A 54,276-nucleotide genomic window follows, 5' to 3' on the forward strand; every position below is an offset into this window, starting at 1 on the left:
CCGCCCGCTGCTGTGGTCCCGTGGGTTGCTGGGTTTTCGTCGCGCGGTGGGTCAGGTTGCGGCGGTGCGACCGGGCTCCTGCCCGCTGCTGTGGTCCTGCGGGTTGCCGGGTTTTCGTCGCGCGGTGGGTCAGGTTGCGGCGGTGCGACCGGGCTCCTGCCCGCTGCTGTGGTCCTGCGGGTTGCTGGGTTTTCGTCGCGCGGTGGGTCAGGTTGCGGCGGTGCGACCGGGCTCCTGCCCGCTGCTGCGGTCCTGCGGGCTGCCGGGGTTTCGTCGCGCGGACGGCCGAGCCGCGCCACCGCGTTCCCGCCCGCTCCCGCAGCCCCACCCGCCCCACCACCCCGCACCCCTGCCGCCTCCCCGCCTGGGCATCCGCACAGACTCTCCGCCCCCGGACTGGGACGCCGCAGCGACCCGGCCCGGGTGCCCTGTACGGGCACCCGTGTCCGTGCTGTCGTGAGCTCCCCCCATTCACCCGTCACCGTGCCGATTCGGCCGGTCCCAAGGAGCCGCGATGCCCGCAGCACCACCGGACGGTGCGCCCGCGCTGCACGTCGAGAGCCTCGACGTGACGTACGGGCGCGCGCTGTCCGCCCTCCGCTCCGTGTCCCTGACCGTCCCGCACGGCGCCGTCGTCGCCCTCCTCGGTGCCAACGGCGCCGGCAAGACGACGCTGCTGCGGGCCGTCTCGGGCACACTGCGCCTGCACCGAGGGGCGATCACGGCCGGCCGTGTCCGCTACGGCGACACGGAACTCGACGGCCGGGACCCGGTCGCCGCCGTACGCGCCGGAGTCGTCCAGGTGCCCGAGGGCAGGCGGGTGTTCGCCGGACTCACCGTCGACGAGAACCTGCGAGCCGGCGGGCTCGGCCTCGGCCGACGCGCCCCGGCCCAGGTCCGCGAGGGAAGGGACCGCGTCTTCGCGCTCTTCCCCCGGCTCGCCGAACGCCCCCGCCAGGCCGCCGGCCTGCTGTCCGGCGGGGAGCAGCAGATGCTGGCCATCGGCCGCGCCCTGATGGCCGCGCCCCGCCTGCTCCTCCTGGACGAGCCCTCCCTCGGCCTCGCCCCGATGATGGTGGACCGCATCGCCGGAGTCGTCCGCGAGATCAACGCCCAGGGCACCGCCGTCCTGCTCGTCGAACAGAACGCCGGCATGGCCCTGTCCCTCGCCGAAGAGGCATACGTCCTGGAGGTCGGCGAGGTCCGGCTCTCCGGCCCCGCCGCGGAGCTCGCCCGGACCGACGCCGTACGCCGCCTCTACCTGGGCGAGACCACCGACGACCAGGGGGCCGCGTGACCGCCCCCGAAGCGCTCCACGTCCGGGGCGTGACCGTGCGCTTCGCCGGACTCGTCGCCCTCGACGACGTCTCCTTCACCGTCGCCCCCGGCACCCTGCATGCCGTCATCGGCCCCAACGGCGCCGGCAAGTCCACCTGCTTCAACGTCCTGTCGGGTCTGTACCGCCCCACCACCGGCACCGTACGGCTCGGCGACGCCGAGCTGACGCGCCTCGCCCCGCACCGCATCGCGGCGCTCGGCGTGGCCCGCACCTTCCAGAACATCGTCACCACCCAGGGCACCGTCGCCGACAACCTGATGCTCGGCCGCCACGCCCTGTCCCGCGCCGGTTTCGCCGCCAGCGCCCTGCGGCTGCCGCGCGCCGTGCGCGAGCAGCGCGAGCATCTCGCCAAGGCCCGGGAGATCGCCGAACTCGTCGGCCTCGCAGCCCACTTCACCTCGCCCGTCGCCCTGCTCTCCTACGGCGACCGCAAGCGCGTCGAACTCGCCCGCGCCCTCTGTCTGGAGCCCCGTGTCCTGCTGCTCGACGAACCCGTGGCCGGCATGAACGCCGCCGAACGCGCCCGCATGACCGAGGTCGTCCGGGAGATCCGTGCCGAACTCGGCCTCTCCGTCGTCCTGGTCGAACACGACATGGGACTGGTGATGCGGCTCGCCGACGAGGTCACCGTCCTCGACTTCGGCAAGGCCATCGCCCACGGCACCCCCGACGAGGTCCGGCGCGACCCCGAGGTGCTGCGCGCCTACCTCGGCACCGGCACCACCGGGGAGGACGCGGCATGAGCGGCTTCCTCGACAACCTCCTCAACGGCCTCGCCCTCGGCTCCGTCTACGCCCTGATCGCGCTGGGCTTCGTCACCATCTTCAAGGCCTCCGGCGTACTGAACTTCGCCCACGGCTCCCTGCTGCTGCTCGGCGGCTACCTCGTCGCCGTCCTCCACGACGACCTCGGCTTCGCCGGGGCGCTGGCCGTCGCGGTCCTCGTGACGGCGGCCGTGGCGGGGGCGCTGGACCGGCTGCTGCTCCAGCCGGTCGGCGGCGGCGACCCGCACGCCGCGCACGTCCAGACCATCGTCACCATCGGCATCGACATCGTCCTGGTCACCGACCTGGCCCGGCGCATCGGCGGCGACCTGCTGCCGCTCGGCGACCCCTGGGGCGACGCCGTGACCGACCTCGGCCCGGTGACCGTGGCCGACAGCCGCGTCGCCGCGATCCTGGTCTCCGCCCTCGCCATCGGCGGCGCCTTCGCCCTCTTCCGGTTCACCTCGTGGGGACTCTCGCTCCGCGCCGCCGCCGAGGACTCGGAGGCCGCCGCCCTGATGGGCGTACGGCTGACCCGGGTGCGCACCGCCGCCTGGTGCCTGGCCGGCGGACTCGCCGCGCTCGCCGCGGTCTTCCTGGTCGCCTTCCCCGCGCCCGGCCTGGAGCGCACCACCGGGCAAATCGCCCTGAAGGCCTTCCCGGCCGCCATCCTCGGCGGCATGGCCTCACCGGTCGGCGCCCTCGTCGGCAGCATGCTGATCGGCCTCACCGAGGCGTTCGTCGCCGGCTACCAGACCGACCTGCACGTCCTCGGCGAGGGCTTCGGCGACGTCGCGCCGTACGCCGTGATGGTGCTGGTCCTGCTGGTGCGGCCCGCCGGACTCTTCGCGGCGAAGGGAGCGGCCCGTGTCTGACCGACTCTCCGGCCTCCTCCGACGCGGCGGCCTCCTGCTGCCCGTCCTCCTCCTGTGCGCCCTGCCCTTCTACCTGGACGCCTTCTGGCTGCGCATCGGCCTGTTCTCCATGGCCGCGGCCATCGGGGCCGTCGGGCTCGGCCTGCTCAGCGGCACCGCCGGACAGCTCTCCCTCGGCCACGCCTTCTTCCTCGCGGTCGGCGCGTACGGCTACGTGTGGCTGGCCGGCGAGCCAGGCCCCGGGCTGCCGCCCTCCCTCGCCGCGCTGCTCGCCGTGCTCCTGGCCGGCGCCGCCGGAGGCCTGTTCAGTCCCGTCGCCGGCCGGGTCAAGGGCATCTACCTGGGCGTGGCCACCCTCGCCCTGGTCTTCCTCGGCCACCACGTCCTGCTCACCGCGGACTCCGTCACCGGCGGCTTCAACGGGCGCTCGGTGCCGCCGCTGGAGCTGGGCGGGTTCACCTTCGCGGAGACCGACCCCGAACTGACGGTCCTGGGCGTGCCGTTCGGTGCCGAGGAACGGCTCTGGTACCTGGGCCTGGTCCTGTTCGCAGTCACCTGGTTCACCGCCCGCGGACTGCTGCGCGGGCGTCCGGGCCGCGCCCTGGTCGCCCTGCGCGACAGCGAGACCGCGGCGTCGGTGATGGGCGTGCACGTGGCGCGGTACCGCTCGGCGGCGTTCGTCGTCTCCTCCATGTACGCGGGCCTGGCCGGCGTCCTGCTCGCGCTCTCCTTCCGCCGCGTCGTCCCCGACTACTTCTCCCTCGCCCTCTCCGTCGACTACCTCGCCATGATCGTCATCGGCGGCCTCGGCTCGGTCGCCGGAGCCACCGCGGGAGCCGTCTTCGTCACCGCGCTGCCCCTGCTGATGACCCGCTACGCCGACCAGTTGCCGCTGGTGGCGACCCCGGGTTCCGGCGGCGGATCGATCGGCCCGACCGAGGCGTCCCGCTACCTCTACGGCGCCGCGATCGTCGTGATCCTCCTCTACGCCCCCGACGGCCTGCACGGACTGGCCCGCCGCACCCGCGCCCGCCTGCGCCGCCGGCCGTCCGCCGCCGGCCCGCCCGACGGCGGGTCCCCGCTCACCTCCCCGACCACCACCGCCAACGCCGCACGAGCCAAGGAGCACACCCCGTGAACGTCACGCACCCCAGGCCCCGCACCGCCCGGACCGCCGCCCTGGCGGCGGCACTGGCCGCCGTGCTGCTCGCGGGCACCGCCTGCAGCTCCAAGGCGGACGGCGGAGGCACCGACGACGCCGCGGACGGCGTCAAGACCGGCCCCGGCGTCAGCGAGAAGACCATCAAGCTGGGCGCGCTCACCGACCTCACCGGCCCCTACGCCACCCTCGGCAAGAGCATCGTGCAGGCCCAGCAGATGTGGGCCGACGAGACCAACGCCGCGGGCGGCATCTGCGGAAGACAGGTCGAGATCGTCGTCAAGGACCACGGCTACGACGTGCAGAAGGCGGTCACCGCCTACGCCGACATCGCCCCGGACGTCGTCGCCCTGCCCCAGGTCATCGGCTCCCCGGTGGTCGCGGCCCTGCTGGACGACATCGAGCGGGACCACATGCTGACCTTCCCGCAGGCCTGGGCCGCCTCCCTGCTGGGTCGGGACTCCGTCCAGGTCCTGGGCACCACCTACGACCTGGACATGATCGCCGCCGTCGACTTCCTGACCCGCACCAAGAAGCTCGCCAAGGGCGACACCATCGGCCACGTGTACTTCGAGGGCGACTACGGGACCAACGCCCTGGAGGGCTCCGAGTGGGCCGCCGAGGAGGCGGGGATGAAGGTGGTCGGGCAGAAGATCAAGGCCACGGACACCGATCTGTCCGCACAGGTCTCCGCGTTGAGCAAGGCCGGCGTGAAGGCGGTGCTGATCAGCGCGGGCCCCGCGCAGACCGCCTCGCTGGCCGGCGTGGCCGCCGCCCGGGGGCTGAAGGTGCCGATCGTCAGCAGTGCCCCCGGCTACGCCCCGCAGCTGATGAAGACGCCCGCGGCGGCGGCCCTGGCGGCCATGGTCCACGTGGTCAGCGCGGCACCGGCGGTCAGCTCCGACCTGCCGGGCGTGAAGAAGATGGTCGCCGACTACGGAAAGAAGTACCCCGGGGAGCTGGTCGACTCCGGCGTGCTCTCCGGCTACAACGCCGCCAGACTCATGGGCGCCGACCTGAAGAAGGCATGTGAGGGAGGCAGCCTCGCCCGCGCGGACGTCGTCAAGGCGCACCGCTCGCAGAAGAACGCCGACACCGGTCTCGGCACCCCGCAGGACTTCACCCTCGTGACCGCGCCCGCCAGCCGGGAGACGTACGTCCTGAAGCCCGACGCGAAGGCCGTCGGCGCACTGGTCGGCGTGGAGGAGGCCCACAAGGCCCCCGGCGCGGACGCGTACCTGGCCGCCCGCGGCTGATGGATCGGGTGGCCGTCAACTCCGCTGTCCGGCAATGGGTTTGACGGCCACTTGATCAGCCCCCTGGTTTCGCTGACCACCCGGTCCCTAGGATGTACTCTCAGTCAGGCCAGTCCAGTTGGCGCCCGTACGGAGCTGGGGGAACGATGCAAGCCGACAAGCAGGTGTCCACGGAAATCGACGCCAACGTGCCCACAGCCGCACGGATGTACGACTACTACCTGGGCGGCAAGGACAACTACGCGGCCGACCGGGCCGCGGTCGGCGAGCTCGACAAGGTCGTGCCCAGCACGCGCCGCCTCGCGCTCAACAACCGGCGCTTCCTCCAGCGGGTGGTCAGGACCCTCGCGCAGGAGTACGGCGTCCGGCAGTTCCTCGACCACGGATCCGGCCTGCCCACACAGGACAACGTGCACCAGGTCGCCCAGCGGGTCGCCCCGGACTCCCGCGTCGTCTACGTCGACAACGATCCGATGGTGCTGGTCCACGGCCGGGCCCTGCTCGACCAGAACGAACAGACCGCCGTCATCCACGCCGACATGCGGTCGACCGAGGAGATCTTCTCCCACCCGGATACCCAGCGCCTGATCGACTTCTCGCAGCCGGTCGCCGTGCTGTTCAACTCGGTATTCCACTGCATCCCGGACAGCGACACCGACGGTCCCCAGGCGGTCGTCCGCCGTGTCACCGAGCGGCTCGCCCCCGGCAGCTACGCGGTGATGTGCCAGCTGGTCAGCGAGGACGCCGAGGTGCGGAAGTTCGTCACGGACTTCATGAACCAGGCGACTCAGGGGCACTGGGGGCGGGTCCGCGAGCCCAAGGACGTCGAGGCATACTTCGAGGGCATGGAGATCCTGGAGCCCGGCCTGGTCGAGGTCTCCACCTGGCGTCCGGACACCGAGGTCGCGCCCCGTCAGCTCACCGACGAGTGGATCGAGTTCGGCGGCCTGGGCCGCCTGCGCTGACCCGTCCGAACGGCACGGAGGAGGGGCCCCGCAGCTCGTGTGCGGGGCCCCTCCTCCGTGCCTGCCGTCCTGGCGGGTCGTGCTACTTCGCCGCGTAGCGCTCCGCCATCGTCCGGCGCAGCAGGTCCAGGGTCTCGCGCGGAGTCAGCGCCTCGTCGGCGAGCCGGTCCAGGGCGACCCGGTACTCCTCGGTCTCGTCCCGGTCCTCCAGGAAGTTGGCGCTCCTGATGTGCTCCAGGTAGACGACGTCGGGCAGGTCGGCGCCGCCGAAGCGCAGATAGGTGACGGGTATCGCGGGCGCCGACGCGTTGGTCACGTCCAGCGGCACGACCTGAAGCGTCACGTGGGGCCGCTGGGCCAGGTCGACGAGGTGCGTGAGCTGCTCGTGCATGACCTCGCGGCTGCCCAGTACGCGCAGCAGCACCGACTCGTCGATGATCGCCCACAGCTGTGGCGCGTCCCGGCGCTCCAGCAGTTCCGCGCGGCGCATGCGCAGTTCGACGCGGCGGCCGACCTCGCCGGCGGGCGCGTTCGGCAGGCCGCGCTCGACCACGGCCCGGGTGTAGGCCGCGGTCTGGAGCAGACCGGGGACGTACTGGATCTCGAACGTACGGATGGTGGCCGCGGCCTCCTGGAGGCCGACCAGGCGGTCGAACCACTCGGGCATCAGCCGCTTGTCGTACCGCTGCCACCAGCCCGGTTCGCCGGCGCGCTGCAACAGCTTGAGCAGGACCGAGGCCTCGTAGGGGTCGGTGCCGTACTTCTCCAGCAGCGCGCGGACGTCGGTCTCCGTCGGAGGCCTGCGGCCCTTGCCGGACTCGATGCGCGAGAGCTTCGCGGGGCTGAAGCCGAGAGCGCGGGCCGCCTGGTCCTGGGAGAGGCCGGCGTCCTCGCGGAAGCCCGCCAGCTGAACGCCGACGAGCATCTTCAGCAGAGTCGGAGCCGGCTCGGCCCGGTCCAGATAGGGTTCGAGACGGGAGATGCGATGCGACGCGGCGGACATCCTGACTCCCAGCAGACCGGCAGACTTGAGGCAAAGACTATCTCATCCCACTGGCTCCGGACGCATCCACCCGTAGAAAAAGGGTAGTTGGGTTCCGCTTCCCGTCGCTGCCCCGTCTCACAGCAGGTGGTCGAACTCGCCCTCCTTCGCCCCGGCGAGGAAGGAGGCCACCTCGGCGGAGGTGTAGACGAGTGCGGGGCCGTCCGGATCGCGGGAGTTGCGCATCGCGATGCCCCCGTCCACGAGGGCCACTTCGACGCAGTTGCCCTCGGCGTTGCTGTGCCGACTCTTCTTCCAGCAGGCGTCCAACAGGCTGGCCTGCACTCCGTTGCGCACTGGTGGCACCGCGGTCTCCTTGCCGTTCGGGGGAGCGGACCGAGTACTTCCGGTCCTGCGCGCTCCCATCCGATTTTTTTCGCGCAATTTCTCGTGCAATTGCACGCGAGCGCTCTCAGCGTGGATAATAGCCGTGGCGTCAACCCCTCGGTGGACGCCCGATTCTGATGTCGCATCAGGGAGATGCAGTGCCGTCACCTGCGCATCCAACGCTCCGGTCGCCCGGCGAACGCGCCGAGCGGCCGCCCGCCGCTCCGTACGCCAAGTACCCCGCACCGGGCGGTGATCGGCCGGCCTCCGCGATGCTGCGCGTCGCGTGCAGCGGGGAGGGCTTCGCCCGGGCCAGGGTGTTCACCCGGGACACGCTGCGCGCGTGGTCCCTCGACCACCGCGGTGACGACGCGGTCCTGGTGATCACCGAACTGGTCTCCAACGCCGTGGCGCACGCCGTGCCCTCGGCGGCGGCGGGCAGCGCGCCCGAGATCCGGCTGGGGCTCGCCCTGGACCCCGGTCACCTGACGCTGACCGTCTCCGACCCCGGGGACGGCGCACCCGTGTTCCAGCCGTTCGACGACTCCGCACTCCGGGAGCACGGACGCGGCCTGTACATCGTCGACGCGCTCGCCGAGGAGTGGGGCTGGACCCCGAGGCCTCCCGCGGGCAAGACGGTCTGGGCCAAGTTGCCGACCAGCCCCCTCACCTGACCCCGACTGCCGCGGAAGGGCCCCCCACCATGCGCAGCGCTCCGACACCCGAGCCGAGCATCCAGCGCACCGACCGACAGCCGCACGGCTCGCACCGCACCGCCGCCCTCCTCGCCGGACTCGACGGCGTGCCCTGGGGAGAGATCCAGGACTCCAGCGGCTCGGCCGCCGCCATTCCCCGGCTGCTGCGCAAGGTCGCCTGGGGCGATGCCGAGACCGCCCGAGCGGCTCTCAACGACCTGCGGAAACGCATCTGCCAGTACGGCTTCGTCGTGGAGCAGGCCACCGCCGCGACCGTCCCCTTCCTCTGGGAGCTCGCGCAGCGGCCCCAGGTGAGCTGCCGGGCGCAGATCATCCAGCTGCTCAAGAATATCGCGGACGCCCGCCAGTGGGAGACCACCGCCACCGCCTACCCCAAACTGCTCAACCACCGTGAGAACCCGGTGGCGTGGGAGCGCGCCGCGCGGCAGGCGGTCCGCGCAAGGCGGGACGGGCTGGAGCGGCTGCTGGCGGATGACGACAGCGAGATCACGCGCGCCACGACCGAACTCGCCCGCACGCTCGGAGACTGAGACCCGCGCCCTCCACGGGGGAGAAGGCGCGGGTCTCCCCTCCGGAACGCGGGATCCGGGGCACGGGAGCCGGGCGCGGGATCCAAGGCGCGGGACGGTGTGGCGTACTCCTTGCCGACGGGGTAGGAAGGCGCGCGGAGTAAGCGCTTGCCCCACTCGGTCACCTGGAGGACCACGCCGATGGCGTCGCCACCCGCAAAACCGCTCGATCACCGCTACCGGGGCGAACACCCGATACGCACGCTCGTCTACCTGCTCAGCCCCGACCGCCGCCAACTGGCCGGAGCAGTAGTCGTGTTCACCGTGAAGCACAGCCCTATCTGGCTGCTGCCCCTCATCACCGCGACCATCATCGACACCGTCGTCCAGCACGGTCCGATCGGCGACCTGTGGACCAGCACCGGGGTCATCATGTTCATCCTGCTGGTCAACTACCCGTTGCATCTGCTGTACGTGCGCCTCCTGTACGGCAGCGTCCGCCGCATGGGCACCGGTCTGCGCTCGGCGCTCTGCACGCGGATGCAGCAGCTCTCCATCGGCTACCACTCCCGGGTCAGCGCGGGCGTCCTGCAGGCCAAGGTCGTCCGGGACGTGGAGACGGTGGAGCAGATGGTGCAGCAGACCGCCGAGACCGGACTCGGCGCGCTCACCGTGCTCACCGGCGGCCTGGTCATCATCGCCGTGCGCACCCCGGAGTTCCTGCCCGTCTTCCTCGTCGTCGTACCCGCCGCCTCCCTCCTCGTCGCCCGGCTCCGGGCCCGGCTGCGCACCCACAACGAGCACTTCCGCCACGAGGTCGAGACCCTGTCCTCCCGGGTCACGGAGATGACCCGGCTCATTCCGGTCACCCGCGCCCACGGCCTGGAGGGCAAGGCGCTGCGCCGCATGGACGGCACCCTGGACCGCCTGCTGACCTCCGGCCTGCGCCTGGACCTGGTCAACGGCCGCTTCGGCTCGCTCTCCTGGGTCGTGCTCAACGTGATCGGCGTCCTGGTGCTCGCCGGCGCCGCGCTGATCTCCTACTACGGCGTCTGGGGAGTCACCGCCGGCGACGTCGTGATGCTCAGCGCCTTCCTGACCACGCTCACCACCTCCACGACCACGCTGGCCTCACTCGCCCCGGTCATCACGAAGGGCCTGGAGTCCGTCCGGTCGGTCGGCGAGGTGCTCCAGGCCCCCGAACTGGAGGACAACGAGGGCAAGGCCGAGCTGACCGGACTGCGCGGCGCCGTCACCTTCGAGGGCGTCGCGCACTTCTACGAGGGGGACGGCCGGCCCGCGGTGGAGGACTTCACGCTCGCGGTCGAACCGGGCGAGACGGTCGCCCTGGTGGGCGCGTCCGGCGCCGGCAAGTCCACGGTGCTCAACCTGGTCATCGGCTTCCTGCGGCCCACCTCGGGCCGGCTGCTCCTCGACGGCACCGACATGAGCACCCTGGACCTGCGCACGTACCGGCGGTTCGTCTCGGTGGTGCCGCAGGAGTCCATCCTGTTCGACGGCACGATCCGGGACAACGTCGCCTACGGCATGGACGACGCCGACGAGGAGTCGGTGCGAACGGCCCTGCGCGACGCCAACGCCCTGGAGTTCGTCGACCGGCTGCCCCGGGGCCTGGACACCCTGGTCGGCGAACACGGGGCACGGCTGTCCGGCGGGCAGCGCCAGCGCCTCGCCATCGCCCGCGCCCTGATCCGGGACCCCCGGGTGCTGATCCTCGACGAGGCCACCTCCGCGCTGGACACCCGCTCGGAGGCGCTCGTCCAGGAGGCGCTGGCGCGGCTGCTGCGCGGGCGCACCACGTTCGTCGTGGCGCACCGGCTGTCCACCGTGCGGGGCGCGGACCGGATCGTGGTGATGGGCGAGGGGCGCATCCAGGAGGCCGGCACCCACGAGGAACTGCTGGCCAGGGGAGGGGCGTACACGGCACTGCACGGCGGCCAGGTCGCCTGACCAGTGACTGTTTCCATCAACTCGTCGCCCCATCAGGGTGGCGGCCGGACAGCCGACGACAGAATCTCGTCAATTGCGAGCAGCGACACCCGTGATGTGATTGTTCCGACCGGGTTCGGGCATACGGAGCGAAAATCGAGAGAGGGGCGCTTCGTGCTCGAACCCGACCCGAAGGTCGTCAGGGAATTGCTGACGCGGTACGCGTCGCTGCGGATCGCTCATGCGGAGAGGGAGAGCCCGGCGACGGCGCGGGAGCTGACGGACGTCAGCTACACGCTGTGCGTGATGATGGCGACGACCGGAGTCCACGACGCGGTGGCGAAGGCGGACGTACTGCTGCTCGCAAAGGGGCGGACGGCAGCGGAGGTCCCCACGGCGGACCCCGACGAGGAGCGCGGCCTGTCGCTGGCAGTCTGACCCGCCGCGCCCGGGGCCCGCGCCGCGGACCGGACCGGAGGCACGGTCCCGGTCCGCGGCGCGGTCCCTACGGGCACCCGGCCCCGGCGGGCGGCCGCCCGTGGAACGCCGCGCGGTAGGCGTACGGGGTGGTGCCGACCACCCGGCGGAACCGCTCCCGGAAGGCGGTCGGCGATCCGAAACCGGCCTGCCGGGCGATCCGTTCGACCGAGTGGTCGCCGTTCTCCAGCAGGTACTGGGCCCGCCGCACCCGCGCCCGCAGCAGCCACTGCAACGGAGTGGTCCCCGTCTGCTCGCGGAACCGGCGGCTGAAGGTGCGCTCGCTCATGCCCGAGCGCGCCGCCATCGCGGCGAGGGTGACCTCCCCGGCCAGGTTGTCCTCGATCCACTCCAGCAGCGGCTCCAGGTCCGAGCCGCGCGGCACGGGCGGACGCTCGTGAACGATGAACTGGGCCTGGCCGCCCTCCCGTTCCAGCGGTACGACACACATCCGGGCGGCGTGCGCGGCGACCGCCGACCCCAGATCCCGGCGGATCATGTGCAGGCACATGTCCAGCCCGGCCGCGGCCCCGGCCGACGTGAGGATCTGTCCGTTGTCGACATAGAGGACGTCCGGCCGCACGTCGACGCGGGGGTGGCGGCGGGCCAGTTCCGCCGCGGCGATCCAGTGGGTGGTGGCGCGCAGCCCGTCCAGCAGCCCTGCCTCCGCGAGGACGAAGGCGCCCACGCACACGGACGCGATCCGCGTACCGGCGGCCGCGGCCTGCCGCAGCGCCGCCAGGACCCGCTCGGAGGGAGGGCCGGACTCCTCGGAGCGACCCGGCACGATGATCGTGTCCGCGCTCTCCAGTGCCTCCAGGCCGCGTTCGATCCGCAGCGTGAGCCCCTCGGTGCGCACCTCCGGCGACTCCGCGCACAGGCTCACCCGGTACGGACTGCGCCCGTCGGGCAGCCGTGTCCAGTCGAACGTCTGCATGGGTGCCGCCATGTCGAACGGCACCACGTCGTCGAGGACCAGGATCGCCACGTTGTGCATGGTCGCCACCCTAGGCGGATTCCCGCCGCACACAGAACCCCTCGTCGGGCCCCGTCCGTCCGCGCGCGGCACCGGAAACGGCCTGCTGGGGGCGTTGGCGAGAATCCGTTGGAAGCTGTCGTTTCAGCCTCTGTGCGATCAACCGCCCACTTCCTAGCGTGGCCTTCCCGTACCGCATCGACCGATCCTGCCTCCGGAGCCCCGACCGATGACCAAGATCCTGCTGTCCCTCCACGTCCTGGCCGCCATCATCGCCGTCGGACCCGTCACCGTCGCGGCCAGCATGTACCCGGCGGCCGTCCGGAAGGTGCCGGTGGCCCAGCCCGCGGGGGCGGGAGCGGGGGAGGCGGACGGCCCCGGTGACGTGAGCACCGTCCGGCTGCTGCACCGCATCTGCCGGGTCTACGCCGGACTCGGCATCGCGGTGCCGGTCCTCGGCTTCGCCACCGCGGCCGCCATGGGGGTCCTCGGCGACGCGTGGCTCATCGCGTCCATCACCCTCACCGCGGCCGCCGCCGGCCTCCTGATCGCCTTCGTGCTGCCCCGCCAGGAGGAACTGCTCGAGGACCTGGCCGGCCGGCGGCCCGTGGAACACGCGCGCACGGCGCGGCTCGCCATGTTCACCGGCCTGTTCAACCTGCTGTGGGCCACGGTGACGGTCCTCATGATCGTCCGGCCCGGTTCGACGACCGGCGCCTGAGCCGCTGTCACCTCCTGGGTGGAATGCGCACCCCCGGGGGGAGGGGCGCCTAGAATGCTCAGTCGCGCCCCCGTACGGGGGCGGACGACACGAAAGGCGCGTTGACGGGTGTTCCAGGATTCCCCCATCTACGACCGACTTGTCGCCGAACGCGGTGACGTTCCCGAGCAGGTGCGACGGGACGCCGAGCGCGTGAGCAGGGAGTTGGAGGTGGTCATGCGCCCGCTGCACGCGCCCGGTCACCTGCACGCGCCCGGTCACCTGCACGCGCCCGGTCACCTGCCCGGCACCGGGCGGCAGCCGTCCCCGGGCGCCGGCTGGCAGCGCACCGCCCTGCTGCCCGGCCCGCGCCCGCACTGACGGGCTCAGCCGCGGCACCGCCCGGACCTCACTCCAGGGCCGTCGTACCCGGGTCGTCGGAGTCCGTCGCGTCCTCCGCGCCCGGCCGCGCCAGCCACTCGGCGATGGTGCGGGCGATCGGCTGGCCGGTGTCCACCTCCACGAAGCCGAACTGCCCCGACTGGTTGCACTCCAGGAACCACCAGGTGCCGTCGCCGTCCTCGGCGAAGTCGAGGGCTCCGTAGGCGAGTCCCGCCGCGCGGAGATAGGCGCGGACCGTCTCGGCCACCCGCGGTGGCACCTCCACCGGCCGCCACGGCTCGCCGGACTCCGCGAAGCGGACGTCCACCTCGGCGGTGTCCGGTTCCGCCAGGGCACTCTTCCGGGCCGCCAGCAACTCGTCGCCGACGGCGGTCAGCCGGATGTCCGCACGCTTGGCGACCCGGCGCTGCAGCAGCGTCGGACCGTGCGCCACGGCGGCGAAGTCGGCCTCGGGGGAAACCCGGCTGGTCGGCACCGCCAGAGGCGGATCCTGGGGGTGCGCGCCCGAGACGGGCTTGACCACCAGATCCGGATACCGCTCGGCGAACTCGCGTGCCGCCCGCGGAAAGGTCGTGATCAGCGTGGCCGGGACGGGCAGCCCGCAGCGCTGGGCCAGGCGCAGCTGCCAGGGCTTGTAGCGCGCCCGGTGCGCCGCGTCCGGCTGGTTCATCCAGCGCGCCCCACTGCCGCGGAGCATGCCGTACAGCGCCTGACCGGCCTCCTCGGTCAGCCACGCGGATGGCTGGGCGGCCCGGGTGGCCGCACCGCCCGGCCTGCGCACCCAGACGGACCGCAGCCCGCCGATGCTCACCAGACGGCCGCCCGAGGACAGATGGCCCCGGAAGGAACCGTGCACGAACTCGCCGGAGAGCGCGACGGAATCGGGCAGATCCGCGGGGTCCAGGCGGACCACCGGTACTCCCGACGCGTTCAGGTGCACCACCACCATGTCCGCGGTGACGTCCTCTTCACTGGTCAGGATCAACACCGTCATTCTCAGCGGTCCGTGTTCAGTCGTCGAAGTGGGTCTTCGACCCCGCGGTGGAGGTCGTGGTCCCCAGCTCCCTCAGCAGCGCGTGGTCGCAGGCGGCGACCCGCCCGTCCAACAGCACGTTCAACTGCAGCCCGGAGTCGTAGACGTACGGAGTGGTGGCTTCCAACTCCACTGCCGGCCGTGCGTAGTTGAGCGCGAACGGTTGCATCGTCTCTCCCTAGTCGGTGCTGTGCCGATCAGTTGACGACCCCATCGCGCCGTCTTCTGGTCCGCCGACTTCCTTCGGCTTCCAGAGACTTATACGAATCGAACGGGTGATTGGTTTCCTTACGCTGCGTAATCACCGGGCGAGCCGGTGCCCTGCCGCCGGTCCGTGCCGTCCCGCCGGCCGCCGAGAGAGCCGCGTGCGGAACGCAGTGCGAGGAGCAGTACGCCGATGTCGTCCAGGTAGACCGGGTCGGGCACCAGGTCCGCGGGGAGCACCAGATAGAGGACGGCGCCCCAGAAGACCCAGCGCGGGCCCGTGGGGAGCCCGGCTCGTCTGAGGTCCCGTCGGGTGCGGACCAGCCGCACCAGGACGGCCACCGCCGCCGCGAGGACCAGCGTCGCGAGCAGCGCCGCCACCAAGATCACCACTGTCGTCGTGTCCACCGGTCCCCTCCTTCGGGCTGCGCGGCGCGCACCCACTCTCCCGGATGCCCGTTCGGGGCGGCGGCAAGACCGGAGTGTGACGTCTCTCATCCCTGTGGCCCACCCGGAGTGGCAGCGCGCGCCGGACGTGCCTAGTAATGGGCAGCACAGCGCGAGTCGCATGTCGGGGACGCAGGGCGGCCGCACCCCCACCACCCGGAGGGACCATGACCACCGGCTCTTCATCACCCCGTTCGCCCGAATACGCCATATCCGCCCTGGACCTGCCCACCGGGGAGACGACGACGGGCACGGGCACGACGCGTTCACCCGGCGGGGCTCCCGGCACCCGGAACCCTTCCGTCCGGGAAGCGGACGCCCGGTACGCGGACGTCTGGGAGTCCGACCTCGACGACCCGCGCGCCGACGGCACCGACCGCCCCGAGCCCGACTTCCCCGACTCCGACCTGATCGACGACGACCTGCTCGACGACGACCTCCTCGATCCCGACCACCCCGGGCCCGGCCGCCACGAGTCCGACCCTCGCGAGGCCGGCCGCCACGAACGCGCCGCCGACGGCACGCAGGAGCGCGCCTACGGCGACCCCGTCGGCGACCTCGTGCGCGCCGCCGTGGCCGACCGTCCGCTGGACGAGGTCGTCGACCTGATCACCACGCTGGAGCGGTCCCCGCAGTACGCGCAGGCCACGGTCGACGCGCTCCGCGCGGTCGGCGTCAACCGGTCGGTGGAGGACGTGACCCGGCTGGTCGGCCTGCTGACCCGGCCGCCCCGCCACCCGGACAGCGCCGACGAGGCGATCCGGGCCGCCGCCGAAAGCCGCTCGGTGGAGGACGTGACCCGGCTGATGGCACTGCTGCACCGCACGCCCCTGGAGCCGCACTGCGGCCGGGAGGCCGTACGGGCCGCCGCCACCGGCCGGCCCGTCGAGGAACTCGTCGACCTGATCGGCCGGCTCGCCGAGGACGGACACGAACGCCCGGAGCGGCCCGATGCACGGCAGTTGCGGGCGGCCCAGGACGCGAACGACGAGGACGACGGCCGCGAGAGCCGCGGGCGGGCGCCCGCCGACCGTCCGGCACGACGGTCCCGCGTCTTCGGCGTGGCGGACCGCCGCGGCCGGGAGCGCCGCAGGACACCGCGCCCGGCCCGCCGGGACCGCGACCGCGCGTCCGAAGGCCGCGCCCAACGCGACCGCGCCGCCCGCCGGTCCGCCCGCGGCCCGGCCTGGCCCGCCTGGCTCACCGTCGCCGTCCTGGCCGGCTGCGGCGTGGCCTTCTTCCCCCTGCACCGCGCCGATGCCCCGGCCCCCGTCTACGGCGTCGCCCTCGGCCTCTCGGCGCTCTGCCTGGTGCTGGCCCTGCTGCTGACCCTGCGGCCCGCCGTGGCGCTGCTCGCCGCGGCGGTCGTGGGGCCGGCGGCGCTGGCCGCGGCCAAGCTCTACGGCAGCGCGACCCCGTCGTCCCCGGTCTCCCGGACCGCGGACCTGACGCTGGCCCCCACCTGGGTCGCGGTGGCGGTCGCCGTGACGGCCGCACTCGTCGCGCTCACCGCCCTGTGCGTGCGGGTGGCCTCACAGGACACCACCCGACGGCACCGGCCGCCCCGCCGGATGACCGCGGCCCGCGCCGCGGACTGACCCCGTTCCACCTCGTGGTCCGTGCCGGGAGCTGCCGGCACGGGCCGTGTGCCGTCCTCACACCCCCAGCATGCCCGCCGGGTGTTCGTGTTCGAGGAGGGCGGTGAGTACCCGGTCCGGTGTGAGGGGGAGTTCGCGGATGCGGATGCCGGTGGCGTGGTGGACGGCGTTGCCGACGGCCGCGGCCGTGCCGACGATGCCGATCTCGCCGATCCCCTTGCTGCCCATGGGGTTGAGGTGGTCGTCGGCCTCGTCGACCCAGTAGGCCTCCGGGGCCACGACGTCCGCGTGCGCGGGTACGTGGTACGAGGCCAGGTCGGACTGGGTGAAGTCGCCGAACGCCGGGTCCATCGTGCTGTCCTCGGTCAGCGCCATGCCCAGGCCCATCGTCATGCCCCCGATGAACTGGGAGCGGGCCGTGCGGGCGTTGAGGATGCGACCGGCGGCGAAGACGCCCAGCAGCCGCGTCACCCGTACCTCGCCGGAGACCGTGTCGACGGCCACCTCGGCGAAGTGCGCGCCGAACGCGTGCCGGGCGTACGCACTCTCGGCGTCGACCGTGCCCGAGGTGTCGGCCTCGGCCACCAGCCCCTCCTCGGGCAGCGGCTCCGAGCGCCCGGCCAGCAGACCGGTCAGCCGGACGCACGCCGCGTGCACCGCCGACCCCCAGGACGCGGTGCCCGAGGAACCGCCGGCCACCGAGCCGAAGCCGATGTCGCTGTCGGCGATCTCCACCCGGACCGCGTCCAGCGGAGCGCCGAGGGCGTCGGCCGCGATCTGCGCGAGCACCGTCCGGGCGCCCGTGCCGATGTCGGTGGCGTTGACCCGGACCAGGAAGCCGCCTCCGGGTAGCGCCCGCGCCGACGCCACGCCGGGCCCCACCAGGACGGGATAGGTGGCCGAGGCCACCCCGCTGCCGATCAGCAGGGGGCCGGCCGCGCGGGAGCGCGGGCGCGGATCGCGCCGCTCCCAGCCGAAGCGGCGGGCGCCGTCGCGCAGACACTCCACCAGATGCCTGCTGCTGAAGGGCTTTCCGCTCTCGGGCTCGGTCTCCGGCTCGTTGCGGATCCTCAGCTCCACCGGGTCGACGCCGAGTTCGACGGCCAGTTCGTCCATGGCCGACTCGAGGGCGTACATGCCTGGACACTCACCGGGCGCGCGCATCCACGACGGCGTGGGCACGTCCAGCGGTGCCACCCGGTGGAGCGTGCGCATCGCCGGAGCGGCGTACATCACGCGCGCGGGTACCGCCGCCTGCTCGACGAACTCCTTCACCCGCGAGGTGTACGTGGTCACCTCGTGCGTCAGGGAGGTGAGCCGGCCGTCGGCGTCGGCACCGATCCGCAGCCGGTGCAGGGTCGGCGCCCGGTGTCCGACGACCGCGGGCAGGTAGCGGCGCGGCAGCGCGACGGTCACCGCACGGCCGGTCTCCCGCGACGCCATCGCGGCGAGCACCACGTCGGGGCGCGGCGTGCCCTTCGACCCGAAGCCGCCGCCCACGTGCTCCGAGCGCACCGTGATCCGGTCCTCCGGCATGTCGAACATCCGGGCGAGTTCGGCGCGGACGGCCGAGGTGCCCTGGCTGGAGGAGTGCACCGTCAGCCGGCCGTCGTCCCACCGCGCCGTACTGGCGTGCGGTTCCATCGGGTGGTTGTGCAGCGGCGGCACCCGGTACCCGACGTCGAGCCGGGCCGCCGAGGACGTGAAGGCACCGTCCGGGTCGCCCAGTTCGGTGACGGCCGGGTATCCGCCGTTGGCCGTCTCGGGGACGTACGCCTCCGGGTGCGAGGCGGTGAGCGTGACGTCGTGGCCCTCCGTCTCGTACGTGACGCGGACGGCGGCGGCACCCGCACGGGCCGCCTCCAGCCTCTCCGCAACCACCAGCCCCACGAACCAGCCCCGGTGCGGCACCCGCGGGCTCTGGAGCACGGCCAGTACGGGGTCGTCGGGGTCCCCGAGGCGGGGCGCGTTCTCGTGGGTGAGCACCGCGAGCACGCCGGGGAGCGCGAGCGCGGGGGCGGTGTCGACGGCGGTCACCCGGCCCCGGGCGACCGCCGCCGGCACGGGCCAGGCCTGGGCGTGGTCGGGGGCGTCGTACTCGGCGGCGTAGCGGGCGGTGCCGGTGACCTTCTCCCGCCCCTCCCGGCGCTCGGCGGGAGCGCCCAGGACGGTCTCGGTGGCGGTCATGGGGTTCTCCTCGGGGACGCCGGGTTCAGGTCGTGGCCGGCGGGGCGAGCCGGCCCAGTACGTCGAGGGCGAGCCGACGGGCCAGGGGCACCTTGTAGGCGTTGTCCCGCAGCGGTTCGGCGGCGGCCAGCTCCAGGTCGACGGCGTGCTCGAAGGCCGCCGTCGTGGGCGCGGCGCCGGTCAGCGCGTCCTCGGCCCGCCGCGCGCGCCAGGGCCGGTGGGCCAGCGCCCCGAAGGCGATGCCCGCCCGCACCACCACCCCGTCGTCGATGTCCAGCACGGCGGCGACGGAGGCCAGCGCGAAGGCGTACGACGCCCGGTCGCGGGCCTTGCGGTACGCCGAGGGCAGACCGGCCGTGGCGGCGGGCAGGAGCACGCCGGTGATCAGCTCGCCGGGGCGGATCTCCGTGTCCCGCTCCGGGTGCATGCCCGGCAGCCGGTGGAAGTCGGCGGCGGGCACGCTCCGGGTGCCCTCGGCGCCGGTCAGCTCCACGCGCGCGTCGAGGGCGGCCAGCGCCACCGCCATGTCCGACGGGTTGGTGGCGATGCACTGGTCGGAGTGGCCCAGCACCGCGTGGTCGCGGTGCACCCCCTCCAGGGCGCCGCACCCGGTGCCGGGCTCCCGCTTGTTGCAGGGCTTGGAGGGGTCCTGGAAGTACGGGCAGCGGGTGCGCTGGAGCAGGTTGCCGGCCGTGGTGGCGGCGTTGCGCAACTGCCCCGAGGCGCCCGCCAGCAGCGCCTGGGACAGCGCGGGGTAGCGGTCACGGACGACGGGGTGGGCGGCGAGGTCGCTGTTGCGGACCGTCGCGCCGACCCGCAGCGCGCCGTCGGGCAGCTCCTCCACCGTGTCCAGCGGCAGCCGGGTGACGTCGACGAGGGCGGTCGGCGTCTCGACCCCGAGCTTCATCAGGTCCACGAGGTTGGTGCCGCCGCCGAGGTAGCGGGCGCCGGGGTGGGCCGCGAACGCCTCGGTGGCCTCGTCGACGCTGTCGGCGCGTACGTACGCGAAGGGCTTCACGGGATCACGTCCTCGACCGCGTCGGCGATCCGCGGATAGGCGCCGCAGCGGCACAGGTTGCCGCTCATCCGTTCCCTGATCTCCTCGCGGCCCAGTGCGACGGGCTCCCCGGAGGGCGTCGCCGGGTCGGTGACGTGGGACGGGTGGCCGGCCGCGGCCTCGGCGAGCACGCCCACCGCCGAGCAGATCTGGCCCGGGGTGCAGTACCCGCACTGGTAGGCGTCGCGGTCCAGGAAGGCCCGCTGCATCGGGTGCAGCTCCTCGCCGTCCCCCGCGAGGCCCTCGATGGTGGTGATCTCGCAGCCGTCGAGGGCGACCGCGAGGAGCAGGCAGCCGTTCATGCGCCGGCCGTCCACCAGGACCGTGCAGGCGCCGCACTGCCCGTGGTCGCAGCCCTTCTTGGCACCCGCGAGACCCAGATCCTCCCGCAGGAGGTCCAGCAGGACGCGGCGGTGGTCGACGACGAGGGTGTGCGGTTTCCCGTTGACCCGGAGCGTGGTCTGCGAGCGGGCGGACTCCGGGGGGCGGGAGGCGGGGGCGCTCTCGTGCTGGCTGTCCATGGCGTCGATGACCTTCCGGGACGGGCCCTGCTGCTGTGGCCGTCCGCGTATCCATCTGACGCCGGATGACACGTGAGGGTGCCCTCAGTCGGTGGTCCCGTCCGGTGGGCGGGACGTCTCCCCGCTCTCCGTCCCGGGCGGTGTGTCCGGCGGCGTCTCCGGTCGCGATGGCTGCCGTGGAGGACGGGCGGCGCCTCTGAACCGCTCCAGCGTGCGGGTGAGTCCCCGCAGCGGGGACGCCGGGGAGGTCTCGGCGGGCGGCGGCGCGGCCGGAGGCGCCCCGGCCGACTCCCGGTACCCGGCCAGCGCCTCGGCCGCGCGTTCGGCCGCCTCCCGGTACAGGTCGCGGGACTGCGTCATGGCCTCCAGCGCCTCGGCGTACATGGCCACCAGCCTGCGCTCGCGCTCCAGCTCCTCCTGGAGGGTCAGCAGCCGCCACTCCTCCCGCAGCGAGGCGAGGTCCGCCACCGCGTCGTCGGGCAGCTGCCTGTCCAGGGCGTCGAAGGACGTCACCGCCTCGATCAGCGCGGTAGGCTCGGAGCCGTCCAGGAAGACCGTGCGGACGGAGAACGCGTCGGCGTCGTAGCCGGCCGGGGCCGGGGTGCCGGGGAGGACCACGGCGCCGCCGCGCGGCACCTGGACGCCGAAGTCCTCCAGCGCCCAGTTCACGACCCGCAGCTGCTGCGGCGCGGCGCGGTGCTCGACCACCCGGTGCCGCAGACCGGGGGGCAGCCGCCGGGCCAGCGGCACGCGGCCGCGGTGGTCGGTGGTCATCGCCTCGTGGACCACGACGTGGATGTTCCAGGGGCTGCGACCGGACTCCTTGATCAGCCGGCGTACGGCCTTGTCGTCGTCCGGCAGCGTGTTGATGCCCCGCAGCCGCAGTCCCGTGGCGGCGTCCCGGTCCCAGGTGACGTCCGGGTCGTCGGGCCAGAACATCGTGGCGGGGGAGGGCCACTCGGGATCCCATGCCTCCTCCGCCTCGGCCAGCAGCGTCCACTCCTGACCGCCCGCCGAGCCGGGCTCCAGGATCAGTCTGGCCCGTACGGTCACGGCCTCGGGAACCTTCCAGCGGGCCTCGAAGACGCGGCGGCCGGGGAGCCCGTCGGCCGGCGTCTCGTCGGGAGGCTCCAGGAAGTCGTCGAGGACGAGTTCCTTCTTCAGCCGCTCCAGCGTGTGCCGGACGGTGTCCTCGGCCGCGGAGCCGACGTGGCGGCCGCGGGCGGCCCACAGCGTGGGCGGAGTCGTGGGGCGGGCGCTGGGAGAGGGTGGCATGGGTCCATCGGGCAGCAGGGACACGGACGTAGGCAAGTATCGACGCCGCAGGTCGGCGGAGAGTATCCGGGGGGTCCGCCGGCCGGGCGGGCCGCGGCGTGGTGCGGGATGCGGCGGGGGTGGGTGGTGGGCGAGGGTGGGCAGGAGTACCGCGACCGACCGTACGGCACGACAAGGAGCGACCCGATGAATCTCGACCTCGGCGGACGAACCGCACTGGTGACCGGATCCTCGCAGGGCATCGGTGCGGCGATCGCCGCCGGCCTGGCCCGGGCCGGGGCCACCGTCGGCGTCAACGGGCGCGACGCGGGCCGTCTGGAGGAGGGCGTCGCGAAACTGCGGGCCGAGGTGCCGGACGGCGTGTTCGTGCCGGTCGTGGCCGACCTCGGCACCGAGGAGGGCGCCGCGCTGGCCATGGAGGCGATGCCCGACGTCGACATCCTGGTGAACAACCTCGGTGTCTTCGGCGCCGTGCCCGCGCTGGAGATCAGCGACGACGAGTGGCGGCGCTACTTCGAGATCAACGTCCTCGCCGGCGTCAGGCTGACGCGCGCCCACCTCCCCCGGATGAGGGAACGGGGGTGGGGCCGGGTGCTGTACATCGCGAGTGACTCGGCCGTCGTCGTCCCCGCGGAGATGATCCACTACGGCGTCTCCAAGACCGCCCTGCTCGGGGTCGGCCGCGGCTTCGCCAAGGAGGCCGCGGGCAGTGGCGTCACGGTGAACTGCGTCATCGCGGGTCCCACCCACACGGAGGGCGTCGAGGACTTCGTCTACCAGCTGGTCGACCGGGAGCTGCCCTGGGACGAGGCGCAGCGCGTCTTCATGCGCGAGCACCGCCCGCAGTCCCTGCTCCAGCGGCTGATCGAGCCGGAGGAGATCGCCAACCTCGTGGTGTACCTCAGCTCGCCCCTCGCCTCCGCCACGACGGGAGCCGCCGTCCGCGTGGACGGCGGCTACGTCGACTCGATCCTGCCCTAGCAATTCACTCCGGCTCACTTGCCCGGGGCCGCCTCCCGGTGGTCCGCGTCGTCCCAGGCCCTGGTGTCGCGCGGCTCCACGTAGGGCTCCTCCTCGGGCGGGTGGCCGCCGTCGATGACGCGCTGCCGGGCCAGTTCGGCGTCGAACTCCAGGCCCAGCAGGATGGCCAGGTTCGTCACCCAGAGCCAGACCAGGAAGACGATGACACCGGCCAGGGTGCCGTACGTCTTGTTGTACGAACCGAAGTTGGCCACGTAGAAGGCGAACCCGGCGGAGGCGGCCAGCCAGATCAGCAGCGCGACCACGCTGCCGAGGGAGACCCACTTGAAGCCCTTGACCCGGGCGTTCGGCGTGGCCCAGTACAGGATCGCGATCATGAAGGTGACGAGCACGACCAGCACCGGCCACTTGGCGAGGGACCAGACCGTCAGCGCGGTGTCGCCGATGCCGAGCGCGGTGCCCGCCTGCTGGGCCAGACCGCCGGTGAACACGACGATGAGCGCGCTGACCACGGCCAGCACCAGCAGCACCACGGTCAGGGCCACCCGCAGCGGCAGCACCTTCCACAGCGGGCGCCCCTCGGGCACGTCGTAGACCGCGTTGGCCGCGCGGATGAACGCGGCCACGTAGCCGGACGCCGACCAGACGGCGCCCGCCAGACCGGCCACCGCCAGCACGGAGCCGAGCCCCGCCCTGGCCTGCAACTGCTCCACCGCGTCGGTGACGATGTCCCGTACCGAACCGGGCGTGAGCTGCTGGATGTTCTCCAGCACCTCCTGGGTGGCGGAGGGCCCGGCTACGCCGAGCAGGGAGACCAGTACCAGCAGGGCCGGGAACATGGACAGCACGCCGTAGTAGGTCAGGGCCGCGGCGCGGTCGGTGAGTTCGTCCTCCTGGAACTCGGCGACCACGCGCTTCACCAGCGCGGTCCAGGAGCGGCCCGGCAGTTGGGTCGGGGAGTCGGGGGCGGCGCGCTCGGTGGAGGCGTCCGGACCGTAGTCCTCGGGGGGCGTCTCGTCCGGCGTCTCGTCCGCTCGGTCGTCCTTGGGGTGCTTACGGATGTGGGGAAGGTGCAGTCGGGCCATGGGGGTTCGGGTTGCCCGTCCCGGCCGGGGCACGCCCCTCGGGTGCGGACCGACGCGCGCCGGGTGTGCGGCGGGCACCCGCGACGGCGGCGGTTCACCCGTGGGCGGCACGGCTCCGGCGTCCCCACAATGGGCCCCGCGGGCAGGTCCGCCCACCATCCGCATCGGGGCGGGCCTGCCCGCGCCGAAGCCCTCGTCGGCGCGCCCTGAGGGGCCCCTGTCGGAGCCGAAATACCGCAGTATGCCGGAACGCGTGCACGTTCCTCTGGAAAATGCCAAAGCGCTCACCAGACGCGTGCACTTTCCGTAGTCTCGGCGTCACGTTCGCGGTACAGCCGTGCAGGGGGAGGGGATCCGGCGTGCCCGGAATCGACGAGAGTCTGCTGGAAGCCATGCGACTGCCCGGGGCGCGTGGCGCTTCGCTGGTCGACTGGATCAGCGGGCTCGCCCTGGGCGCCGTCGGCGAGGCACCGGGCGGGGACTGGGAGGCCACGGCGGCCGAGACCGCCGAACTGGCCCGGCACGTCGCCGAGAGCGGCTCCCTGGCCGCCGGCGAGACCGGAACCGACGCCGACCCGGGCAAGGCGCCCCCGGTGGAGGACCTGATCGCCACCACCGGCGACGCCTACCACCTGCTCCGGTTCGTCAGCACCCCCTTCGACAGCACGGTCTTCCTCCACCTCTGGCTGGGCCGCGACGACGGAAACCTCGCCCTGGCCCGCATCCGGCTGGCGGAGATGGCGGACCGCCTGGTGCTCGGATGACCAGAGTGACCACCACCTGGGCCACGCAGGAGACGACCTCGGCCGCCCTCGGTGCGCTCGCCGCCGAGGGGGCGACCGGCGCGCTCTCGGGCGAGCGGGGCATCGTCTACCTCTCGGCCGGCCGGGTCGTGCACGTCGAGTCGGCCTTCACCCCCGACCTCGGCTCGCTGCTCACCCGCAGCGGCGCCGTCCCCTCCGACGGCTGGTGGGACGCCGTCGACCGGGGCGGAACCCAGCACCGGGTGGGGCACCGGCTCGTGGACAGCGGACGGCTCTCGGCCGGCGCGCTGGAGGTCTGCCACCTGGGCGCCCTGTTCGACGCCGCGTACTTCGTCCTCGCCCACGACACGCGCGCGCACCGCTTCCGGCCCGGCGCGGTGCACTGGCTCGGCGCGGTCCGCTCCGTGCCGGTCGACGCGGTCGTCCGCGAGTCCGGACGCCGGCGCGCCCTGCTGGACCGCATCTGGCCGGACCCCGCCATCGACACCGTCCCGCTGACCAGGGTTCCGGGCACCGGGCGTGCCGACCTGCCGGTGCGGCGCGGCCGGACCCTGACGCAGGTCGACGGCGTGCGCACCGCCGCGCAGATCGCCTCCTCGCTCGCCTGCCGCACGTACCACACCCTCGTCGAACTGCGCCGCCTGGCCGCCGACGGCCTCGTCGTCGCCGCCCCGCCGCCCGTCGCCCCGCCCCTCGCACCGGGACCCGACCCGGGCGGCACCGTGTGGGACGACCCGGACACCGCCCTGCTGCGACGGCTCCGACACGCCCTGGAGGCCCTGTGATCCGCGCGCGCCGTCAGCGTGCCGAAAGGAGACTGCTCATGGCCGTCGAGAGCGACGTCCTGGACGAACTGCACCGACTGCGCAACCGCGTGCCCCAGCTGACCGGGTCACTCGCGGCCACCGTGGACGGACTGGTCCTCGCCCACGACGCGCCCGGCACCGAACCCGAGGGTCTCGCCGCGCTCACCGCCGCCGCCCTCGGCGTCGCACACCGCATGGCCGAGGCCACCTCGCGCGGCGGCTTCCGCGAGCTGCTGCTGCGCGGGGCGGACGGCTACGTCGCCACCTACGCGGCCGGTCCCGCCGCCGTGCTCACCCTGCTCGCCGACGGGCGGGTCAACGTGGGCCGGCTGCACCTGGAGGGCCGGCGCAGCGGCGCCCGCATCGGGGAGCTGGTCGCCGCCCACATCGGCCACGACCGGGGCCGCGCCCCGGCCGCCGTGGAACCCGCCCCGACCACCGCCGCGGACACCGCCCGGCCCATCGGCACCCTGCCGGTGCGCACCCCGCAGCGCCCCGCACACCGACCGACCCCCCAGGCCGGCGGCCACCGCCGGCCGACCTGACCACCGATCGCGTACCGATCACGTCCGGAAAGGAACCACCATGGCCAACCTGGAGACCTCGCTCAAGGAATGCCTCAGCTCCATCGACGGAGCGTCCGCCGCCGCGCTGGTCGACTACACCAGCGGCATGGCGCTCGGCACGCTGGGCGGGACCAAGGAGTTCAACCTGGAGGTCGCCGCCGCGGGCAACACCGACGTCGTGCGGGCCAAACTGCGCACCATGGAGCACCTCGGCCTGAAGGAGGAGATCGAGGACATCCTGATCACCCTGAACACCCAGTACCACATGATCCGCCTGCTCAGGGGGCGCGGCGGCAACGGGCTGTTCCTCTACCTGGTGCTGGACGCGAGCCGCGCCAACCTCGCGATGGCCCGCCACCAACTGCGCCGGATCGAGACCGAGCTGGAGGTCTGACGGCCGCGGGCCCGGCGGGAGATTCCCCGCCGGGCCCGGCCGCACCGGGCCGAAGCGGCCCGGTTACGACGGATCAGGCGCCGCTCTCGCGGAGCATGTCCTCGCGCTCGACGAGCTTGATGCGCTCCCGCCCGAACGGCACGCCCTGCGCCTTCTCCGCGGCGTCGAGGCGGTACCAGCCGTCCCAGGTGGTGAAGCGGACGTTCCGCTCGGCCAGGAAGGCGTCCACGGCCTCCGGAGCGGGCGAGGCGGGCGTCTGGAGACGGCCGTTCGCGTAGTCGTCCAGCAGGTTGGACACCGTCTCGTTGGCGTCGCCCTTGGTGTGGCCGATGAGGCCGACCGGGCCGCGCCGGATCCAGCCGGTGACGTACGTCGACTGCAGGTGCTCGCCGGACTCCTGGACGACCCGGCCGCCCTGGTCCGGGACCGTGCCCGAGTCGATGTCCCAGGGCAGCTTGGGCAGCTGGTCCGACAGGTAGCCGACCGCCCGGTAGACGGCCTGGACGTCCCAGTCCTTGAACTCGCCGGTGCCCTTGACGTTGCCGGTGCCGTCCAGCGCGGTGCGCTCGGTGCGCAGGCCGACCACCTTGCCGTCCTCGCCGAGGATCTCGGAGGGCGACTCGAAGAAGTGCAGGAACAGCTTGTGCGGCCGGTCGCCGACGTCGCGGATCGCCCAGTTCTCCAGGGTCTTGGCGACCATGTCGGCCTGCTTGTTGCCGCGCCGGGTCGCGATCGAGCCGTCGTCGTAGTCGATGTCCTCGGGGTCGACGATGACCTCGATGTTGGGGGAGTGGTCCAGCTCCCGCAGCTCCATCGGGCTGAACTTCGCCTGCGCCGGGCCGCGGCGGCCGAAGACGTGGACCTCCAGCGCCTTGTTGGTCTTGAGACCCTCGTAGACGTTCGGCGGGATCTCGGTCGGCAGCAGCTCGTCCGCGGTCTTCGCCAGGACGCGCGCGATGTCCAGGGCCACGTTGCCGACGCCGAGGACGGCGACCTTCTCGGCCTCCAGCGGCCAGGTGCGCGGGTAGTCGGGGTGGCCGTCGTACCAGGCGACGAAGTCGGCGGCGCCGTAGGAGCCGTCGAGTTCGAAGCCGGGGACCTTGAGGTCGCGGTCGGCCGTGGCGCCCGTGGCGAAGATCACACCGTCGTAGAAGGCGCGCAGATCGTCCAGGCTGATGTCGGTCGGGTAGTTCACGTTGCCGAAGAGACGGATCTGCGGCTTGTCGAGCACCTGGTGCAGGGCGGTGATGATGCCCTTGATCCGCGGGTGGTCGGGCGCGACGCCGTAGCGGATGAGTCCGAACGGGGCGGGCATGCGCTCGAAGATGTCGATGGAAACGCCGGGGTCGGCGGCCACCTCGGACTTGAGCAGGGCGTCGGCCGCGTAGATGCCGGCGGGGCCGGATCCGACGATGGCTACCCGCAGAGGGCGGGGCATGTTCAGGTTCCCTTCGAGCGGTAACAGATCGACTCTCGGGAAAGCCTAAGCTAAGGCAAGCCTAAGTCGGTACGCGGGTCCGGTCTATGAGGCCATAAGGGCAGCTTATGGGATCTCATGGTTGGGCTTTGCCGTCGGGTTTGAACCCCTCGTCACGGGTGACGCATGCGTGGGGCGCGGAGTGATCGCGCTCCGTGCCGCCTCACGAGGGGAGCCCGCGTGCAGCGTCCGGACGACAGCTCGGATCCGAACCGGTGGCGAGCCCTCTGGGTCACGCTGGTCGCCGGTTTCATGACGCTCCTGGACGTCACCATCGTCGCCGTCGCCCTGCCGTCGATGCAGGAGGGGCTGCATGCCTCCGCGGCGTCCGTGCAGTGGGTCGTCTCCGGCTACGCGCTCGCCTTCGCGCTGACCCTGGTGACGGCCGGCCGGATCGGCGACGCGTTCGGCCGGCGCCGCGTCTTCCTGGCCGCCCTCGCCGCCTTCGTGCTTTTTAGCGCCGCAGCCGGAGCGGCGCCCGGCATCGGACTGCTGGTGCTCGCCCGGATCTTCCAGGGAGTCGCCGCGGGCAGCCTCGCACCGCAGAACTCGGCGCTGATCCAGCAGCTCTTCCACGGGGCGGAACGGGGACGGGCCTTCGGCCTCTTCGGCGCCACCGTGGGCGTGTCCAGTGCCGTCGGCCCGGTCGTCGGCGGTCTGATCCTCGCGCTGGCCGGCCCCGAGGGCTGGCGGTGGATCTTCTACGTCAACGTGCCGGTCGGCGTGGTCGCGCTGGTGCTCGGCTTCCGTCTGCTGCCGCGGGTGGCGCCCGGCGGCCCGGGGCGGCTCGACCCGGTGGGGGTGGCGTTGCTCGGCACCGGCATCCTCACCCTGATGCTCCCGCTGGTCCTCGCCGAGAGCGGGGGCCTGACCAAGGTGTGGTGGCTGTTCCCCGCCGGAGCCGTCGTGCTGGCCGCCTTCGCCCGGTGGGAGCGGCGGGTCGCCCGGCGCGGCGGGCAGCCGCTGCTGGAACCCGGCCTGCTCACCGAGACCCGCGGGTACGCCACCGGTGCGGGTCTGGCCACCCTGTACTTCGTCGGCTTCAGCGGGGTGTGGCTGGTGTTCGCGCTCTTCTTCCAGAAGGGCCTCGGCTACTCGCCGCTGGCGTCCGGCCTCGCGGTCACGCCGTTCGCCGTGGGATCGGCCGCCGCCGCGGCCGTGGCGGGCCGGCTGGTGGAGCGGCTGGGCCGGCTGCTGACGGTCTGGGGCCTCGTCGCCGTCATGGTGGGTCTCGGCACCACCGCCCTGCTCCTCTGGCTGGCGCCCGCCGACCGGGCCGCCTGGTACGCGGTGCCCGCCCTGCTGCTCGGCGGGCTCGGCAGCGGCTGCGTGATCTCGCCGAACATCACCATGACGCTGCGCGACGTCCCCGTCCGGATGGCCGGCGCCGCGGGTGGCGCACTCCAGACGGGGCAGCGGCTGGGCGGCGCCGTGGGCACCGCCGCGCTTCCCGGCCTGTTCTACCTGACCCTGAACGCCACCCACGAGGACTACCAGGAGGCGGTGGCCCTGTCCGTGGGGTGCGGCGTCGCCGCGATGCTGTGCGCGCTGACCGTCGCGGTCCGCGACTGGCGCCGGGACCGCCCGGGCGACGAGCGGGGCTGCCCGCCGGAGACGTCCCACAGCCACACCCACGCCGGTCAGGGCTGACCGGCGTGGGTGTGGCTGTCCGGCGGGAGGGGGTCAGCGCCGCTTGCTGCCGAACCTGCGCAGCATCTGCTGGGCCTGCGCGCGCCGGCGCGGGTCCGCGGCGGCACGGCGCACCTGCTCGGCCGCCCTGCGCCCCTGCGGGCTGCGCGCGAACCGCTTGATCCGGTCCAGTACTCCGGCCATGACGTCCCTCCGAGTCGACGACGGTCCAGCTCTGTCCTGTCCGTCCTCTACCCCGGGGGCCCGCGAACACCCCTCGGCATCTCGCAGGTTTGACGCCGCTCCAGCGGGCACCCGAAGTCGCAGACCATTGCAAACGAACGCCGAGAGGTGAGTCACTGTGGCCGGCAACCAGAAGTCGAAGGCCAAGATGGAGCAGGCCAAGGGCAAGGCCAAGGAAACGGTCGGCCGGGCCGTCGGCAACGAGAGGATGACGGCCGAAGGCCGCGCCGAGCAGTCCAAGGGTGACGCCCGGCAGGCCAAGGAGAAGGGCAAGGACGCCTTCCGGCACTGACACCGGGGCGCATCCCCCGCGGCGCGGGCCGCGGAGTCCGGCATACGGCCGGCTCCGCGGCCCGCGTCGTGCCCGTCGCCCGGGGGCCCGTCGCCCTCAGCCGATGTGGTAACTGTCCCCGTACACCTGCCAGTCCAGCGGCGGGTCGAGGTCCAGGTTGCCCTCGTCGAGGAAGACGCGCTGCGCCGTGTCGACCCGGCTGGTGTCGCTGTGCGCCTCCTCCTGCTTCATCGCCCACACCCGCTCGTCGAGGAAGGCGTGCAGGTAGGTGACCTCGTCGCCGCCCTGGGCCGGCGGCCGGGCCCGGCCCAGGGCGCGCTCGCGGATGCTGCCGAAGCTCAGCCGGTCACCGCCGCCGCCGTGCATGACGATCGCGTCGTAGTACGCGAACTGACCCAGCGCGCGCAGCCCGTCCGCCTTCCCCTGGCGCACGGCCGGGCCGAAGTACACGCGGTCGCGCTCATCGTCCTGCGCGCGGCGGAACTCGGGATCGCCCGCCGCCCGGCGCCAGTCGTCGGGATATCCGGGGTCCAGCCCCTCGTGCGAGTCGGAGCCGTCGACCCGGCGCAGCGCCGGCAGATAGCGCGAGAGCACATTGCCGGGGCTGCGGTCGCTGTACAGCTCCACCAGGTCGAGCATGTCGCCGGTGCCGGAGCAGAAGCCGATGATGCCCGCGGTGTAGCCGCGCCCGTCGCCGATGTCCTCGATGTACTGGTATTGCGCCTTCCAGTCGAGCGAGGAGTTCTCCGCGCTCGACACGAGCTGCATGGCGATCTCCTTCTTCGCCGGGTCGTCGAGCCCCGCCGCGCGCACGGACGCCGCCGTGGCCCTGGAGGGGGTGAGCAGGGGGACGGTCGCCAGGGACGCGCATGTCATGGCGAGCACGCTACGGCGCGAGAGGCCCGCGCGGGGCGCGGGGTCGCTGAAGGGGTGCCTCACGGAATCTCCAGTCGGTGGTGGGGGGTTGGGAGTGCCGGGCACTGATAGGAAAGTTTCCTACCAGATGGAGGCGGCGCTGGGCACCCGTCGAGCGTGAAATTGGTACGGACCGAGGGCGGCGCCCGCCACGGTCACGGCATCGGCTGCTCCGCCCAGATGACCTTGCCGGCCGGCGTGTAGCGGGTGCCCCAGCGCTCGGCGAGCTGCGCGACCAGGAAGAGTCCGCGCCCGCCCTCGTCCGTCATGGCCGCGTAGCGCAGATGCGGCGAGGTGCTGCTGCTGTCGAACACCTCGCAGACCAGGCTGCGGTCGCGCAGCATCCGTACGTGGACGGTCTCACCGCCGTACCGGATCGCGTTGGTGACCAGCTCGCTCAGGATCAGCTCCGTGGAGAACGCCAGGTCGTCGAGGCCCCACTCGGCGAGCCGCCGGGTGACCTGGGAGCGCACCTCGCCGACGGCCGCCGGGTCGGACGGAACCTGCCACTCGGCGACGTGGTCGGGCCCGAGGGTGCGGGTACGGGCCACGAGCAGGGCGATGTCGTCGCCCGGCCGGTCCGGGAGCCGGGCGTCCAGGACGGTCCGGCAGGTCTCCTCGGGCGTCGGCCCGGCCGTCTCCAGCGCCTCGCGCAGGTGCGCCAGACCGACGTCGATGTCGTGCCCCCGGTCCTCCACCAGACCGTCCGTGTACAGCACCAGCCGGCTGCCCTCCGCCAGCCGCAGCTCGGCCGTCTCGAACGGCAGGCCGCCCAGCCCCAGCGGGGGACCGGCGGGCACCTCGGGGAACTCCACGCCGCCGTCGGGCCGGATCAGCGCGGGTGGCGGGTGGCCCGCCCGGGCCATCACACAGGTGCCGGCGACCGGGTCGTAGATCGCGTAGAGGCAGGTCGCGCCGGTGACCGGGGCGGTGCCGTCGTCGGTCTGCTCGTCCTGGTCGATGCGGCCGACCAGCTCGTCCAGCAGGCCGAGCAGTTCGTCGGGCGGCAGGTCGAGCGCGCTGAAGTTGTGCACCGCCGTGCGCAGCCGGCCCATGGTGGCCGCCGCGTGCAGCCCGTGCCCGACGACGTCGCCGACCACCAGCGCGACCCGGGCGCCCGACAGGGGCAGGACGTCGAACCAGTCGCCGCCCACCCCGGCCTGCGCGGGCAGGTACCGGTAGGCGACGTCCAGGGCGTTCTGGTCCGGCATGCGGCGGGGCAGCAGACTGCGCTGGAGGGTCACCGCCATGCTGTGCTCGCGCGTGTAGCGCCGGGCGTTGTCGATGGAGACCGCGGCCCGCGCGACCAGTTCCTCGGCGAGAGCCAGTTCGTCCTCGTCGAAGGGCTCGGGCGTCTCGGAACGCCAGAAGCTCACCACCCCGAGCACCAGCGTGCCGGCGCGCAGCGGCACCGTGATCAGCGAGTGGATGCCGTACTCCAGGACCTGCGCGGTGCGTTCGAGGTCCTGCGCCTGCCAGCCGGGCGCCACATCGAGGCGGGGCTCCAGCACCGGCGTGCCGGTGCGCAGGGTCCGGCCCTGCGGGGCGGACTCCACGTAGCGCAGCTGCCGGCCCACCGGGTACAGCGGGACATCCTCGGACGCGCCGCTGAGCGCGGTGCGGCGCAGCGTCGTGCCGCCCTCCGGCTGGCCGCCCGCCAGGACCGCGTCGAACAGGTCCACGCTGACGTGGTCCGCGAACCGGGGTACGGCCAGCTCGGCGAGTTCCTCGGCGGTGCGCGTGACGTCCAGGCTGGTGCCGATGCCCACGCCCGCGTCGTACAGCATGTCCAGGCGCTCCCGAGCGGTCTCGGCGCGGCCGGACAGGGCCCGCAGCTCCGTGGAGTCGCGGAGGGTGGCGACGCTGCCCGCGGGGCCGCCCCGGACGTCCGTGGGCCGCTGGTTCACCGCCAGCAGCCGGTCCTTGACCCGGTGCACCTCGTCGGTCGCGACCCGGCCGGAGGCCAGCAGCTCCGCTGTGTCGGCGGGCAGCCCGAGGTCGAGGACGTGCCGTCCCTCGGCGTCGGGGGGCAGGTTGAGCAGGCGCTCGGCCTCGTCGTTGGCGAGCAGCAGCCGGCCCTTGGGGCCGACGATGAGCACGCCCTCGCGGACGCTGTGCAGGACCGCGTCGTGATGTTCGTACATCCGGGTCATCTCGCGCGGTCCCAGACCGTGCGTCTGGCGCAGCAGCCGCCGGCTGACGAGCGCGGTGCCCGCCGTCGCCACGACCAGGCCGACCGCCGCCACGATCAGCACCAGCGGCAGCTGCCGTTCGGCGGCGCCGCCCACGTTCTCCGTGGTGATGCCGGCCGAGACCAGGCCCACGACCGTGCCGTCGGGTTCCTCCACCGGCACGATGGCCTGGACCAGAGGTCCGAGGGTCCCGTCGACCTCCTCGGTCACCGTCTTCCCGGCCAGAGCGGGGGCGATGTTCCCCACGAACTCCCGGCCGATGCGGTCGGGCTTGGGATGGGTGTAGCGGATGCCGTCGGTGTCGGTGACGACCACGAAGTCCACACCGGTCGCCTTGCGCGCCGCCTCGGCCCGGGGCTGGAGCACCGCCGTGGGATCGGGGGCGCGCAGCGCCGCGAGGATGCCGGGGGAGTTGGCGAACGTCTCGGCCACCGCCAGGGACCGGTTGCGGGCCTCGACGGTGCTGTCGTGCCGGACCTGGAGCACCAGCGCCACCGCCGCGGCCACCACCAGCAGCAGCACGATGACCACGTTCATGACGAAGACCTGGGCGGCCACGCTGCGTCCGGACAGCGCCCGGCGCAGTGCCGAGTCACGCCGCCCCGCGTCCGTCCCCCGCCGTGTCGGGTCCGCGTCCCTCCGGTGTCGGGCGAGCGGGCCGCTGGGACGACGGGGTGACCGTTCTCCCGATCGACCCCTCAGTCGGACCATGTGCCCATGTCTACACTGCCGGGCCCCGTGAGGCGAGGGGCACCCCCTGTGCCGACGGGGTCCGCCGGGCGGGGGGCCGCGGGTGGGGTCATCGGGGGCTCCCGGGGCGGGGACGGCGGGTGGCGAGCAGCAGGGCGATGTCGTCGGCGCGGTCCGTCGCGTGGCGGGAGGCCACGACGAGCCGGTCCGCGACGCCGGCCAGCGCCCGCCTGCCGGGTCGCGCGGCGGGCGCTCCCACCCTGGCCAGGGCGAGCCGCAGGGCGGTGATGCCGTCGTCGATGTCGCTGCCGGGCCGCTCCACCAGGCCGTCCGTGTAGAGGGCGAGGACGGCACCCGGCTCGACGCGGAACTCGGTCAGCGGATAGGGCGCCCCGGGGTCCACGCCGAGCACCACCCCACCGGGCAGGTCCAGGGCCTCGGTGCGTCCGTCCGGGTGGCGCAGCAGCGGCGGCGGGTGACCCGCGCGGGAGGCGAGGGCCCGTCCGGTGGCGGGGTCGAGCCGGATGTAGCAGCAGCTCGCGAACAGGCCCGGGTCCAGGTCGGCCAGCAGGTGGTTGACGCCGCTCATCACCTCGTCGGGCGGCCGGTCGCCGAGGGCGAAGGCGCGCACGGCGCTGCGCAGTTGCCCCATCGTGGCCGCGGCCTGCACGCCGTGCCCCTGTACGTCGCCGATGACCAGGGCCATGCAGTCCCCGGAGGCGACGACGTCGTACCAGTCGCCGCCCACCTCCATGCCCTGGGTGCCCGGCAGATAGCGTCCGGCGGTCTCCAGCAGGGGATGGGCGGGCAGCCGGCGGGGCAGCAGCACGCCCTGGAGGCCCCGGGCCAGGGCGGTCTCGGACTCGTAGCGCCGGGCCTTCTCCATGGCGTGGGCGATCAGCCCGGCCAGCGCGGTGAGCACCGAGCGTTCCTCGGTGCTGAAGCCGCGCGCGCGGTCGAAGCCGAGGATGCAGGAGCCGACCGGGCGTCCGGAGGCGATCAGCGGCAGGAAGGCGCGGGCGCCCTCCGTGGCGTCCAGCGGGATGCCCGGATACGCGGCGGCCAGGTCGTGCATGGAGTCGAAGAAGAGCGGCCGGCCGCTGGTCAGCGTCTCGACGCCGGGCAGCCGGGCGTCCAGCCCGACGCCCTCGAAGGGCGCGAGGAAGCCCGGCGGGAAACCCGTCTCCCAGGCCAGATGGAGGTGGCGGTCCTGGAGCAGGTAGATGGCGAGCCGACGGCCACCGAAGGCGGACAGCAGCTCCCGCACGACCACGGCCGACACCTGGCGTGCGGTGACCGCCTCGGTCAGGGCGACGGCCAGCACGATCGGGCGGTACTCGGCCGCCGTCGAGGCGATCGGCGGGGCGGGGTCGCCGGCCTCGGGCTCCGTCTCCGGCACCCGGTGCTCCGGGGTGAGGCCGGCCGACGCGTCGGCCACCCGGTTGGCGGGCCTGAGCGTGCCCGTCAGGAGGTCGGGGCCGGGATAGACGGCGACGGCCAGCCAGTCGCCCTCGAAGGGCTGCGGGGCGGTGCGGCGGCTGTCGTCGGGCGGGCGCCGGACATGGAAGCGGACCGGGTCGGGGGAGAGCAGCGCACCGCGCAGATGGTCCTCGTAGGCGGCCTGGTCCAGCCAGGGAACCGCCTCCCACAGCGAGCGGCCGAGCAGCCCGGCACGGGGCCGGCCCAGCAGCTGGGCGGCGCGCGGGTTGGCGTAGACGACCGTGCCCAGCCGGTCCACGCAGAACACGCCGTCCGGCAGCAGGTCGGCGGCGGCGTCGGCCACCGTGCCGGCGAAGGGATCGCGGACCGCTCCCCGTACGGTCACGCCGTCGGCCCGCGCCGCCTGCGGCCGCCACAGCTCGACCAGGCGCAGCGCCCCGTCCGCCGCGCGCACGTACAGGGGCAGCCGCGGCGGCCGGCCGGCGGCGGTCTCCCGCAGGGCCGCGGCGAGCCGGTGCCCGTCTTCGGGGGCCAGGACGGCGGTGAGCGACCCGAGCGCGGTGGTGTGTCCGGCGGTGCCCGCGGGCATGCCGAGCAGGACGCACAGCGGTTCGTCGAGGGTGACGGCGCCGGTGACCGGATCCCAGGCGAAGGTTCCCGCCTGCTGCGGGTGCCGTCCGGCGGGGGGTGGCCGGACGCACAGCGGTTCGCCCTCCCAGCGGACGGGCGGCGCCGCGCTGTCCTCGTCCAGCCGCTCCAGGGCCGCGCCCAGGTCCTGCGCGAGCCCCGCCATCCGGTCGGCGCCCTCCAGCACCTCGGCGGCGTCCGAGGCGGCGGGGCGCAGGACGGTCAGGACCCCGTACGTCCGCCTCGACCCGGCGACGGGCACGTACAGCGACCCGAACGGGAACGGCAGGCCGGCCGCGAACTGCGGGTAGCGGCGCATGGTCTCCGCGGCGTTGGGCAGCACGACGCGGACCCCCAGCCGGTAGGCGTCGGCGACCGGGAACGGGCTGTCGGCGTGCAGGCGCCACCAGGGCCGGAACAACCGCCCGGGCAGTCCGGCGAGCACGGCGAGCCGCAGCAGGCCGGGCGTGCCGGAGGGCAGGTAGACCCCTCCCACCCGGCCGTCGGCGGCTTCGATCGCCCGGACACAGGCGTCGATCAGCAGCGCCGTCAGCCGTCCGGCCGTCCGGTCCGCTTCCTCGGCGCCTGCACTCATCGGCCCCACCTCGTCCGTGCGCCGCCGCGCGGGGCGACACAGCAAGAATGCGCCACCGCACCCGGGTCGTGCACGTGGTCGGTCCGCACGGGTGACCGTGCCGGGCGTTGACCGCGCGGACGGGAATCCGTAACCTCCTCCGCGACATTCGGAAATCATTCCGAAAGTTTCGACGATCCATGATCCATGATCTCCGCCCTTCCGAACGGCCCCCGCACACCGATTCAAGGAACGGGATGACATGACCATGACTTTGAGATGCCTGGCGAGAACGGCCGCCGCCGGACTCGTGGCCGTGGCCGCGCTGGCGACCGCGGGCCACACCGCCGAAGCCGAGGCTGCCGACACCCTCGGGTCCGCCGCGGCCGGCCAGGGCCGCTACTTCGGCGCCGCCGTCGCCGCGAACCACCTCGGCGAGGCCGACTACGCCGCCACGCTGGACCGCGAGTTCACCTCGGCGACGCCCGAGAACGAGATGAAGTGGGACGCCACCGAACCCAGCCGCGGCACCTTCACCCTCGCCGCCGCCGACCGGGTCGTGGACCACGCCCGAAGCCGCGGCATGGACGTGCGCGGCCACACTCTCGTCTGGCACTCCCAGCTGCCCTCCTGGGTGGGCGCGCTGGGCGCCGCCGACCTGCGCACCGCGATGAACGACCACATCAACGGCCTGATGGGCCACTACAAGGGGCAGATCCACAGCTGGGACGTCGTCAACGAGGCGTTCCAGGACGGCGGCAGCGGCGCCCGCCGCAGCTCGCCCTTCCAGGACAGGCTCGGCGACGGCTTCATCGAGGAGGCGTTCCGCACCGCCCGCGCCGCCGACCCGGCCGCCAGGCTCTGCTACAACGACTACAACACCGACGGCGTCAACGCGAAGAGCAATGCCGTCTACGCCATGGTGAAGGACTTCAAGTCCCGCGGCGTGCCCATCGACTGCGTCGGCTTCCAGTCCCACTTCAACAGCGCCTCCCCGGTCCCCGCCGACTACCGGCAGAACCTGCAGCGCTTCGCCGACCTCGGCGTCGACGTGCAGATCACGGAACTCGACATCGAGGGCTCCGGATCGGCCCAGGCAGCCAACTACACCAAGGTGACCGACGCCTGCCTCGCCGTCGACCGCTGCACCGGCATCACCGTCTGGGGCGTCACCGACAAGTACTCGTGGCGCAGCGGCGGCACCCCGCTGCTCTTCGACGGCGACTACCGGAAGAAGCCCGCCTACGACGCCGTCCTCACCGCCCTCGGCGGCTCGGGCGACCCGGGTGACCCCGGCGACCCCGGCGCGAGCTGTACCGCCGCCTACACCAGGACCGCGGACTGGGGCAGTGGCTACAACGGCCAGGTCACCATCACGGCCGGCGACGCGCCGATCAGCTCCTGGACCGCGACGGTCGTCCTGCCCTCGCCGCAGTCCGTCTCGTCCCTCTGGAACGGCACTCCCACCTGGGCGGGCAACGTCATGACGGTCAGCCCGAGCTGGAACGGCACCCTGGCGGCCGGGGCGTCGACCAGCTTCGGATTCACCGTGGCGAAGAACGGCAGCGGCGCCGCACCCACGGTCGGCGGCTGCACCGCCTCCTGACCGGTCCCGCGCGCCGGACCGCCCACCGCCCGAGCGGGCTCCGGCGGTCCGGCGCACCGGGCCGGGCCTGTCCGAAAAACGGAGTGTCCGGCGGAAGTTGGGGCACAGGGATCGTGAAAGCCTCGCCGGTGCGTATCGTGAGGGGCCGGGACCTCGCTCCCCCACACGGCCCCGACCGGACGGTGAGGCTCTGTATGACTCCGGCGCACGGACCCGATGCCGCGGACACCTCCGACGTGTCCACGGTGGTGGAGTTCAGGGGCGGTTCGGCGATGATCCCGGCCGCCCGGGACGTCGTGCACCGCTTCGTCGGCCGGCTCGCCGAGCTGGGCGTCGACCTGGCCGACACCTTCCTGGACGCCGCCCGCCTGGTCGCCAGCGAACTGGTGACCAACGCGCTGCGGCACGCGCCAGGACCCTGCCGGCTCACGCTGACCCTGGTGGACGACCGGGTGGAGATCGCGGTCTCCGACACCGGGGACGCCTTTCCCACGTTCCTGCCCCGCGATCCCCTGCGGGTCGGCCGGCACGGTCTGGAGATCGTGACCCGCCTGTGCGGCGAGGTGATCACCAAGCCGCACGCCAAGGGGAAGACGGTGTACGCGCGCCTGCCGCTGACCTGACCTCCCTCAGCCGGTCAGCGCCTGTTCGACGCTCGGGAAGCAGGCGATCAGCCCGTCGACGCCGACCAGCCGCAGCACCCGCTCGACGGCGTCCCGCGGTGCCGCGAGCCGGAGCCACACCCCGCGGGACTCGGCCTCCTGGTGGGCGGAGATCAGCACGTTGATGCCGCTGGAGTCCAGGAAGCCCACCTCGCCGAAGTCGACGACCGTGCCCGGTGCCGACTGCACCGAGGACAGCAGGACGTCGCGCAACTGGCCGCTGCCGTCGAGATCGACCTCTCCGGCGAGGATGACGATGCTGACGCCGTCGCCGGTGGTGGTACGGGTGATCAGCAGCCGCTCGGGTACTGCCGGTCCCTCGATGTCCGCCACGCTGCCCTCACTTCTCGCATATGCCCGGCCGTCCATGGTGGCTTGATGGTAAGGGTCTTCGCGGTCCGTGGGGCCCACTTGTGCGGACCCGGGCCGACGGGACCGCCGGTGCCGGTTTCGACGCGCGCGACGGCGTTCCTCTGACTACCGTCGAGGTGTGGTGGCTCATACATTCGAGGAGCTCGTGCACAAGCGTCGCGCGGCGGACCTGGCACAGCACCGGGTCGAGGAACTGCGCGACTCGTACGGGCCTCCCACGCAGCATCGGTGGACCCCGCGGCAGTCCCACACGTACGAGACCGCCGTGCGGGCCTGGCGCGACCTGGACCGGGACGCGCGGACCGCGATGTCGGAGTACGTCAAGGAGGGAGGCCGGTCCCTGCACAAGATCGAGGCGAGCGTCCGCAAGGCCGTCCAGGACGGCGGCCAGGGCTCCTGACCGGGGTCGACGCGGGTGCGGCCGCCGTCAGTCCTGCCGTGCCATGGTCTCGCCGACCAGGTCCCGTACGGCGTCCAGGGCCGCAGCGCGGTCCTCGGGCACCAGGCCGATGCGGGTGCGCCGGTCGAGGAGGTCCGCCTCGTCGAGGGCGCCCTCGTGACGCAGCGCCCACAGCAGTTCGGCGCCGGTGACGGGGTGACCCGGCAGTATCCGCTCGGCGAGCCGGGGGTCCCGGTCGGCGAGGGCCCGCACGTCGGGCGCCTCGGTGCCGTAGCGCCGCACCAGGCGGTCCGGCGCCCGCACCGTGGCCAGGGCGTGCGGAGCGGCGGCGCCCACCAGGGGCAGGGCGGCGGTGGGGGAGGGGCCCGCGGTCAGGCCGCGGGCGGCGACGGCGGCGTTCACCGCGTCCTCGGCCATGCGCCGGTACGTGGTGAGCTTGCCGCCGACCACGGTGATCACGCCCTCCGACGAGGTGAGCACGGCGTGCCGGCGCGAGACGTCCGCCGTGCGGGGCCCGCCGCCCGCCCGGTCCGGCGAGGTGGTGTCCAGCAGGGGCCGCAGACCGGCGAAGGCGCCCACCACGTCCTCGCGGTGCACCGGGACGTCCAGTACCGAACCGAGCACGTCGAGCAGGAAGCCGACGTCGGTCTCGGGCACCTCCGGCACGTCCGGGACGTCGCCCTCCACGGGTTCGTCGGTCAGGCCGACGTACACCCGGCCGTCCCCCTGGGGCAGGACCAGGACGAAGCGGTTGGTCTCCCCGGGGACCGGTACGTGCAGGCCCGCGGGGAGCGGGCCGAGGTGTTCGGAGCGCAGGACGAGGTGGGTGCCGCGGGAGGGGCGGACCCGGATGCCGTCCACCAGGCCGCCGGCCCACACCCCGGAGGCGTTGATCACCGCGCGGGCCCGCACCACGCCCTCCTCGCCGGTCAGCTCGTCGCGTATCCGGGCACCGGACGAGGTCAGTTCCAGCGCCCTGGTGCGGGTCAGGATCCGGGCGCCGCGGGCGGCGGCGGTGCGGGCGAGCGCGGTCACCAGCCGGGCGTCGTCGGTGAGCCGGCCGTCCCAGGAGAGCAGGCCGCCGCGCAGCCGGTCGGAGCGCAGGGCCGGCGCGAGGTGCCGGGTCTCCACGGCGGACAGCCGGCGCGGTGCGGGCAGCGTGGCCCGGGCCGTGCGCGCCGCGAGCCGCAGGGTGTCCCCGGCCCGGAAGCCGGCCCAGGCCAGCGCGGCCTGGCCCCGGGAGACCAGCGGCGTCAGCGGCAGCACGAAGGGCTGGGCGCGCACCAGATGGGGAGCGGTGCGCTCCATCAGCACCCCGCGCTCCACCGCGCTCTCGTGGGCGACGTCGAGCTGGGCGGAGGCGAGGTAGCGCAGGCCGCCGTGGATCAGCTTGGAGCTCCAGCGGGAGGTGCCGAAGGCCAGGTCGTGGGCGTCCACGGCGACGACGCTCAGCCCGCGGGCCGCCGCGTCCAGGGCGGCCCCCGAGCCGGTCGCGCCGAGGCCGACGACCAGGACGTCCACGACGGGCCCGCCCACGGTGTCGGCCAGCTCGCGGGCGCGCCGCGCTGCGGACAGGGAGGCCGCCCCGGCGGCAGGGCTGCTGGTGGGGCTCATGGCGTGAGGGTCCTTTCCAGGATGGTCCGCAGCTCCGCGAGGAAGGCCGTGGAGGTCAGCTCGTCGTCGTCCTCGTCGGTCATGGTCCGCAGCGACAGGGCGAAGGACTGGACGACCAGCAGCACGGACCGCGCCTGCCGCTCGGGGTGGGTCCGGCGCACCGAACCGTCGGCGTGCCCCTGTCCCAGCGCGTCACCGAGCAACTCCAGCAGGGCTTCCTGGCTCGCTCCGCGCCGGTCCAGGACGTAGGGCAGGAGCAGCTCGGGGTCGACGTCGACGATCTTGCGGAAGAGCGGGTGGGCGCGGAACCGCTCCACCCCGGCCACCAGCCCCTCGACGACGCGTGAGCGGGTGCCGGTGCCCGGCCGGGGCTCCGGGATGGCCCCGGTCGCCACCGAGATCCACTCGCGGGTCATCAGGTCGCCGACCAGGGACCGCACGTCCGGCCAGCGCCGGTACAGGGTCATCCGGGAGACACCGGCGCGGCGGGCGACGTCGGTCATCGTCGTCCGGCGGACCCCGACGGCCATCACGCAGTCGCGCACGGCGTCGAGCACCGTGTCGTTGTCCGAGGGGTTCGGCCGGGTCGAGTGGTTGTGACGGTTGGGCGTCATGTGTAACAGTGTAACGCCCCGCCGGGTGGTGCGGCAGGCATCCCCCGAAGCGACCGTGAGGACGACAGGCCATGGACATGCTGTGGAACGGCTGGGGCGACCCGGCCAGGGCGACACCGCTGCCGGACACGGTGACCGGGCTGCTGCGCGAACTGCTCGGCGTCAAGCCCCGCGACGCCGCCCCGCTCCCGCTGGCGGAGATCGACGTCCCCGCCTCGCCCCTGGACGAGGCCGCCCGCCGGGCCCTCACGGCCGCGGTCGGCGGCCGTGCGGACGACGTGCGCACCGACGCGGAGACCCGCGTGCGGCACACCCGCGGCAAGTCCACCCCCGACCTGCTGCTGATGCGGACCGGCGACGTCACCGACACCCCGGCCGCCGTGATCCTGCCCGACGGCCACGACGAGGTGCTGGCCGTGCTGGAGACCTGCGCCGAACACCGGCTGCCCGTCGTCCCCTTCGGCGGCGGCACCTCGGTGGTGGGCGGCCTCGCCCCCGGGCACCGCGGCGCCTTCGTCGCCCTCGACCTGCGCCGCATGAACCGCCTGCTCGAACTCGACGAGGTCTCCCGCACCGCCCGCCTGCAACCCGGCCTGCGCGCCCCCGAGGCCGAGGCGCTGCTCGCCGCGCACGGGTACACCCTCGGCCACTTCCCGCAGTCCTACGAGTGGGCCACCATCGGCGGCTTCGCCGCCACCCGCTCCAGCGGGCAGGCCTCCGCCGGCTACGGCCGCTTCGACGAGATGGTCCTCGGCCTCACCCTCGCCACCCCCGAAGGCACCCTCGTCACCGGCCGCGCCCCGCGCTCGGCCGCCGGACCCGACCTGCGCCAGCTCGTGCTGGGCTCGGAGGGCGCCTTCGGCGTCATCACCTCCGTCACCGTCCGCGTGCGGCCCGTTCCCGAGGTCCGCCGCTACGAGGGCTGGCGCTTCGCCTCCTTCGACGCGGGCGCCGCCGCACTGCGCAGGCTCGCCCAGGACGGCCCGCGCCCCACGGTGCTGCGGCTCTCCGACGAGACCGAGACCCTGATCGGCCTCGCCCAGCCCGACGCCCTCGGCTCCTCCCTCGACCGGCAGGACGCCGGATGCCTGGCCGTCGTCGGCTTCGAGGGCACCGAGGCGGACACCGCCCACCGCCGCGAGGAGGCCGCCGCCGTCCTGCGCGAGAGCGGGGGCACCTTCGCGGGCGAGGAGCCGGGGGAGCGCTGGGCCCACGGCCGCTACTCGGCGCCGTACCTGCGGGACTCCCTGCTCGACGCCGGGGCGCTCGCCGAGACCCTGGAGACCGCGACCTACTGGTCCCGCGTCCCCGCCCTCTACGCCGCCGTCCGCGACGCGCTCACCGGTACCCTCACCGACGCCGGCACCCCGCCGCTGGTCATGTGCCACATCTCGCACGTCTACGAGAACGGCGCCTCCCTCTACTTCACCGTCGTCTCCGCCCAGGGCGACGACGCCGTGGCGCACTGGACCCGCGCCAAGCACGCGGCCAACGAGGCGATCCTCGCCGCGGGCGGCACCATCACCCACCACCACGGCGTCGGCACCGACCACCGTGACTGGTACGTCCAGGAGGCCGGCCCCCTCGGCATCGCGGCGCTGCGCGCGGTCAAGCGCGGCCTGGACCCCGCCGGCGTGCTCAGTCCGGGCGTTCTGCTGCCGGCGGACTGACCCCGCCGACCGGCACCCCGCGCACCCGTGAGACAACAGTCCGGCACCATCCGTCAGCCCGGAGGCACATCGATGCGACAGTTCACCGCCGTCGTCAATCCCACCGCGGGCGGCGCCACCTCGGCCGCCGCGCTGCTCGGGGTGGCCCGGCTGCTGCGGGAGGCGGGCGCCGGGCTGGAGACCGAGTACAGCCACAGCCTCGCGCACGCCCGGGAACTCGCCCGGCGCGCCGGTGAACGCGGCCGGGTGGTGCTCGCCGTCGGCGGCGACGGGATGGCGGGCGGGATCGGCGGCGCGCTCAGCGGCACCGGGGCCCTGCTCGGGCTCGTCCCCGCCGGGCGCGGCAACGACTTCGCCCGCGCGCTGAAGCTGCCCACCGACCCGGCCGGGCTCGCCCGGGTACTGCTCGACGGCGAACCCCGCTCCGTCGACACCATCGAGGTCACCTCGGCGGTCCACGACCGCGTCATCGTGCTCGGCAGCGTCTACGCCGGGGTCGACGCGCTCGCCAACCACCACGCCAACAGCGCGCGCCTGCTGCGCGGCACCGCCTCCTACTACGCGGGCGCGCTGCGCGCCGTCGCCGGCTGGCGTCCGACCCGCTACCGGGTCACGGTCGACGGCGCGGAGCACGCCTTCACCGGCTACACCGTGGTGGCCGCCAACTCCGGCTACTACGGCTTCAACCGGCTCATCGCGCCCGCGGCCGAGGTGGACGACGGTCTGCTGGAGGTGGTGATGATCCACGACGCGCCGCGGTGGCTGTTCTTCAAGCTGATGAACGAACTCGAGACCGGCGCCCACGTCCACCGCCCGCAGGTCCGCGTCCTGCGCGGCAGGGAGATCCGCATCGAGGCGGACCGGGCGATACCCTACGGCGCCGACGGAGAGGTCGAGGCCGCCGTCCCCGTCACCGCCCGGGTACTGCCCGGCGCCCTGCGCGTGCTGTCGGAACCCGCGCGGACGTCCTAGTTGGCGGAGTGGGTCACCGCCACCGGACCGAACGAGACCCGGGTACGGCCGCCGTCGTCCGCCCAGACCACGTCGACGTGGCTCTCACCCGGCACGACCGCCGTGACGGCCTCGGCGATCGGCACGTTCACCGGCTCACCGGTGAGTGCCGCCAGGCAGACGTGCAGGGAGGTCCCGCCCGCCTCGCCGGACAGCCGGGGAAGCTCGGCCCACGGCACGTACGCCGTGCCCTGCGGGGCACGCACCGTCTCCGTCCCGGGCAGCCAGCCGTGCAGTCCGTGCAGCGCGGAGACCAGGGGCTCCTCGGGGCCGGTGGCCCACCCGGTGTGCGTGACCCGCGCCCCCCGCGGCGCCCCGACGACCCGGTGCACCCGCAGTTCGTACGGACCCCGGGCCACCGTCACGCTCTCCACCCGCAGCCCCGGCACCATCGGGGCGCCGCCGGTGAAGACGGGCCGGTGCCAGGACGCCGCCCAGCCCCAGCCGTCGCCCTGCCCGACGCCGAGCGGGTGGATGCGGCGCCGGACGCTGCCCCGGCCGCCCACCTCCACCGACAGGTGGTTGTCCGCGGCGTTCTCCCCGGCCGTGGGCCCGGTCCGGGTCGAGTAGGCCTGCCGGCCGTAGTGCGGGTCGTCCTGGTCCGCGGACTCGCCCTCGTGCGGCCGGACATGGTCGCTGCCGTGGTTGTGCAGCCGGACGATCCCGTCCTCGCGCGTCGACTGCACCAGCAGCCCCGGCGCCGCGAGGGCGAGCACGCGGTCCGCCTCCTCCACCGGCGCCGGCTCCTCGGGCGCCGTCCACAGCGGGTGGCCGGCCGGGGCGAGGAGCGACACGAACGCCTTCGACGCCCAGTACGGGGAGGCCGGGCCCGAGTACGGTTGAAGCGTCGCCTCGTGCGGGCCGAACCACCCCAGGCTCAGCAGCCCCTCGTCGCTCAGCGCCCCGCGGTCCGTGAAGTAGCGCAGGCTGCCGCTCACCAGCCGCCGCGAGGCACCCGGCGACAGCGGGGTGTGCCCGGTCAGCGCGCCCAGGCCCACGGCGGACGACGCCGCGAAGCGGTAGGTGAGCGAGCGGCCGTAGTGCAGCGGCGCGCCGTCGGCGCCGAACATCAGGGCGAACCCGTCCAGGTGGGCACGGAGGCGGTCCCCGTACCTTCCGAGGGCGTCGGCGTCGCCGCCGAGGTGGGCGTCGAGCACCGGGTACAGGTGCAGCGCCCAGCCGTTGTAGTGGTCGAAGGCGCGACCGTCGCCGTCGGCGTACCAGCCCCCGCCCCGGTACCAGCCCTCCATCAGCTCCAGCGCCCGCTCCCGTGCCGCGGCCGTCTCCGCGTCGCCGCGGCCGACCGACTCCAGGAACCCGGCGACCGTGTACGGGAACAGGTACCAGTTGTTCGGGGCGGGCACGTGCCGCAGCGCGCCGCGCAGCCACTCCTCGACCCGGTCCTGGACCCCGGCGTCGAGGTTCTTCCACAGCCAAGGCGCGGTCAGCCGCAGCCCGAGCGCGACCGACGCCGACTCGACCATCGGCTGGCCCTGCACCTCGTGGTCGAGGATCAGCGGCCAGGACTCGGCGTCGTCGCGGCCGGGGGTCAGGGTGCCCGAGGCGAGGCCGCGCGCGTAGCGGCCCAGCCAGTCGTGCGGGTCCGCGCCGTCGGCGCCCGCGACCCGGAAGGCGGCCGCGAGGAACGTCCGCGCGAAGCCTTCCAGGCCGTCGGAGCGCACACCGGAACGCGACGGGCGTCCCGGCAGGTCGAGCAGGGCGCAGCCCGGGGTGCTCCAGCGCCACGCGGCCCACAGCAGCCCGTCGGCGACGGCCTCCCAGTGAGCCCGGGTCCAGCCGGTGTACGGGCTCGGCACACGGTCCTCGGTGGGCAGTTCGAACGGGATGCTCATGCCAGGAACGCCAGCCTTTCGCGTCGTACGGGATGGAGGAAGCCGGCTCCGGACGCCCAGCGGGTCGTCTCGGCGAGCGCGAGGTCGGCCAGGCGGCGCCACTCGTTGCCCTCGGAGCCGGCGAGGTGCGGGGTGATCAGGGCGTGCTCGCAGTCCCACAGCGGATGGTCCGGCGGCAGCGCCTCGGGGTCGGTGACGTCCAGCACGGCCCGGATCCGGCCGGCCACGACGGCGTCGGTGAGCGCCTCCTGGTCGACGACCGCCCCGCGGGAGGTGTTGATCAGCACCGCGTCGGCCGGCATCGACTCGATCAGCCCGCGGCCGACCAGCCCGCGGGTGGTGGGCAGCAGCGGGGTGTGCACGCTGACGGTGTCGCAGCGCGCGAACAGTTCCGGCAACTCGACGCGTTCCACGCCCAGTTCGGCGGCCTCCGCGTCGCTCACGTACGGGTCGTGCAGCAGTACGCCGATGTCGTGCGGCCGCAGCAGTTCCACGACCCGGCGGCCGATCAGCGAGGCCGACAGGATGCCGACCGTGCGCCGGTAGTTGCCGACGCCGCGCGAGGTGCGCAGCCAGTTGCCCCGGGTCCGGGTGGCCCGGTAGTCGCGGGCCCGCTCCAGCACCCGCTTGCCGCTGAGCAGGATCATGCCCAGGGTGTACTCCGCGACCGGCAGCGCGTTGGCCGCGGCGGCCGAGGAGACCTCGACGCCCCGCTCCCAGCACGCGTCGGTGACATGCCCGCGGACACTGCCCGCCGTGTGCACCACGGCCCGCAGCGCCGGGGCCGCCCGCAGCACGTCCGCGTCCAGCGGCGGACAGCCCCAGCCGGTGACCAGCAGGTCCACGTCGGCCAGCACCGACCGGGCCCGCGGGGTGGACAGGTCGTCCAGCACCGGGAACGGCGCGAGTTCGCACACCCGGCGGAACGCGCCGAGCGACTGGGGGTCGAGGACGGCCGAGGCGGCGTCCGGGGACATGGCCACGGCGGCACGGGGCCGGAAGCCGGGGCCGGGGGCGTACGGGGTCACTTGACGGCTCCGGCGGTCAGGCCGCTGCGCCAGAATCGCTGGAGCAGCACGAAGGCGAGGATGAGCGGCAGTACGGCGAGCAGTGAACCCATGATCACCACGGGGTAGTACTCCGGCGACACGGACGCCGAACTGTTCCACTGGTACAGGCCGAGACTGACGGGATACAGGTCCTGGTCGGACAACATCACCATGGGCAGGAAGAAGTTGTTCCAGATCGCGGTCAGCTGGAAGAGGAAGACGGTGATCAGGCCCGGACCCAGCATCCGCAGCGCCACCCGGACGTACGTGGTCAGCTCGCCCGCCCCGTCCACGCGCGCCGCCTCCAGCACCTCGTCGGGCACGTAGCCCCGCGCGAAGATCCGGCCCAGGTAGACGCCGAACGGGTTGAACAGCACCGGGATGAACACCGCCCAGAAGGTGTTCACCAGGCCGGCCTCGGACGCCATCAGGTACAGCGGCAGCGCGAGGACCGTCTGCGGCACCATGACCGCGGCCAGCACCAGCCCGAACAGCTTCTCCTTGTGCCGGAACCGGTACTTGTCGAAGGCGTAGCCGCAGGCCACGCTCACCAGCGCGCCCAGGGCCGCCCCCAGGACGGCGTACAGCAGGCTGTTGACGTACCAGCGGCCGTACAGCCCGCCGTCCATGGCGAACAGGTCGCCGAGGTTCTGGAGGAACGAGAAGTCGCTCAGGGAGAGCAGGTCGCTGCTGAACAGGGCGTCCCGGGTCTTGCTCGAGGCGAGCACCAGCCACAGCACGGGCAGCAGTGTGTAGAGGACGGAGACGGCGACGACCACGTTGACCGTGAGCCGGCCGAGCAGTCTCGGGCGGAGCAGCGAACTGTCGGTGGCGCTCATCGGGCCTCCTCGGCGTCGGCGCGGCTGGTGAAGCGGGTGACGCCGTAGGACAGGGCGATGGTGCACACCAGCAGGACGACCGAGGCGGCCGCCGCGAGACTGTAGTTGTTGCGGGTGAAGGCCGCGTCGTAGATGTACATGCTGGGCGAGAACCGGGAGCTGATCATCGGGGAGGACTGGCTGAGCAGCATCGGCTCGGTGAACAGCTGGAGCGCCCAGATCAGGGTGAAGATCGACACCATCACGATGGACGCCCGCACCAGCGGCGTCTTGACCTGGAGCGCGGTGCGCACCGGCCCCGCGCCGTCCACGACGGACGCCTCGATCACCTCGCGCGGCACGGCCTGGAGAGCGGCGTAGAAGACCACCATGTTGTAGCCGAGGTTGCTCCACAGCGCGATGTTCACGATGGACGGGATCACCGTGTGCACGCCCAGGAAGTCGATCGTGATGTCGCCCTTCGCGAACAGCTCGATCACCGGACTGATGCCGGGTGTGTACAGGTACAGCCAGATCAGCGCGGCGATGATGCCGGGCACGGCGTGCGGCAGGAACAGTCCGAGCTGGGCGAAGGCGCGCAGCCGGACCACGCCGGAGTCCAGCAGCAGGGCGAGGACGAGCGCGCCGACGACCATCAACGGGAGGTAGATCAGGCAGTACAGGGCGACCGTGCCGAGCCCGCCGAGGAAGGTGGGGTCGGTGAGCACGGCGCCGTAGGAGCGCAGTCCGACGAAGACCGTGCGCTCGGGGCCGAAGCCGAGCCCGGGCTGGTCGTCGCTGAAGAAGCTGAGGTAGACGGCGGTGCCGACAGGGATCAGGAAGACGGTGACCAGCAGGGCGAAGAACGGCGTCATCAGGACGCCGCAGGCGGCCAGTTGGCGCCGCTTGGCGGCTCTGCGGGCACGGATGCCGGAGGCGGAGGGCTCCGGGGCAGCGGCGCGGGTCGCGCCGGCCGGCACCCGGGAGTGGGTCGTCGTGGTCATGGGTGTCACCTGCCTTTCGTCGGCTCAGGTGCTGCGCTGGGTGGTGGACAGGCCGAGGGCCCTGAGGTCGGGCATGGTGCCCTCCTGCGCGGTGCGCAGCGATGCGACGAGGCTGCCCTGGCCGCCGCCGACGCGGGCGAAGGAGTCCTGCATGACCTTCTGGGTCGCGCTCATCCTCGGCCCCCACAGCCACTGCTCGCCGATCTTCTCGGCCTCCTGCTCGAACAAGGTGTAGATGTCCTGCCCGCCGTAGTACGAACGGTCGAAGGCATCCCGTCCCACCGACACCAGGCCGGGTGCGGCCGGGTACTGGCTGCTGGTGCCGCTGGAGAGGCGGGCCCGCAGCGCGTCGGGGTGGGAGACCTGCCACTCGATGAACTCCATGGCGGCCTCGGGGTGCCGGCTGTCCTTGGTGACCGCGAAGGTCGACCCGCCGTGCGTGCCCGTGGCCGGAGTGCCCGTGTCCCACTGCGGCATGGGCGCGATCCGCCACTGGCCCTTCTGCCCGGGCCGCGCGTTCATCTGCGCGCCGGCGTCCCACGCGCCGCTGAGCCGGGTGAGGACCAGCCCGTTGCCGATCTGCGCGTCGGACTGCCTGCTCTCGACCGCGTTCATGAAGACGTGGTCGCGGTCGATCAGCCGCTGCCAGTAGTCCGCGACCCGCCGGGACGGCGCGTCGGCGAGGGACACGTTCCAGGCGCCCCTGGAGGTGTCGAACCACTGGGCGCCCGCCTGCCAGGCGTAGCAGGCGAACTGCGTCATCCCGTCGGTCGGGAAGAGCACCAGGCGCCGGTCCGGTGTCTTGCGGCGCACGGTCGCGGCCTGCTCGGCGAACTCGTCCCAGGTGCGCGCGACGTCGAGGCCGTAGCGGTCGAACAGGTCGGCGCGGTAATGCATGACCATGGGCTCGACGTCCAGCGGCACGGCGAACACACGGTCCTCGAAGGTGGTCAGTCCGAGCGCCTGCGGCAGCAGCTTGCGGCGCAGGCCGTCGCTCACCAGGTCGGTGATGTCGCGTGCGACTCCGTCGATGGCGTACCCCGGGACCTGCGGATACTCGATGGTGGCGACGTCGGGCGCGTTGCCCGCCCGGGCGGCGTTGCTGAGCTTGGCGTAACCGCCCTGCCCGCCGGAGGGGATCTGCTGGAAGTCGACCTGGATGGTGCGGTGGGTGCGGTTGAACGCGTCGACCACCTCCTGGCTGCCGCGCAGGGCGGACCAGAAGGTGACGCGTGTGGTGGTTCCGGTGCGGGCCGACGATGCTCCGTTCCCCCCGCTGCAGGCGCTCACGGCTCCTGTCAGGGGTACGGCGGCCATCGCGGCGAGCACGGACCGACGGCTCTGTCGTCCGGGCATGGCGCCTCCCGCGGCTCCTGCGTGTCCGCGGGGGTGCGGCCACGACTGTTCGGGACACGGGAATCCTGAACGCCCCGACCCAAACGGTCAAGAGATCGATCAGAAGAAAATGAAACGCTCAAACGCTCACTCGGTCGGGGGGTCGACGAGCCGGTCGGTCGATCCGCGCACCATCAGTCGCGGCAGCAGCTCGACGCGCCGGCCCGGCCGGGTCCCGGGGGGCTCCGACAGCCGCTGGAGCAACAGCTCCGCCGCCATGCGTCCGACCTCCGCCTTCGGCGGCGCCACCGCCGTCAGTGGCGGCGAGCCCAGCCCGGCCACCACGTCGTCGTACGCCACGACCGAGCAGTCCTCCGGCACCCGCACCCCCTCCTCCGCCAGCCGCTGGACGATCATCAGCGCGTCCACGTCGCCGTGCAGCACCAGGGCGGTCGCCCCCAGTTTGCGCATCAGCGCGGGCGGCTCGGCCGTCTCGTCCGCCGGGTAGGGGCCGTCCACCCCGGCCTCCGGCGAGACGAGGGTCCACGCCCACCGCTCCATCAGGGGATGCGCCCCGGCGATCTCGGTGAACGCGGCGCGCAGCGAACGGGCGGTCGGGCTGTCGTGCCGCGTGGCGAACACGATGCGCCGGTGACCGAGGCCCACCAGGTGCTCCACCGCCAGGTGCGCGCCGTACCAGTGGTCCGAGCACACCGAGTCCAGGGCGTGCAGCGCGCTGCCCCGCCACGGGCGGCGCTCCATCAGCACCGTCGGCACCCCGGTACCGGCGAGCCACTCGTGGTCGGCGGCCTCCTCGGCCCGGCCGCGCCAGCGCGGGGCGATCAGCAGCCCCTGCGCGCCGTCCGCCAGCGCCCGCTCCACCAGGGGCCGTTCGGCGCCGGAGGCCTGCGGCGCGAGGTGCAGGGCGATGCGCAGCCCCGACTCCTCCAGGACCGTGCGCGCGCCGTGCAGGGTCTCGGTGAGGTACGAGTGCCGCACCGGAACCACCACGGCCACCCGGTCCCCGGCCGCCCCGCCGGCCTCCACGGGCGCCTCCCGGTCCGGCAGCGTGGACCGGACGACCCCGTGCCCACGCGCCAGCCGGCCCTCACGCGTCAGCTCCTCCACGTCCCGGCGCACGGTGACCACCGAGACCTGCAACTCGTCGGCGAGGTCCCGCACCCGCGCGGTACCGCGCGCCTGCACCGCTGCCAGGATCCGCTGGCGCCTGAGATCGACCGGCTCCCGCATCAGGTCTCCCCACCCGTGAATGTTCGTTTGAGCGATTCTTCGCCATCATAGCGATCGCTCATGCGGGGTGCCCGTGCCTTCCCGCGGCCCCTAAGGCTCGGGGTCGGCGAGGAGGGGACCGAGCGGGCCCAGGTCGAGGTTCAGGTCGGCACGGCTCAGGCCGTGCTGGGCGCACAGGTCGTCCATCCGCTCGTCGAGCAGCATGAGCGCCGTGCCGAGCCGGTCCTCCTGCCCGGCGCTGAGGGTGCCCTCGTCGAAGCGGCGCACGGCCTGGCGCTCCATGAGCTGGCGCAGCAGCTCGACGACCGTGAGCACCAGTGCGGCCAGGTCGTTCGTGACCCGCTCGGGGTCCAGGTCGAGGGCGTGCTCCCGGCGCCCGGTCACAGCGGACCGCTGTCCGGCCAGGGTGCGGGCATCCGCTCGGTCACCGACGCCAGCAGCGCGTGCAGGGAGATCCGCACCAGCGGCACGTCCGCGATGGCCAGGACCAGGTCGCCGCTGACCACCACCCCGGTGGCCAGCACCCGGTCCAGCAGATCGACTAGGGGCACCCCGGCCGGCGCGTACGGCTCCGGACCGTCCCACGGTACGGGTGCCGGGCCCGGCGCACGGGTGTCCGCGACCGTCATGCGGGGACCTCCTGGCCGGGGCGGGCGTCCGGTTCCTCGTCCCAGCGCGCGAAGGAGTACGGGATCCACGGTCCGGACGCGTCGGCCCGTACGGCAGGATGCCGCCCCTCGGCGGTGAGCCCGGCCAGGGCGCGGGTGAAGGCGGCGCGGTCCGCGTCCTCCACCAGGTAGGCGGCGTTGAGGAGTTGCGGGGTGCGGCGGCCCGTCAGCCGCTCGCTCTGCGGCCGGTGCCGGGTCGCGGCGACGGCGTACCGCCGCAGCTCCGCGTCGACGGCCTCCGCCTCGGCCCGCGCCCTCCCGTGCGCCTGCTGCCGGTCGCGCCGCCGTGCGCTGGCCCGGCTCAGGTAGGCACGGCCACCGGAGCCGGAGCCGGAGCCGGTGCCCGGGTCGGCGGGGGCCGTGGGGAGATCGTCCGGCGTTCCCTCGGCGGCGTGCACCTTCACCGCCCACTCGGTGCGGTTCCGGAGACGGTCGAGCAGTGCCTCCAGCACCGGCCGCCGGTCGCGGACGGCCCGCACCGCCGACCGGTCGCCGCGGTACAGCGTCGCCATCGGCAGGGGTACGACCGCACCCCGCCCCGCCGCGGCCTCGACGGCCCTGTGGTGGGCGCGGGCGCAGCGTTCCAGGTCGATGGGCCGGTTGAGGCGTTCCGTCAGGGCCTCCTCGTCGAACAGGGCCGCGGGGACGTCCTGGACGACCAGGCACAGACCGCCGCCCGCGTCCAGCACGCGCAGCGGGCCTCCCTCCTCGTGGCCGGTCGCCGAGGCGAGCGCGGCCGGGTCCGGCAGGGTGCCGGTGACGGCGAAGGCGCAGACGATGCCGGGCTCCACTCCCGCGTCCGCGCTCACCGGGCGGCTCCCGACGTCTCCTCGACCGCGGCCGCCACGCCGTCTTCCTCGTCGTGCTCCAGGGCATCGTCCAGGGCGTCGAGCCGGGCCCGCAGGCGCGCGTTCTCCTCGACGAGAGCGTCCCGCGCGGCCCGGGACGACAGCGCCGGGTCGGTCTCCCACCAGTCGATGCCCGCCTTCTTCGCGGTGTCCACCGAGGCGATGAACAGCCGCAGCCGGATGGTGAGCAGTTCGATGTCGAGGAGGTCGATCTTGATGTCACCGGCGATGACGATGCCCTTGTCGAGGACCCGTTCGAGGAGGTCGGCGAGGCTGCCGGTGGCGGGCGGACAGGCCAGGGGGTCCGGGTCCGCGTACCGGTGGTCGAGGTCGGTCACCGGGCGCTCCCCGCCCCGTCAGCGGCGTCGGCGGGCACGGCCGTCGTCCTCGTACTCGTCCTCTTCATCCTCATCGTCCTCGTAGGCACCGTCCTCGTCATCGTCCTCGTAGTCACCGTCCTCGTACTCGTCCTGGTCCTCGTCTTCTTCCTCGTCGTCCGCGTACTCGTCCTCCTCGTCGCCGTTCTCCTCCTCCAGGGCCTCCTCGTGGGTCCGGACGACCTCGCCGTCACGGATCTCCCCGCGCCAGCCCTCGACCTCCTCCTCGTCCACCAGCGTCACGTGCCGCGCGAAGTGCTTCAGGTCCAGCCGCAGCCGGCGGCCCTGGGCGCGCCAGAGGTTGCCGGTCTTCTCGAAGAAGCCCGACGGGTAGTACTCGCAGACCACCACCACCCGGGTCAGCCGGGGCGCCAGCTCGTGGAAGGTGACCGCGCCGCGCGTGCTGCCCTTGGCGCCCTCGGAGGTCCACACGATCCGCTCGTCGGGGACCTGTTCCTGGACGGTCGCCTTCCAGCTACGGCTGGACGGGCCGACCTTGAGGTTCCAGTTGCTCGTCACCTCGTCCTCGGCGCTGACGCTGCGGACGCCCTTGGTGAAGTCGCTGAACTCCTGGAGCTGGGTCCACTGGTCGTAGACGACGCGCAGGGGGACGCCGATGTCGACGACCTCCATGATGTGCGTCGCCTTGATACTGCCAGCGCCGCTCTTG

55 protein-coding genes (1 of these 55 cut by a window edge) are annotated in these 54,276 nt (G+C 73.5%); 25 read left to right on the forward strand and 30 right to left on the reverse strand.

Features of this window, described 5'->3' with window-relative positions:
- Positions 1 to 514 precede the first annotated feature (514 nt).
- The 6 genes from ACGF3J_RS22715 (at position 515) to ACGF3J_RS22740 (ending at position 6,358) form a co-directional block, all read left to right on the forward strand.
- On the forward strand, positions 515 to 1,297 hold the full coding sequence (locus ACGF3J_RS22715; protein WP_161332271.1) for an ABC transporter ATP-binding protein: 783 nt from the start codon (positions 515 to 517) through the stop codon (positions 1,295 to 1,297).
- Positions 1,294 to 2,082 carry an ABC transporter ATP-binding protein gene (locus ACGF3J_RS22720; protein ID WP_393854554.1) on the forward strand — a complete coding sequence of 263 codons (789 nt, stop codon included), beginning with the start codon at positions 1,294 to 1,296 and terminating at the stop codon, positions 2,080 to 2,082. The genes ACGF3J_RS22715 and ACGF3J_RS22720 overlap by 4 nt, the downstream gene beginning before the upstream one ends.
- Positions 2,079 to 2,978, forward strand: a complete 900-nt coding sequence (locus tag ACGF3J_RS22725; RefSeq protein WP_161332269.1) for a branched-chain amino acid ABC transporter permease — start codon at positions 2,079 to 2,081, stop codon at positions 2,976 to 2,978. Before ACGF3J_RS22720 ends, ACGF3J_RS22725 begins: the two co-directional genes overlap by 4 nt.
- A complete protein-coding gene (locus ACGF3J_RS22730) occupies positions 2,971 to 4,116 on the forward strand; it encodes a branched-chain amino acid ABC transporter permease (RefSeq protein ID WP_393854555.1) in 1,146 nt (381 codons plus the stop codon). Before ACGF3J_RS22725 ends, ACGF3J_RS22730 begins: the two co-directional genes overlap by 8 nt.
- Complete coding sequence (locus ACGF3J_RS22735; protein ID WP_161332267.1) at positions 4,113 to 5,393, forward strand: ABC transporter substrate-binding protein; 1,281 nt, start codon at positions 4,113 to 4,115, stop codon at positions 5,391 to 5,393. Before ACGF3J_RS22730 ends, ACGF3J_RS22735 begins: the two co-directional genes overlap by 4 nt.
- A 146-nt stretch (positions 5,394 to 5,539) precedes the next feature.
- Positions 5,540 to 6,358, forward strand: a complete 819-nt coding sequence (locus tag ACGF3J_RS22740) for an SAM-dependent methyltransferase (RefSeq protein ID WP_161332266.1) — start codon at positions 5,540 to 5,542, stop codon at positions 6,356 to 6,358.
- Positions 6,359 to 6,440: 82 nt separating this feature from the next.
- Here the strand turns inward: ACGF3J_RS22740 and ACGF3J_RS22745 are convergent, their stop codons facing one another.
- The gene (locus ACGF3J_RS22745) at positions 6,441 to 7,361 is read right to left on the reverse strand and encodes a helix-turn-helix domain-containing protein (protein ID WP_386933054.1); all 921 of its coding nucleotides are present in this window, start codon (positions 7,359 to 7,361) and stop codon (positions 6,441 to 6,443) included.
- 117 nt (positions 7,362 to 7,478) lie between these two features.
- Positions 7,479 to 7,706: a DUF397 domain-containing protein gene (locus ACGF3J_RS22750; protein WP_393854556.1), complete on the reverse strand. Its 228-nt coding sequence runs from the start codon at positions 7,704 to 7,706 to the stop codon at positions 7,479 to 7,481.
- Between the two features lie 179 nt (positions 7,707 to 7,885).
- Between ACGF3J_RS22750 and ACGF3J_RS22755 the strand changes: the two genes are divergently transcribed.
- From ACGF3J_RS22755 to ACGF3J_RS22770, 4 genes are all read left to right on the forward strand, one after another.
- Complete coding sequence (locus ACGF3J_RS22755; RefSeq protein WP_393854557.1) at positions 7,886 to 8,401, forward strand: ATP-binding protein; 516 nt, start codon at positions 7,886 to 7,888, stop codon at positions 8,399 to 8,401.
- A gap of 29 nt (positions 8,402 to 8,430) precedes the next feature.
- Positions 8,431 to 8,973, forward strand: a complete 543-nt coding sequence (locus ACGF3J_RS22760; protein ID WP_202559004.1) for a hypothetical protein — start codon at positions 8,431 to 8,433, stop codon at positions 8,971 to 8,973.
- Between the two features lie 180 nt (positions 8,974 to 9,153).
- Positions 9,154 to 10,923 carry an ABC transporter ATP-binding protein gene (locus ACGF3J_RS22765; protein ID WP_393854558.1) on the forward strand — a complete coding sequence of 590 codons (1,770 nt, stop codon included), beginning with the start codon at positions 9,154 to 9,156 and terminating at the stop codon, positions 10,921 to 10,923.
- 153 nt (positions 10,924 to 11,076) lie between these two features.
- Entirely contained in the window at positions 11,077 to 11,340 is a 264-nt protein-coding gene (locus ACGF3J_RS22770) for a DUF5133 domain-containing protein (protein ID WP_393854559.1), read from the forward strand.
- Between the two features lie 67 nt (positions 11,341 to 11,407).
- On the opposite strand, the gene ACGF3J_RS22775 is transcribed toward ACGF3J_RS22770, so the two are convergent.
- Entirely contained in the window at positions 11,408 to 12,376 is a 969-nt protein-coding gene (locus tag ACGF3J_RS22775; protein WP_393854560.1) for a GlxA family transcriptional regulator, read from the reverse strand.
- 208 nt (positions 12,377 to 12,584) lie between these two features.
- Between ACGF3J_RS22775 and ACGF3J_RS22780 the strand changes: the two genes are divergently transcribed.
- Both ACGF3J_RS22780 and ACGF3J_RS22785 read left to right on the forward strand, forming a co-directional pair.
- Positions 12,585 to 13,076 carry a hypothetical protein gene (locus tag ACGF3J_RS22780; RefSeq protein WP_393854561.1) on the forward strand — a complete coding sequence of 164 codons (492 nt, stop codon included), beginning with the start codon at positions 12,585 to 12,587 and terminating at the stop codon, positions 13,074 to 13,076.
- Between the two features lie 108 nt (positions 13,077 to 13,184).
- Entirely contained in the window at positions 13,185 to 13,436 is a 252-nt protein-coding gene (locus tag ACGF3J_RS22785; RefSeq protein WP_393854562.1) for a hypothetical protein, read from the forward strand.
- A 28-nt stretch (positions 13,437 to 13,464) separates the two neighbouring features.
- Here ACGF3J_RS22785 and tgmB read toward each other — a convergent pair whose 3' ends face one another.
- The 3 genes from tgmB to ACGF3J_RS22800 all read right to left on the reverse strand — a co-directional run bounded on the left by tgmB (position 13,465) and on the right by ACGF3J_RS22800 (position 15,102).
- On the reverse strand, positions 13,465 to 14,451 hold the full coding sequence (gene tgmB / locus ACGF3J_RS22790) for an ATP-grasp ribosomal peptide maturase (RefSeq protein WP_393854563.1): 987 nt from the start codon (positions 14,449 to 14,451) through the stop codon (positions 13,465 to 13,467).
- A 16-nt stretch (positions 14,452 to 14,467) separates the two neighbouring features.
- Entirely contained in the window at positions 14,468 to 14,659 is a 192-nt protein-coding gene (gene tgmA, locus ACGF3J_RS22795; protein WP_003978169.1) for a putative ATP-grasp-modified RiPP, read from the reverse strand.
- A 119-nt stretch (positions 14,660 to 14,778) separates the two neighbouring features.
- On the reverse strand, positions 14,779 to 15,102 hold the full coding sequence (locus tag ACGF3J_RS22800; RefSeq protein WP_161328166.1) for a YkvA family protein: 324 nt from the start codon (positions 15,100 to 15,102) through the stop codon (positions 14,779 to 14,781).
- Positions 15,103 to 15,308: 206 nt separating this feature from the next.
- Between ACGF3J_RS22800 and ACGF3J_RS22805 the strand changes: the two genes are divergently transcribed.
- The gene (locus ACGF3J_RS22805; RefSeq protein ID WP_393854564.1) at positions 15,309 to 16,739 is read left to right on the forward strand and encodes a hypothetical protein; all 1,431 of its coding nucleotides are present in this window, start codon (positions 15,309 to 15,311) and stop codon (positions 16,737 to 16,739) included.
- Between the two features lie 57 nt (positions 16,740 to 16,796).
- Here ACGF3J_RS22805 and ACGF3J_RS22810 read toward each other — a convergent pair whose 3' ends face one another.
- The 4 genes from ACGF3J_RS22810 to ACGF3J_RS22825 all read right to left on the reverse strand — a co-directional run bounded on the left by ACGF3J_RS22810 (position 16,797) and on the right by ACGF3J_RS22825 (position 21,779).
- Positions 16,797 to 18,926, reverse strand: coding sequence for a xanthine dehydrogenase family protein molybdopterin-binding subunit (locus ACGF3J_RS22810; protein WP_393854565.1), 2,130 nt, complete (start codon positions 18,924 to 18,926; stop codon positions 16,797 to 16,799).
- Positions 18,927 to 18,951: 25 nt separating this feature from the next.
- A complete protein-coding gene (locus tag ACGF3J_RS22815; protein ID WP_393854566.1) occupies positions 18,952 to 19,944 on the reverse strand; it encodes an FAD binding domain-containing protein in 993 nt (330 codons plus the stop codon).
- Complete coding sequence (locus ACGF3J_RS22820; RefSeq protein ID WP_161331866.1) at positions 19,941 to 20,504, reverse strand: 2Fe-2S iron-sulfur cluster-binding protein; 564 nt, start codon at positions 20,502 to 20,504, stop codon at positions 19,941 to 19,943. Before ACGF3J_RS22820 ends, ACGF3J_RS22815 begins: the two co-directional genes overlap by 4 nt.
- An 84-nt stretch (positions 20,505 to 20,588) precedes the next feature.
- Entirely contained in the window at positions 20,589 to 21,779 is a 1,191-nt protein-coding gene (locus ACGF3J_RS22825; RefSeq protein WP_393854567.1) for a hypothetical protein, read from the reverse strand.
- A 186-nt stretch (positions 21,780 to 21,965) separates the two neighbouring features.
- Here ACGF3J_RS22825 and ACGF3J_RS22830 point away from each other — a divergent pair, with 186 nt between their 5' ends.
- Entirely contained in the window at positions 21,966 to 22,760 is a 795-nt protein-coding gene (locus ACGF3J_RS22830) for an SDR family NAD(P)-dependent oxidoreductase (RefSeq protein ID WP_125495754.1), read from the forward strand.
- Positions 22,761 to 22,774: 14 nt separating this feature from the next.
- On the opposite strand, the gene ACGF3J_RS22835 is transcribed toward ACGF3J_RS22830, so the two are convergent.
- Positions 22,775 to 23,845 (reverse strand): YihY/virulence factor BrkB family protein, encoded by a 1,071-nt coding sequence (locus tag ACGF3J_RS22835; RefSeq protein WP_393854568.1) that lies wholly within the window; start codon positions 23,843 to 23,845, stop codon positions 22,775 to 22,777.
- Between the two features lie 359 nt (positions 23,846 to 24,204).
- Between ACGF3J_RS22835 and ACGF3J_RS22840 the strand changes: the two genes are divergently transcribed.
- Genes ACGF3J_RS22840 through ACGF3J_RS22855 form a run of 4 tightly spaced genes read left to right on the forward strand, consistent with a single transcriptional unit; the run spans position 24,205 to position 26,375 of the window.
- Entirely contained in the window at positions 24,205 to 24,609 is a 405-nt protein-coding gene (locus tag ACGF3J_RS22840) for a hypothetical protein (RefSeq protein ID WP_161329419.1), read from the forward strand.
- Positions 24,606 to 25,394, forward strand: a complete 789-nt coding sequence (locus ACGF3J_RS22845) for a hypothetical protein (protein ID WP_202558285.1) — start codon at positions 24,606 to 24,608, stop codon at positions 25,392 to 25,394. The genes ACGF3J_RS22840 and ACGF3J_RS22845 overlap by 4 nt, the downstream gene beginning before the upstream one ends.
- A gap of 38 nt (positions 25,395 to 25,432) precedes the next feature.
- Positions 25,433 to 25,960, forward strand: coding sequence for a roadblock/LC7 domain-containing protein (locus ACGF3J_RS22850; protein ID WP_393854569.1), 528 nt, complete (start codon positions 25,433 to 25,435; stop codon positions 25,958 to 25,960).
- A gap of 40 nt (positions 25,961 to 26,000) precedes the next feature.
- Positions 26,001 to 26,375, forward strand: a complete 375-nt coding sequence (locus tag ACGF3J_RS22855) for a hypothetical protein (RefSeq protein WP_122619116.1) — start codon at positions 26,001 to 26,003, stop codon at positions 26,373 to 26,375.
- Positions 26,376 to 26,448: 73 nt separating this feature from the next.
- On the opposite strand, the gene ACGF3J_RS22860 is transcribed toward ACGF3J_RS22855, so the two are convergent.
- The gene (locus ACGF3J_RS22860) at positions 26,449 to 27,813 is read right to left on the reverse strand and encodes an FAD-dependent oxidoreductase (protein WP_393854570.1); all 1,365 of its coding nucleotides are present in this window, start codon (positions 27,811 to 27,813) and stop codon (positions 26,449 to 26,451) included.
- Positions 27,814 to 28,032: 219 nt separating this feature from the next.
- Between ACGF3J_RS22860 and ACGF3J_RS22865 the strand changes: the two genes are divergently transcribed.
- The gene (locus ACGF3J_RS22865) at positions 28,033 to 29,502 is read left to right on the forward strand and encodes an MFS transporter (protein WP_393854571.1); all 1,470 of its coding nucleotides are present in this window, start codon (positions 28,033 to 28,035) and stop codon (positions 29,500 to 29,502) included.
- 33 nt (positions 29,503 to 29,535) lie between these two features.
- On the opposite strand, the gene ACGF3J_RS22870 is transcribed toward ACGF3J_RS22865, so the two are convergent.
- Positions 29,536 to 29,685, reverse strand: coding sequence for a hypothetical protein (locus ACGF3J_RS22870; RefSeq protein ID WP_114531779.1), 150 nt, complete (start codon positions 29,683 to 29,685; stop codon positions 29,536 to 29,538).
- Between the two features lie 157 nt (positions 29,686 to 29,842).
- Between ACGF3J_RS22870 and ACGF3J_RS22875 the strand changes: the two genes are divergently transcribed.
- Entirely contained in the window at positions 29,843 to 30,016 is a 174-nt protein-coding gene (locus ACGF3J_RS22875) for a CsbD family protein (RefSeq protein WP_064731228.1), read from the forward strand.
- Between the two features lie 96 nt (positions 30,017 to 30,112).
- Here the strand turns inward: ACGF3J_RS22875 and ACGF3J_RS22880 are convergent, their stop codons facing one another.
- The 3 genes from ACGF3J_RS22880 to ACGF3J_RS22890 all read right to left on the reverse strand — a co-directional run bounded on the left by ACGF3J_RS22880 (position 30,113) and on the right by ACGF3J_RS22890 (position 36,475).
- Positions 30,113 to 30,955 carry a chitosanase gene (locus ACGF3J_RS22880; RefSeq protein WP_161331233.1) on the reverse strand — a complete coding sequence of 281 codons (843 nt, stop codon included), beginning with the start codon at positions 30,953 to 30,955 and terminating at the stop codon, positions 30,113 to 30,115.
- A 131-nt stretch (positions 30,956 to 31,086) separates the two neighbouring features.
- On the reverse strand, positions 31,087 to 33,834 hold the full coding sequence (locus ACGF3J_RS22885) for a SpoIIE family protein phosphatase (RefSeq protein WP_393854572.1): 2,748 nt from the start codon (positions 33,832 to 33,834) through the stop codon (positions 31,087 to 31,089).
- Between the two features lie 88 nt (positions 33,835 to 33,922).
- Positions 33,923 to 36,475, reverse strand: a complete 2,553-nt coding sequence (locus ACGF3J_RS22890; RefSeq protein WP_393854573.1) for a SpoIIE family protein phosphatase — start codon at positions 36,473 to 36,475, stop codon at positions 33,923 to 33,925.
- Positions 36,476 to 36,716: 241 nt separating this feature from the next.
- Between ACGF3J_RS22890 and ACGF3J_RS22895 the strand changes: the two genes are divergently transcribed.
- A complete protein-coding gene (locus tag ACGF3J_RS22895; RefSeq protein ID WP_393854574.1) occupies positions 36,717 to 38,060 on the forward strand; it encodes an endo-1,4-beta-xylanase in 1,344 nt (447 codons plus the stop codon).
- 194 nt (positions 38,061 to 38,254) lie between these two features.
- Positions 38,255 to 38,683, forward strand: a complete 429-nt coding sequence (locus tag ACGF3J_RS22900) for an ATP-binding protein (protein WP_393854575.1) — start codon at positions 38,255 to 38,257, stop codon at positions 38,681 to 38,683.
- 6 nt (positions 38,684 to 38,689) lie between these two features.
- On the opposite strand, the gene ACGF3J_RS22905 is transcribed toward ACGF3J_RS22900, so the two are convergent.
- The gene (locus tag ACGF3J_RS22905) at positions 38,690 to 39,055 is read right to left on the reverse strand and encodes an STAS domain-containing protein (protein ID WP_386933029.1); all 366 of its coding nucleotides are present in this window, start codon (positions 39,053 to 39,055) and stop codon (positions 38,690 to 38,692) included.
- Between the two features lie 184 nt (positions 39,056 to 39,239).
- Here ACGF3J_RS22905 and ACGF3J_RS22910 point away from each other — a divergent pair, with 184 nt between their 5' ends.
- Complete coding sequence (locus ACGF3J_RS22910; RefSeq protein ID WP_393854576.1) at positions 39,240 to 39,494, forward strand: hypothetical protein; 255 nt, start codon at positions 39,240 to 39,242, stop codon at positions 39,492 to 39,494.
- A gap of 27 nt (positions 39,495 to 39,521) precedes the next feature.
- Here the strand turns inward: ACGF3J_RS22910 and ACGF3J_RS22915 are convergent, their stop codons facing one another.
- Together ACGF3J_RS22915 and ACGF3J_RS22920 are read right to left on the reverse strand one after the other, a co-directional pair.
- A complete protein-coding gene (locus ACGF3J_RS22915; protein ID WP_393854577.1) occupies positions 39,522 to 41,108 on the reverse strand; it encodes a glycerol-3-phosphate dehydrogenase/oxidase in 1,587 nt (528 codons plus the stop codon).
- On the reverse strand, positions 41,105 to 41,722 hold the full coding sequence (locus tag ACGF3J_RS22920) for a TetR/AcrR family transcriptional regulator (RefSeq protein ID WP_161327814.1): 618 nt from the start codon (positions 41,720 to 41,722) through the stop codon (positions 41,105 to 41,107). Before ACGF3J_RS22920 ends, ACGF3J_RS22915 begins: the two co-directional genes overlap by 4 nt.
- Positions 41,723 to 41,793: 71 nt before the next feature.
- Between ACGF3J_RS22920 and ACGF3J_RS22925 the strand changes: the two genes are divergently transcribed.
- Positions 41,794 to 43,392: an FAD-binding oxidoreductase gene (locus ACGF3J_RS22925; protein ID WP_161327813.1), complete on the forward strand. Its 1,599-nt coding sequence runs from the start codon at positions 41,794 to 41,796 to the stop codon at positions 43,390 to 43,392.
- Positions 43,393 to 43,464: 72 nt separating this feature from the next.
- Positions 43,465 to 44,364 carry a diacylglycerol kinase family protein gene (locus tag ACGF3J_RS22930; protein ID WP_393854578.1) on the forward strand — a complete coding sequence of 300 codons (900 nt, stop codon included), beginning with the start codon at positions 43,465 to 43,467 and terminating at the stop codon, positions 44,362 to 44,364.
- Here the strand turns inward: ACGF3J_RS22930 and ACGF3J_RS22935 are convergent.
- From ACGF3J_RS22935 to ACGF3J_RS22985, 11 genes are all read right to left on the reverse strand, one after another.
- The gene (locus ACGF3J_RS22935) at positions 44,361 to 46,256 is read right to left on the reverse strand and encodes a DUF2264 domain-containing protein (protein WP_393854579.1); all 1,896 of its coding nucleotides are present in this window, start codon (positions 46,254 to 46,256) and stop codon (positions 44,361 to 44,363) included. The two genes, ACGF3J_RS22930 and ACGF3J_RS22935, sit on opposite strands and share 4 nt — an antisense overlap.
- Positions 46,253 to 47,284 (reverse strand): hydroxyacid dehydrogenase, encoded by a 1,032-nt coding sequence (locus tag ACGF3J_RS22940; RefSeq protein WP_393854580.1) that lies wholly within the window; start codon positions 47,282 to 47,284, stop codon positions 46,253 to 46,255. Before ACGF3J_RS22940 ends, ACGF3J_RS22935 begins: the two co-directional genes overlap by 4 nt.
- On the reverse strand, positions 47,281 to 48,144 hold the full coding sequence (locus ACGF3J_RS22945; protein ID WP_122619129.1) for a carbohydrate ABC transporter permease: 864 nt from the start codon (positions 48,142 to 48,144) through the stop codon (positions 47,281 to 47,283). Before ACGF3J_RS22945 ends, ACGF3J_RS22940 begins: the two co-directional genes overlap by 4 nt.
- Complete coding sequence (locus tag ACGF3J_RS22950) at positions 48,141 to 49,127, reverse strand: carbohydrate ABC transporter permease (protein ID WP_161330572.1); 987 nt, start codon at positions 49,125 to 49,127, stop codon at positions 48,141 to 48,143. The genes ACGF3J_RS22945 and ACGF3J_RS22950 overlap by 4 nt, the downstream gene beginning before the upstream one ends.
- Positions 49,128 to 49,151: 24 nt before the next feature.
- Positions 49,152 to 50,483, reverse strand: a complete 1,332-nt coding sequence (locus ACGF3J_RS22955; protein WP_161330573.1) for an ABC transporter substrate-binding protein — start codon at positions 50,481 to 50,483, stop codon at positions 49,152 to 49,154.
- Between the two features lie 126 nt (positions 50,484 to 50,609).
- Positions 50,610 to 51,713, reverse strand: coding sequence for a substrate-binding domain-containing protein (locus ACGF3J_RS22960; protein WP_393854581.1), 1,104 nt, complete (start codon positions 51,711 to 51,713; stop codon positions 50,610 to 50,612).
- 90 nt (positions 51,714 to 51,803) lie between these two features.
- Complete coding sequence (locus ACGF3J_RS22965; RefSeq protein WP_393854582.1) at positions 51,804 to 52,097, reverse strand: gas vesicle protein K; 294 nt, start codon at positions 52,095 to 52,097, stop codon at positions 51,804 to 51,806.
- The gene (locus ACGF3J_RS22970; RefSeq protein WP_393854583.1) at positions 52,094 to 52,342 is read right to left on the reverse strand and encodes a gas vesicle protein; all 249 of its coding nucleotides are present in this window, start codon (positions 52,340 to 52,342) and stop codon (positions 52,094 to 52,096) included. Before ACGF3J_RS22970 ends, ACGF3J_RS22965 begins: the two co-directional genes overlap by 4 nt.
- Positions 52,339 to 53,190: a GvpL/GvpF family gas vesicle protein gene (locus ACGF3J_RS22975; protein WP_393854584.1), complete on the reverse strand. Its 852-nt coding sequence runs from the start codon at positions 53,188 to 53,190 to the stop codon at positions 52,339 to 52,341. The genes ACGF3J_RS22970 and ACGF3J_RS22975 overlap by 4 nt, the downstream gene beginning before the upstream one ends.
- Positions 53,187 to 53,567 (reverse strand): gas vesicle protein, encoded by a 381-nt coding sequence (locus ACGF3J_RS22980; RefSeq protein ID WP_352153880.1) that lies wholly within the window; start codon positions 53,565 to 53,567, stop codon positions 53,187 to 53,189. Before ACGF3J_RS22980 ends, ACGF3J_RS22975 begins: the two co-directional genes overlap by 4 nt.
- A gap of 18 nt (positions 53,568 to 53,585) precedes the next feature.
- Positions 53,586 to 54,276, reverse strand: partial view of an SRPBCC family protein gene (locus ACGF3J_RS22985; RefSeq protein WP_393854585.1) — the 3' portion only. It continues 227 nt past the right edge of the window; the window shows 691 of its 918 coding nt (coding positions 228-918); the start codon falls outside the window, past its right edge; it ends in the stop codon at positions 53,586 to 53,588.

The organism is Streptomyces sp. NPDC048171, assembly GCF_043202655.1.
Taxonomy (GTDB): Bacteria; Actinomycetota; Actinomycetes; order Streptomycetales; family Streptomycetaceae; genus Streptomyces.

What these genes read in the sequence shown, in the direction of transcription:
- ACGF3J_RS22725 (WP_161332269.1), top strand. Translation starts at nt 2,079, where the DNA reads ATGAGCGGCTTCCTCGACAACCTCCTCAACGGCCTCGCCCTCGGCTCC.
- ACGF3J_RS22745 (WP_386933054.1), bottom strand. Translation starts at nt 7,361, where the DNA reads ATGTCCGCCGCGTCGCATCGCATCTCCCGTCTCGAACCCTATCTGGAC.
- ACGF3J_RS22960 (WP_393854581.1), bottom strand. Translation starts at nt 51,713, where the DNA reads ATGCGGGAGCCGGTCGATCTCAGGCGCCAGCGGATCCTGGCAGCGGTG.
- ACGF3J_RS22740 (WP_161332266.1), top strand. Translation starts at nt 5,540, where the DNA reads ATGCAAGCCGACAAGCAGGTGTCCACGGAAATCGACGCCAACGTGCCC.
- ACGF3J_RS22925 (WP_161327813.1), top strand. Translation starts at nt 41,794, where the DNA reads ATGGACATGCTGTGGAACGGCTGGGGCGACCCGGCCAGGGCGACACCG.
- ACGF3J_RS22920 (WP_161327814.1), bottom strand. Translation starts at nt 41,722, where the DNA reads ATGACGCCCAACCGTCACAACCACTCGACCCGGCCGAACCCCTCGGAC.
- ACGF3J_RS22845 (WP_202558285.1), top strand. Translation starts at nt 24,606, where the DNA reads ATGACCAGAGTGACCACCACCTGGGCCACGCAGGAGACGACCTCGGCC.
- ACGF3J_RS22765 (WP_393854558.1), top strand. Translation starts at nt 9,154, where the DNA reads ATGGCGTCGCCACCCGCAAAACCGCTCGATCACCGCTACCGGGGCGAA.
- ACGF3J_RS22805 (WP_393854564.1), top strand. Translation starts at nt 15,309, where the DNA reads ATGACCACCGGCTCTTCATCACCCCGTTCGCCCGAATACGCCATATCC.
- ACGF3J_RS22780 (WP_393854561.1), top strand. Translation starts at nt 12,585, where the DNA reads ATGACCAAGATCCTGCTGTCCCTCCACGTCCTGGCCGCCATCATCGCC.
- ACGF3J_RS22850 (WP_393854569.1), top strand. Translation starts at nt 25,433, where the DNA reads ATGGCCGTCGAGAGCGACGTCCTGGACGAACTGCACCGACTGCGCAAC.
- ACGF3J_RS22950 (WP_161330572.1), bottom strand. Translation starts at nt 49,127, where the DNA reads ATGACCACGACGACCCACTCCCGGGTGCCGGCCGGCGCGACCCGCGCC.
- ACGF3J_RS22885 (WP_393854572.1), bottom strand. Translation starts at nt 33,834, where the DNA reads ATGGTCCGACTGAGGGGTCGATCGGGAGAACGGTCACCCCGTCGTCCC.
- ACGF3J_RS22715 (WP_161332271.1), top strand. Translation starts at nt 515, where the DNA reads ATGCCCGCAGCACCACCGGACGGTGCGCCCGCGCTGCACGTCGAGAGC.
- ACGF3J_RS22930 (WP_393854578.1), top strand. Translation starts at nt 43,465, where the DNA reads ATGCGACAGTTCACCGCCGTCGTCAATCCCACCGCGGGCGGCGCCACC.
- ACGF3J_RS22860 (WP_393854570.1), bottom strand. Translation starts at nt 27,813, where the DNA reads ATGCCCCGCCCTCTGCGGGTAGCCATCGTCGGATCCGGCCCCGCCGGC.
- ACGF3J_RS22935 (WP_393854579.1), bottom strand. Translation starts at nt 46,256, where the DNA reads ATGAGCATCCCGTTCGAACTGCCCACCGAGGACCGTGTGCCGAGCCCG.
- ACGF3J_RS22900 (WP_393854575.1), top strand. Translation starts at nt 38,255, where the DNA reads ATGACTCCGGCGCACGGACCCGATGCCGCGGACACCTCCGACGTGTCC.
- ACGF3J_RS22825 (WP_393854567.1), bottom strand. Translation starts at nt 21,779, where the DNA reads ATGCCACCCTCTCCCAGCGCCCGCCCCACGACTCCGCCCACGCTGTGG.
- ACGF3J_RS22830 (WP_125495754.1), top strand. Translation starts at nt 21,966, where the DNA reads ATGAATCTCGACCTCGGCGGACGAACCGCACTGGTGACCGGATCCTCG.
- ACGF3J_RS22835 (WP_393854568.1), bottom strand. Translation starts at nt 23,845, where the DNA reads ATGGCCCGACTGCACCTTCCCCACATCCGTAAGCACCCCAAGGACGAC.
- ACGF3J_RS22970 (WP_393854583.1), bottom strand. Translation starts at nt 52,342, where the DNA reads ATGACGGTCGCGGACACCCGTGCGCCGGGCCCGGCACCCGTACCGTGG.
- ACGF3J_RS22775 (WP_393854560.1), bottom strand. Translation starts at nt 12,376, where the DNA reads ATGCACAACGTGGCGATCCTGGTCCTCGACGACGTGGTGCCGTTCGAC.
- ACGF3J_RS22895 (WP_393854574.1), top strand. Translation starts at nt 36,717, where the DNA reads ATGACCATGACTTTGAGATGCCTGGCGAGAACGGCCGCCGCCGGACTC.
- ACGF3J_RS22855 (WP_122619116.1), top strand. Translation starts at nt 26,001, where the DNA reads ATGGCCAACCTGGAGACCTCGCTCAAGGAATGCCTCAGCTCCATCGAC.
- ACGF3J_RS22820 (WP_161331866.1), bottom strand. Translation starts at nt 20,504, where the DNA reads ATGGACAGCCAGCACGAGAGCGCCCCCGCCTCCCGCCCCCCGGAGTCC.
- ACGF3J_RS22915 (WP_393854577.1), bottom strand. Translation starts at nt 41,108, where the DNA reads ATGAGCCCCACCAGCAGCCCTGCCGCCGGGGCGGCCTCCCTGTCCGCA.
- ACGF3J_RS22955 (WP_161330573.1), bottom strand. Translation starts at nt 50,483, where the DNA reads ATGCCCGGACGACAGAGCCGTCGGTCCGTGCTCGCCGCGATGGCCGCC.
- tgmB (WP_393854563.1), bottom strand. Translation starts at nt 14,451, where the DNA reads ATGACGGTGTTGATCCTGACCAGTGAAGAGGACGTCACCGCGGACATG.
- ACGF3J_RS22870 (WP_114531779.1), bottom strand. Translation starts at nt 29,685, where the DNA reads ATGGCCGGAGTACTGGACCGGATCAAGCGGTTCGCGCGCAGCCCGCAG.
- ACGF3J_RS22945 (WP_122619129.1), bottom strand. Translation starts at nt 48,144, where the DNA reads ATGAGCGCCACCGACAGTTCGCTGCTCCGCCCGAGACTGCTCGGCCGG.
- tgmA (WP_003978169.1), bottom strand. Translation starts at nt 14,659, where the DNA reads ATGCAACCGTTCGCGCTCAACTACGCACGGCCGGCAGTGGAGTTGGAA.
- ACGF3J_RS22810 (WP_393854565.1), bottom strand. Translation starts at nt 18,926, where the DNA reads ATGACCGCCACCGAGACCGTCCTGGGCGCTCCCGCCGAGCGCCGGGAG.
- ACGF3J_RS22760 (WP_202559004.1), top strand. Translation starts at nt 8,431, where the DNA reads ATGCGCAGCGCTCCGACACCCGAGCCGAGCATCCAGCGCACCGACCGA.
- ACGF3J_RS22890 (WP_393854573.1), bottom strand. Translation starts at nt 36,475, where the DNA reads ATGAGTGCAGGCGCCGAGGAAGCGGACCGGACGGCCGGACGGCTGACG.